Here is a 54,336-nt window from a genome sequence, read left to right as displayed (position 1 = left end):
TCCACGGCTGACTGGCCTGGTTCAGGATGGAGATCGCGGCGGGCGTTCCTCCATCCGTAGCGGTCATGGCGCCGTTGGCGCCGACCTGAGCGGTCTGGCCGAGGCCGATGTCGGTCGTCGAATTGGGCCGGATCATTCCGTGGGCGATGATCTGACTGGTCGAGGCATAGGCCTGATACTGTTCCTGCCAGGTGATGGAGGTGGTCATCAGCAGTCGGCTGGTCTGGTACCACAGCAGAGGCGCGGCGCCGTTGACCGTGGTCTGGACGGCCTTGAAGGCCGACAGCGCGTAGCCGCTCGCCATGAGCGCCTCCAGCGTGGCCGGCGTCATCTGGATATCGACTTCGTACTGAGAGAGGGCGGCCTTCATGAAACGTCTCCCCGGACGGGCCGCGACCGCGAGTGCGATCGTTCATGCAACCGTCAAGGGAAGCTCTACCATGAAACGCCCGGCGGCGTCGCCTCAGACCGCCGTGCCGCCGACCGTGAGTCCGGCGATCTTCAGCGAGGGTTGGCCGATGCCGACGGGGACGCCTTGGCCGGCCTTGCCGCAAACGCCGACGCCGGGATCGAACTCGAAGTCGTCGCCGATCATCTGCACCTGGGTCAGCGCCGTGGCCCCGTCGCCGATCAAGGTGGCGCCGCGGACGGGGGCGGTGATCCGACCGTCCTCGATCAGATAGGCCTCGGTGCACTGGAACACGAACTTGCCGTTGGTGATGTCCACCTGGCCGCCGCCGAAGTTCGCGGCGTAGAGGCCGCGCTTCGTCGAGGCGATCATGTCGGCCTTGGAGTCCTTGCCGCCTTCCATGAAGGTGTTGGTCATGCGCGGCATGGGCATGTGGGCGAAGGACTGGCGGCGGCCGTTGCCGGTGGCGCGGGCGTTCAGCTGACGCGCCGACAGCCGGTCGTGCATCAGCCCGACCATAATCCCGTCCTCGATCAGCACGGTGCGCGAGGTCGGCGTGCCTTCGTCGTCGATGGTCAGGGAGCCGCGGCGACCCGCGATGGAGCCGTCATCGACCACGGTCACGCCCGGGGCGGCGACGCGCTGGCCCATCTTGCCGGTGAAGACCGATGATCCCTTGCGGTGGAAGTCGCCTTCGAAGCCGTGGCCGATCGCCTCATGCAGCAGCACGCCCGGCCAGCCTGCGCCCAGGACCACGTCCATCTCGCCCGCCGGGCAATCGACGGCTTCCAGATTGACCAGGGCCTGACGCAGGGCCTCATCGACCTGGCCCTGCCAGCGGGCCGGGGCGATCCAGGTCTCGAAGCCGGCGCGCCCGCCGGCCCCCGAGGAGGCGCTCTCGCGCTTGCCGTCCTTCTCGACGGTGACGGAGACGTTCAGGCGGACCAGCGGACGCATGTCGCGCATCAGTCGGCCGTCGCCGCGCAGGATCTCGATCTGGCGATGCTCGCCGACCAGCGAGGCCGAGACCTGCACCACGCGCGGATCGCGGGCGCGGGCCCAGGCGTCGATCTCGGCCAGCAGGGCGATCTTGTCGGAGAATGCGGGGGAGGCGAGGGGATCGACCTCGTCATAGAGTTTGCGGTTGGTCGCCTGCGGGGCCTCGGCGGCGATCCCGGCGTGGCCGGCCCGGGCGAGGGCGGCGCTGTCGGCGGCGCGGCGCAGGGCGGGGCCGCTGATCTCGTTGGCGTGGGCGTAGCCGGCGGTTTCACCGGCGACGACACGCAGGCCGAAGCCCTCGGTCGCGTCATAGGCGGCGGACTTCAGGCGGCCGTCGTCGAAAACGAGCGATTCCGATTCGGAGCGTTCGAGGAACAGTTCGCCGTCATCGGCTCCGGTCAGGGCGTCCTGGAGGATCGAGAGGGCTTCGTCGGCGCCGACCTCGGCGCTGTCGAGGATGGCGGGCGGGGAAACGAGGACGGTCATGGCGGCAGAGATAGGGACTTAGATGCGCCGCGTCACGGTCTTCGCCGCGCACGGGGCGCGGCGAATGAAGCGGGGATGGCGCGACGAGGGAGCAGCGGCCATCCCCGCTCCGGCCGCCGAAGCGGCCGCCCTCCACCACGACGAGGAGGGATAGGGGCGGCTAGGGTCAGTCGAGGTCGACGTCTCCCCAGCCGGTGATCGACTGGTTCAGCTGGGCCGGGTTGCGCGTCAGGGTGACGTCGCCGTGGCCGGAGATGTCGATATCGGCGCGGCCGGTCGGGCCGACCGTCACATCGCCGCGGCCCGTGAGGTCCACCTTGGCGTCGACGACCTCGAGCCGGCGCAGGTCCGTATCGCCGTCGCCGTTGACGGTGACGGTGACCTTCGGCGCGCGGCCGTCCGCCTCAACCTCGCCGTTGCCGTTGACGGTCACGTCGAGGGTCGGCTGATCGTAGCCGCGGATCTTGAGCCGGCCGTGTTCACCCATTTCGAAGGTGTGGACCGCGGGGGCCGTGACCTCGACCCGCAGGGCCTCGGTCTCGCTCCAGACGCGGATGCCCGTGCCGGTCCAGCGGATGTAGCCGCGCTCGCTGCGGTCGTCGTCGAGCATGATCAGACGGCCGTCGGAGAAGCGAACCTTGTCGACGGCGTCCTTCGGCCCGGTGATGCGGATGCCCGGCTGGTCGCCTTGAATGTAGGTGACTTGCCCGGGGATATCGACGGACAGGCGCTCGCCGCCGGTCCATTCGATCGTGCGGACGGTTTCCGGCGAGACCTCGCCCCGTTCCAGGTGGAAGCCGGAGTCGCCGGCCTCGTCGTCGGTGACGACCCAGGTCCAGTCGTTGCGTCGGACGTCGTTGCCGACCAGCGCCATGGAGCCGCCGATGCCGACCAGCGCCAGGACGAAGCCCACGCCGGTGATGACCAGTAGATTGCGGATCATGTCAGGTCCCTCCCTCAGGCCTGGTTCTGGTTGTCGAGCGCGGGCTTCAGCACGCGGTAGTGCAGTCGGGCGTACCAGACGGTCGCGTCGATCAGCCATTTGGTGAGCAGGGCCATCAGGCCCACCATGAAGATGCCCAGGCCCATCAGGCCCACGCCCATCAGAAGGGCGGCCAGCACGCCTCCGGGCCCGCCGAAGAAGGATCCGGCCACAGCGACGAAGCCGCCGGCGATGAAGACCGCGACGCCGCTCAGCAGCATCGCGATCACCGCGCCGAACACCGGGAAGACGATCGGCAGCAGAATCAGGATGTCGATGGCGCCCAGGCCGATCAGCCCGAAGATGGCGCCCGCCGCCGCGGCGGGGTTCTGTTCCTGGTCCCAGCGACGGGCGCCGGCTTCGGCGCGCAGCTCGCGGGCCAGACGGTCGGGATCGCCGAGGGCGGCCGCGACTTCGGCTTCGGAGCGGCCGTCAGCGATCCCGTCGTCGAAATGCTGCTCATAGTCGGACGCGATGTCGCCGGCGGCCCGGGTGGGAAGGCCCACCAGCCCGCGGCGCAACCGGCCCATGAATTCGTCCCTCGTCATTATTCAGCTCCCTCTTGGGCGGACGGCGCAGCCGGTTCGGCCGGAACGTCCACAATGGTTTCGACGGCGCGGGCGAAGGCGCGCCACTCGGCGGTCTGGGCCGCGAGGGCCCGGCGACCGGCGTCGGTGAGTCGGTAGTATTTGCGCGAGGGCCCGGAGGACGATTCGACCAGATAGGTCTCGACTTGGCCGTCCGACTGCATCCGCCGCATCAGCGGGTAGATGGTGCCCTCGCCCATATCGATGGCGTCCGACAGGGTGGACGCGATCTCGTAGGCGTAGCTTTCGCGCCGGTTCAGGAGGGCCAGGACGCACAGCGTCAGCACCCCCTTCTTCAACTGGATCTCTATGGTTTCAGGCACATCAACGTCTCCTGTGATGTCGATGGGATACTGCAAGGTATCTTGCGCTGCAAGGTAGCTGGCGAAACATGAATGCGATTTAATCCGGCGCCCGAACGTCGCGGAACGGTCGGGACGCTTGGCAAGTGAGGGAGGGGGCGATATGGACCGCCCGATGTACCGCCGCGGGCCGCTGTGTCCCGGCGCTTGTTTGCGATTCACTCGCAAATGATTGCGAAGAAACGGTTTTATGAGGATGTCTCGCATGGGGATGGGCACGCGCGCCCGGGCGATCGTCGGTGGTGGACTCACCGCCCTGAGCCTGGCCGTTTTCGCCGCCACGCCGGCTTTGGCTTCGGGACCCGAGCGCATGGGTCAGCCGACGCCGGGCGGTATCGGGCTTCAACCGGCGGCGTCGCCGCTGAAGGTCGAGGCGCACCACTTCCACGACCTGATCCTGATGCCGATCATCACGCTGATCACCCTGCTGGTGCTCGGCCTGATCATCTGGATCGTCATCCGCTACAACAAGAAGTCCAATCCGGTTCCCGCCAAGTGGAGCCACAACACCATGATCGAGGTCATCTGGACGATCGTCCCGGTGCTGATCCTAGTGGGCATCTCGCTGTTCTCGTTCCGCCTGCTGTTCGCCTATCACGACATGCCGACGCCGGACCTGACCGTGAAGGCCACGGGCAACCAGTGGAACTGGGCTTATGAATATCCGGACCAGGGCATCGCCGAGTACGTCTCGAACATGCTGCCCGAGGACAAGCTGGCCGAGCGCGGCCTGTCGCATGACGTCTACCGCCTGGCCGCCGACGAGCCGATCGTGGTGCCGGTGGGCAAGACGGTCCGCGTCCTGGTCACCGCCGCCGACGTGATCCACGCCTTCGCCCTGCCGGCCTTCGGCCTGAAGGTCGACGCCGTCCCGGGCCGGGTCAACGAGACCTGGTTCCGCGCTGATCGCACGGGCACCTTCTATGGCCAGTGCTCGGAGCTGTGCGGCGTCGATCACGCCTTCATGCCGATCGAGATCCGCGTGGTGACACAGGCTGAGTTTGAAGCCTGGGTGACCAGCAAGGGCGGCTCCATGACGCCGAAGACCGCGGCTGAAGCTCCGGGCGGCACCGCCGCCCAGGCCGCCGCCGGCACCACCGGCGCGCCCACCGTCGCCGACGGCGCTGTCGCCGTTCCCGCCCCTGCCGCGCCCGCCGCGGCCACGCCGGCCCCGGCTGCGGCTCCCGCCGCCGCTCCGGCCGCCCAGTAACGATACGCGAGAGCCCCAAAGACATGGCCACCGCAGCCGAAAACCTCGCCCACGACCACGACGGGCATCACGACCACAAGCCGGGTTTCTTCACCCGCTGGTTCCTGTCCACCAACCACAAGGACATCGGCACCCTGTACCTGCTGTTCGCCATCATGGCGGGCATCGTGGGCGGCGCCCTGTCCGGCCTGATCCGCTGGGAACTGGCCGAGCCGGGCATCCAGATCTTCAAGGAAGGTTCGTCGATCCAGCTGATGGGTCTGATCGAGCAGTCCAAGCACGGCTATAACGCCGTCGTCACGGCCCACGCCCTGATCATGATCTTCTTCATGGTCATGCCCGCCATGATCGGCGGCTTCGGCAACTGGTTCGTTCCGATCATGATCGGCGCGCCGGACATGGCCTTCCCGCGCATGAACAACATCTCGTTCTGGCTGCTGGTCGCCGCCTGGGTGCTGCTGATCTGTTCGATGTTCGTCGATGGCGGCCCGGGCCGCGGCTTCGGCGGCGGCTGGACGATCTATCCGCCGCTCTCCACCACCGGCCACACCGGCCCGGCGATGGATCTGGCGATCTTCTCGCTGCACGTCGCGGGCGCCTCGTCGATCCTCGGCGCGATCAACTTCATCACCACCATCTTCAACATGCGCGCGCCGGGCATGACCCTGCACCGCATGCCGCTGTTCGCCTGGTCGGTGCTGATCACCGCCTTCCTGCTGCTGCTGTCGCTGCCCGTCCTGGCCGGCGCCATCACCATGCTGCTGGCCGACCGCAACTTCGGCACCAGCTTCTTCAACCCGGCCGGCGGCGGCGACCCCGTCATGTTCCAGCACCTGTTCTGGTTCTTCGGCCACCCCGAGGTGTACATCCTGATCCTGCCGGGCTTCGGCATCATCAGCCACATCGTCTCGACCTTCTCGAAGAAGCCCATCTTCGGCTACCTCGCCATGGCCTACGCCATGGTCGCCATCGGCTTCGTCGGATTCATCGTGTGGGCGCACCACATGTACACGGTCGGCATGAGCGTGAACCTGCGCGCCTACTTCATCGCCGCCACCATGATCATCGCCGTGCCCACGGGCGTGAAGATCTTCAGCTGGATCGCGACTATGTGGGGCGGATCGATCAGCTTCAAGACGCCCATGCTGTGGGCGATCGGCTTCATCTTCCTGTTCACCGTCGGCGGCGTGACCGGCGTGGTCCTGTCGAACGCCGGCATCGACTACAGCCTGCATGACACCTACTACGTCGTGGCTCACTTCCATTACGTGCTGTCTCTGGGCGCCGTCTTCGCCATCTTCGCGGGCTTCTACTACTGGTTCGAGAAGATGTTCGGGGTGAAGTACAACGAGTTCCTGGGCTGCCTGCACTTCTGGATCATGTTCGTGGGCGTGAACCTCGTGTTCTTCCCGCAGCACTTCCTGGGCCTCCAGGGCATGCCGCGCCGCTACATCGACTATCCGGACGCGTTCACCCTGTGGAACCACGTCTCGTCGATCGGTTACGCGATCACCGTCGTCGGCGTCGTCGTCTTCCTGGTCATGCTGGCCGAAGCCGCCATCCGTCGCCGCAAGGGTGAAGCCAACCCGTGGGGCGAAGGCGCCACGACGCTGGAGTGGACCCTGTCCTCGCCGCCTCCGCACCACCAGTTCAACGAACTGCCGGTGGTCAAGAGCGACGAGCACTAGGACGACCGGCCCCGGCCGGAACGACAATCGGGGGCCGCTCCTTCATAAGGGGCGGCCCTCAACCGTTAGAAGCGCAATGACCGACACCGCCCCGTCCACGATCTCCACGGCCCAGCCGGAAGACTTCTTCCAGCTGCTGAAGCCGCGCGTCATGTCGCTGGTGATCTTCACCGCCGTGACCGGCCTGGTCGTGGCCCACGGCGCCATCGACTGGATTTCGGCCGCCATCGCCGTGCTGTGCATCGCCGTCGGCGCGGGGGCGGCCGGCGCCCTGAACATGGCGCTGGAGGGCGAAACCGACGCCCTGATGCGGCGCACGCGCGGCCGGCCGGTCGCGGCGGGCCGCGTCCGGAAGAACGATGCAATGGCCTTCGGGGTCGTCCTGTCGGTCTTCTCGGTCATGCTGCTGGGCATGACGACCAACTGGCTGGCGGGCGGCCTGCTGCTGCTGACCATCCTCTACTACGCCGTCTTCTACACCCTGCTGCTGAAGCGCCGGACGCCCCAGAACATCGTCATTGGCGGGGCTGCGGGCGCGCTGCCGCCGGTGATCGGCTGGGCGGCGGCCACCGGCCAGGCCCCGTGGCAGGCCTGGCTGCTGTTCCTGATCATCTTCCTGTGGACCCCGCCGCACAGCTGGGCCCTGGCCCTGTATTCGGCCGGCGACTACGCCAAGGCCGGCATTCCGATGATGCCGGTGGCCCGGGGCGCCAAGAGCACCCGGCTGCAGATCCTGATCTACACCCTGCTGTTCCTGCCCGCGGCGATCGCGCCGGGCCTGACGGGGCTGGGCGGATTGATCTATCTGGTGGTCTCGCTGGTCGGCGGGCTCGGCTTCCTGCTGCTGGCCGTCCGCCTGTGGCGCTCGCGCGCCGGCGATCAGCCCGACAAGGCCGAGGCCGTGGGGCGAGAGGCCGCATTGTATGACGTCCGCGCCGAGGCCAAACCGGCGCGCAACCTGTTCGCCTTCTCGATCCTGTACCTGATGGCCCTGTTCGCCGCCTTGCTGGTCGAGAGCCTTACCCCGGGACTGTAAGCCCATGCGCCGCCTGACCCCTGAAGAACTCGCCGCCCGCAAGAAGCGCAACCTGGCCATCGCCGGGGTGCTGGTGGGCTTCATGATCCTGGTGTTCGGCGTCACGGTGCTGAACCTCAAGCGCAACCTGGACGCCCGCGAGGCGGCCGTCGCCGCCGGCCAGCCGGTGGGCTACGCCCAATGAAGCTGTCGCGAAACGCCGTCGCCATCGTCTGCGTGCTGGGCGTGATGGGGATGACGGGCGCGTCGTTCGCCGCCGTGCCGCTGTACCGCATGTTCTGCCAGGTCACCGGCTTCGACGGCACCGTCAAGAAGGCCGAGCGGGCTCCTGATGTCCAGCTGGACCAGACGGTGCTGGTCCGCTTCGACACCAACGTCCGCGACCTGCCCATGACCTTCCGGGCCGAGCAGGTGACCCAGCGCGTCCGCATCGGCGAAACGGGCATGGCCTTCTTCGACGTGACCAACACCTCGGACAAGCCGATCAGCGCCAAGGCGGCCTACAACGTCGTGCCGGAGCGCGCCGGACCCTATTTCCAGAAGCTGCAGTGCTTCTGCTTCGACGAGCAGATCATCCAGCCCGGCGCGACCATGAAATTCCCGGTCCAGTATTTCGTGGCGCCCGAAATGGCGACCGACCGCGAGAGCCGCGGCGTGACCGAAATCACCCTCAGCTACACCTTCTATCCGACCGAGCGGTTCCAGCAGGCCGTAAACGGCGTCTCGCCCTCTGGCGCGGCCGGATAGCGGGCGCTATAGCCTGCCCCCAATACGACTCTCGACCGTTCAAGAGATACAGATGGCCGACGCCCACGCGACTCCGCATCACGACTATCACCTGGTGAACCCCAGCCCCTGGCCGCTGGTGTCCTCGATCGCCGTCACGATCATGATGATCGGCGCGGTCGTCTGGATGAAGGGGCTGGCGTCGGCTGACGCCGGTCCGGTCGCCGGGGCCCTGCTGGCCAAGGGCGACAAAGTCCTGTTCGTCGCCGGTCTGGCCGGCGTGCTGGTGTCGATGTTCGGCTGGTGGGCCGACGTGATCAAGGAAAGCCGCCAGGGCGATCACACCCCGGTCGTCTCGATCGGTCTTCGCTACGGCATGCTGCTGTTCATCGCTTCGGAAGTGATGTTCTTCGCCGCCTTCTTCTGGATGTTCTTCGAAATGAGCATCTTCAATGAGGCTCGCGCCCACATTCCGGAAGTCGGCGCCTGGGCAGACACCGCCAAGGCCTGGTCGACCTGGCCGCCGAAGGGCATCGAGACCCTGGACGCCTGGCAGCTGCCGCTGCTGAACACCGTCATCCTGCTGCTGTCCGGCACGACCGTGACCTGGGCTCACCACGCCATCGCGCAGGGTGATCGCAAGGCCACCAAGATCGGCCTGATCATCACGATCGCGCTCGGCGTGCTGTTCACCGCCGTCCAGGTCTACGAGTACAGCCACATCATCCACGAGAACCTGTTCTTCAACGAAGAAGCCATCAACTCGGGCCTGTACGGTTCGATCTTCTTCATGGCGACGGGCTTCCACGGCTTCCACGTCCTGATCGGGACCATCTTCCTGATCGTGTGCCTGCTGCGCCTGCTGGCCGGCCAGTTCACCCCCGAGAAGCATTTCGGCTTCGAGGCGGCCGCCTGGTACTGGCACTTCGTGGACGTGGTCTGGCTGTTCCTGTTCGCCTTCGTCTACGTCACCTTCGGGTGATCGACGGGCCCTCAGGTCTGAACAATCAACCGGCGCGGATCGACCCGATCCGCGCCGGTCTGCTTTGCCGCTGCCCCAACTGCGATCAGGCGCCGCTGTATGCGGGCTTTCTCAAGGTGGTGGACCGGTGCGAGGCCTGCGGCTTCGACTACAGCCGCCTGAACACCGGCGACGGCGCGGCCATCTTCATCATGCAGATCGCGGGCGGCATCGTGGTCTTCGGCGCCCTGTTCGCCATGATCGCCTGGAACCCGCCGATCTGGCTCCTGCTGCTGATCGCCCTGCCGCTGGTGGCCGGGCTGTCGATCGGGCTGATGCGCCCGGGCAAGGGCGTGATGATCGCCCTCCAGATGCGCAACAAGGCCGGGCAGGCGAACCATGGCTGAGGCCCGCGTTCGCTTCCCCTGGGGGCTGACCATCGCCTCCGGACTGTCGCTGGTCCTGCTGTGCGCGCTGGGGACATGGCAGGTGCAGCGCCTGCAGTGGAAAGAGGCCCTGATCGCGGAGGCCGAGGCCGCCGCGACCGCCGCGCCGCAGCCCCTGTCCGCCGTCCTGGCCGCCGCCGATCCGGAATTCCGCAAGGCGATCATCGTCTGTGGCGGGCTGGCCACGGCCCCGTTCGTCGAACTCCAGACCATTCAGGAGGGACAGGTCGGCGTGCGGCTGGTTTCGGCCTGCCGTCCCGAGGGCGCCGGTTCGACTTTCCTGGTCGATCGGGGCTTCATCGCCGACACCATCTCCGCCCGCCCGCCGGTCGCCGCCTCGGGGGCGCCGCTGGAGGTCACGGTCGAGGTGCGCCATACGCCGCCGCCAGGCCCCATGGCCCCGGCCGTCAGCGGGACGCATTTCTACGCCCGGGACACCGTCGCCATGGCCCGGGCGCTGGGCGTGACGGAGGCCGTCGATCCGCGCACCCTCTACGCCCTGTCCTCGACCAATCCGGAATGGCAGGCGCTGCAGCCCTCGGCCCCGCCGGCGGCCTTCTCCAACAACCACCTCGGCTACGCCCTGACATGGTTCGGACTGGCGCTGGCGCTCGCGGGAACCTACGTGGCCCTGCTTCGGCGCAAGCTGCGCCCCTCGACGCCGTCCAGCGACACTGAAAAGAGCTCTTCCTGACCGCCACCCTCCACACCCTGTCCAACGGCGTCCGCGTCGTCTGCGATCCCATGCCGGGTCTGCGCACCCTCGCCCTGACCGTCGCCGTGCGCGGCGGGGCCAAGTGGGAAAGCGAGGCCACCTCGGGCTGGTCCCACTGCCTCGAACATCTGGTGTTCAAGGGCGCGGGCGACATGGGCGCGCGGGAGATCGTCGAGCGGATCGAGGCCGAAGGCGGCTCGATCAACGCCGCCACGGGCTATGAGCGCACCAGCTTCGAGGTGCGGGCGCTGGAGGGCGGCCTGCCGCTGGCCATGCAGGTTCTCTCCGACCTCGTCTTCCGCCCCATGCTCGATCCCGCCGAGATCGTGCGCGAAAAGGACGTGGTGGCGCAGGAGATCGCCGAAGCCTTCGACACGCCCGACGACCACGTCTTCGAAATGGCCCAGACGCGCGCCTTCGCCGGCCAGCCGCTGGGACGTCCGATCTTGGGCTCCGTGGCCAGTCTGAAGCCGATCAACCGCGCTTCCATCGGCGTCTGGCGCGCCCGCCTGTATTCCCCCGACCGCATGGTGGTGGCGGCGTCCGGCGCGGTAGATGAGGCCGAGCTGCTGGCCCTGGCCGAGCGCTGGTTCGGCGATCAGGTCGCCACCCCGGCGGAAGAGCCCGAGACGCCCCGCTTCACCGGCGGCGCGGCGGCCCTGACCCGGCGGATCGAACAGGCCAACATCGTCTTCCAACTGCCCGCCCCGTCGGCGGTCGATCCGGCCTATGCGGCCACCCGGCTGATGAGCGAGATCCTGGGCGGCGGCATGGCCTCGCGCCTGTTCCAGAGCGCCCGCGAGGAGCGGGGACTGGCCTACGCCATCGACGCCTATCATGAGCCCTATGAGAACGCGGGCGTCCTGGGCATATACTCCGGAGCCTCGGCCGACCGGGCCGTGGAACTGGCCCAGGTCTGCGCCGCCGAGCTGAAGGCGCTGGCCGAGACCGGTCCCACGGCCGCCGAGCTGTCGCGCGCCAAGGCGGTGCTGAACGCCGGGCTGTGGATGTCGGACGAGAGCCCGGCGGCTCGTGCGGGCCGGGCCGCGGCTCAGGTGCTGCTGTTCGGCGCGCCGATCGCGTCCCAGACCATGGCCGACCGCACCCTGGCCCAGACCGCCGAGGACGTCCGCGCCGCCGCCGCCGGGTGCCTGGCGCCCGGCCTGGCCGCCACGGCGGTGCTGGGTCCCAAGGCCGCCGCCCCGGCGGGCGTGGCGTTCAGGGACGCTCTTTTCAGCTAGTCAGCGAAATAGCCGGAGGCGTCGACGAAGCGCTGAACCGCGGCTTGATCCCCGAAGTCCAGCTCGATCATCGCCTTGATCGCGGCGGGCTTGTCGGCGGCGCGCGCATGGTAGCGCGAAACGATGGCGTAGCCGACGTAATAGCCCAGGTCGCGAACGCCGAAGGCGTTGTCGGTGCTGTTGTAGAGCCAGCCGCTGTAGTCGTTGGCCATCATGTCCCGGCGGAAGGCCGCCTTGATCGCGGCGTCGTTCTGCGGGCCGTAGGTCACATAGGCCAGGTCGGGCATGCGGCCGGTGACCTGCTCGGCGACGAAGTCGGCCACGCCCTCGTACACGGCCTGGGCCAGCAGGGTCTGGCGCTCGCCGCGCTCCTGGGTGTGGACCACCTCGTGCACCGCCAGCAGGTCGAGGTTGGCGAGCGGGTTGCTGGCGAAATATCCGGCGAAGAACCTCTGCAGTCCGGCCGACATCTGCGAGGTGTCGACGCTCTGATCTCCGGTGGCCATCTCGACGCCGAGCAGCACCTTGTCGTCCAGGGTCGTGCCCGCCGAGCGCAGGGCCCCGACCTCGAAATAGATGCCGGCCGGCCGCAGGTCCGGATAGAGATCGCGGAAGCGATCCAGGTGCCCCTCGAGCCGGACGAGGGCGCCGGCGGCCAGCGCCGTGCGCGGCCGAACGGTGTCCCAGTAGCGGGGGTAGGCGTTGATGGCGGCGACATAGCTGGCGGCGCTGTAGCCCTTGGCTTCCATGAAGGCGCGCAGGCCAGGCGTGCCCTGGTCGATATAGAGGCGCTGGAACTCGGCCTCCTGCTGCACAGGATCGGCCATGCCGCGCACTGCGTCATAGGCGGTCCAGAACCGCGCCACGTCGTCATCGACGACGACGATCGCGCCCGGCGAGGCAGGGGCCTGGGCGAGGGCGCCCGTCGACGGCCCCAAGGCCATCAGCAGGGTGGCGAAAAGCAGCGCTCTGGTCATTTGATCTCCCGCGACGTCCCGCGCTAGGGGCCGATGACTGGCCGCGCCGTCAAATGAAACTCCGGTAATTTCGCCCAAATCCAGCGCCGAAACCGTCGCCAAGGCGGCCGCGAGCGGGTTATTCTTAGGTCATGGCGCTTCTGGACTGGATCAGCGACGCGGGCGGACCCGTGGTGGAGGGCGAGGGGGTCATCCTGCGCTCGCCGCGCTCGACCGACCATGAGGCCTGGGCCATGCTGCGGCAGGAGTCCTATCCCTATCTCCAGCCGTGGGAGCCGACCTGGCCGGAGGACGACCTGACCCGCGCGGCCTTCAAGCGGCGGCTGGCGATCTACCAGCGCGAGCTGGAGGCCGGGAACGCCTGGCCCTTCTTCATCTTCACCGATCACGGGCGAACGCTGGTGGGGGCCGTCACCCTGTCGAACGTCCGGCGCGGCGTCGCCGAGACCGGCACCATCGGCTACTGGATCGGCCGCCGGTTCGCCGGGCAGGGCCACGCCACGGCGGCGGTGCGCGCCCTCGTCAGCTTCGCCTTCAACGAATTGAACCTGCATCGGGTCGAGGCGGCGTGCGTGCCGCACAACATGGCCTCGCGCCGGGTGCTGGAGAAGTCGGGCTTCGAGCATGAGGGCCGGGCGCGGGCTTATCTCAAAATTAACGGCGGTTGGGCAGATCATCTCCTGTTCGGCCGCGTGAATGACGGGGCCGGGCGCGCCGGCTGACGCCGTGCACCGGAGAACCGCGGCGCGTGAACACTCGCTCCAGAAGTCTGGCCTGGGACGCGACGACCGCCATTGAGGCGTTGGCCGCCGCCGATGCCGCGCTGTGGATCTGGACGCCCGCCGAGGATCAGATGCGGTTCACGGGCGCGACGCGGGCCCTCGGGCTGGGTCCGCTGGCCCCCGAATGCTCGGGCGCCGCCTTCACCGCCGTGGCCATTCCGCAGGACCGGGCGCTGGCTGAAAAGATTCTCAAGCCGCAGGAGGAGGGGACCGAGGTCGCCGTTCGCCTGCGCATGCGCGATTCCGAGACCTGTATCTGGCGAGGGGTCTGGCTTGAAGACGGCCTGCGCGCCGCCGGCGTCGTGGCCCTGGAAACCAAGTTCGCCGCCTCGCACCGCGATCACCTGACCGGCCTTCTGGACCGCCGCACCTTCCTGTCGCGCGCCGGCGAGACCCTGACCCAGATGGGCGAGTTCGAGCTGGTGGTGGCCGACGTCGACCGCCTGCGCCGTCTCAACGAGGCCCTGGGCCATGAACGCGCGGACCTGGTGCTGGCCGCGCTGGGCTCGCGCCTGAACGCCGCCTTCCCGCACGATTCCAACGCCGCCCGCATCGGGGAGGACGAGTTCGCCATCCTGGTCCCGCGCGGCGCGGGCGCGGCGACCGAACGCCTGCGCGAGGCGCTGGAACAGCCGCTGCGCGTCGCCGGTTTCGACATCTATCCGACGGTCTCCATCGGCGGCGTGACCGTCGAGGGCGGCCCCGACGCCGCCGATCCCGCCGAACTGCTGCGCCGGGTCGAACTGGCGGTGGAACAGGCCAAGACCGCCGGGCGCGGCGGCATCGCCGCCTATGGCCGCGCGCTGGAGAGCGACAGCCTGTCCCGCCTGGCGCTGGAAGCGGACCTGCGCAACGCCTTCGTGCGCGGCGAGATCGAGCCCTTCTACCAGCCGATCGTGAACCTCAACACGGGCGCGGTCGCGGGCTTCGAGGCTCTGGCCCGCTGGCGTCACCCCAAGCGCGGCATGGTCCCGCCGGATGAATTCCTGGGCCTGGCCGACGAGATGGGCCTGATGAACGACCTGGGCCTGCTGATGATGACCGCCTCGGCGCGGCAGCTGGCCGAATGGCTGGCCCGACACCCGTCGGCGGGCAAGCTGTTCTGCAGCGTCAACCTGTCGGTCGGCGAGATCGAGCGGGCCAATCTTGTCGAAGACGTCTCGCGGATCATCAGCGAGGCGGGCCTGCCCAAGGGCGCGCTGAAGCTGGAGGTCACCGAAGGCGACATCATGCGCGACACCACCCGCGCCGCCGAGACGCTGACCAAGCTGCGCAACGCCGGGGCCTCGCTGGCGCTGGACGACTTCGGCACCGGCTTCTCGTCGCTCAGCTATCTGGCCAAGCTGCCGTTCGACACGCTGAAGATCGACCGCTACTTCGTTCTGACCATGGACAAGGACGAGGGCTCGGCCAAGATCGTCAAATCGGTCGTCAACTTGGGCCGCGACCTGTCGCTGGAAGTCGTCGCCGAGGGCGTCGAGAACGCCGGCCTCGCCAAGCTGCTGCTTGAGGCCCAGTGTCACTACGGGCAAGGCTTCGGCTACGCTCAGGCCCTGCCCGCGCAGGAGGCCGAGGTCTATCTGAACGAGTCCCTCGCTGATGGGACGGCGCCGATCAAGGCTCGGTCGGCTTGATGATCGGAGACGAGACCCCGGGATGGCTGCGCATCCTGGGTATTGTCGCGGCTCTCGGCCTTGTCGGGTGGGGCGCTTGGGAAAAGTGGACCAACTCGGGCGCGGGGCCTGTCGAGCGCGCGCTTCGGCAAAATGACCCTTCCTTCGGCGAGGCTGTGATCCACCTCGCCGAAGGGCCGAATTTCATCGATTCCGATGGATCTCAGCGGCGCCGGACCAGGTTGTGGTGCGGTCGGGTCGACGGCCGGGTCGATGGGAGGGTCGCAGTCCTCATGCGGCACTCGCGAAAATGGACAGGCGTCAGCGTCGAAGAGGTCGCGTCCGGCGAGACCGCGCTGACGGATCGCGCGCGCTGGCTGCTGTCGAAATGCGAGGGCGTGAGGCTCTAGGCCCGCCCCGCCTGCCCTGACAGTTGCGCCGGATCGACGCCAAGCGTCGCCACGGCCCGCGCCCATTTGGCGTCGTAGTCGGTGTCGAAGATCAGGCCCGGATCGGCGTCGGCGGTCAGCCAGACATTCTCGACCAGCTCATCCTCCAGCTGCCCGTCGCCCCAGCCCGCATAGCCGAGCAGCAGGATCGACTGACGCGGCCCCTTGAGCGGATCGACCATGGCCGCCAGCGCCTCGCGCGTGCCGGTCATGGCCAGACCCTCGCCGAAGGGCATCGAGGCGTCCTCCATCATCCAGTCGTCGGTGTGCAGGACGAAGCCGCGTTCCCGCTCCACCGGACCGCCTACCAGCACCTTGCGCGCGGCGGCGCCGTCCGGGGCGGGGGTGTCCAGCTTGGACAGGACGGCCTTCAGGTCCACGCCCGGCGCGGGGCGATCCAGTCTCAGGCCCATGGCGTGGTCCGGGCCGTGGGCGCAGACCAGGATCACCGCATGCTCGAAGCGGGGGTCGCTGATGCCCGGCATGGCCACCAGCAGGCGTCCGACGAGGGATTGGAAGTCGTCCATGCCCTTATGATCGGCACGCGAGGGCGGCGGCGCAAGCGCGGCGTGGACGCAGGCGGTTGGCGCGGCCCTCGGCAACGCCTATCTGGTCCGGGAGTTTGATCCTCATCTTCCTTCCAGGAGCCTGCCATGACCGTCCAGATCGGCGACCGTATTCCCTCGGCCAACCTGACCCGGGCCACCGACGACGGCCCCAAGCCGGTCAGCACCGACGACATCTTCGCGGGCAAGACCGTGGCCCTGTTCGCCGTTCCGGGGGCCTTCACCCCGACCTGTTCGGCCCGCCACCTGCCCGGCTTCAAGGATCACCGTGAAGACCTGGCCGCCAAGGGCGTCGACACCGTCGCCTGCGTGTCGGTCAACGACGCCTTCGTCATGGGCGCCTGGGCCGACAGCCAGGGCATCGGCAAGGAAGACATCCTGATGCTGGCCGACGGCAACGGCGACTTCACCCGCCAGCTCGGCCTGGCGCTGGACGCCAAGGGCTTCGGCATGGGCGAGCGTTCGCAACGCTACTCGATGCTGGTCAAGGACGGCGTCGTCGAACAGCTGAACATCGAGCAGGGCGGCGAGTTCAAGGTGTCCTCGGCCGAGCACCTGCTGGCGCAGCTCTGAAACCCAATGATCCGCTCATCCCGGCGAAAGCCGGGATCCAGTTCTGTCCAGCCTGAGGCCGGAGCTTCAGGCTCGGAGAGTGAGCCTTCCGGGCAGGACCGGTCTTCCAAAGCGCTGGATCCCGGCTTTCGCCGGGACGAGCGGAATGGAAATGTGAGCACCGACGTCTTCACCCCGGAAAAGCGCAGCGCCGTGATGCGCCGCGTGAAGGGGAAGGACACCACGCCCGAACTGGCCGTGCGCCGCATCCTGCGCACGGCCGGGATCGGCTATCGGCTGGGCGGCGCCGGCCTGCCGGGCCGGCCGGACGTGGTCATGAAGGGGCGGCGGACCGTCATCTTCGTCCACGGCTGTTTCTGGCATGGCCATGACTGCCCGCGCGGGTCCAGACAGCCCAAGGCCAACGCCGCCTACTGGATCGCCAAGATCGACCGCAACCGCGCCCGCGACGCCGTCAACGCGGAGGCGCTGCAGACGCTGGGCTGGCGGGTCGTCACAGTCTGGGAATGCGCGATGAAGGCGTCCGACTGTCCCGACCGCCTGCTGGCGGCCGTGCGCGATCAGGCGGCGGCCGTCTCGATATCGTCCGCGTCGCCCTGATCCGTCATCACATGGGTGATGGCGCCCAGCAGCATCGGCGGCGTGATCGGCTTGGGCACGAAATAGGTCATGCCTGCGGCGGTGCAGGCGGCGATGTCCTCGGGCGAGGTGTCGGCGGTCACCGCGATGATCGGCACGCCCGCATTCGGGCCGTTTCCGGCGCGGATGCGCTTCGTCGTCTCGCGCCCGTCCAGCTCCGGCATCCGCACGTCCATGAAGATCAGGTCGAAGGCGGTCTGTTCGCAGATCTTCAGCGCCGCCATGCCGTCGGCGGCGGTGGCGATGTCGCAGCCCAGCGGCTGCAGGATCAGCTGGATGGCGCGGCGGTTGATGTCGTGGTCGTCGACCACCAGCACCCGCATCGGACGGCCTTCGTCCTCGTCGTCATAGGCCTCGTCCGCGATCGGTTCGGGTGCGGCCTCGGCGGCGACGGGAGCCGGAGCGGGGCGAGCCGTCTCCAGGGGGCGGGGCGCGACGGCGGGGGCGGCGGGGCCCTGCCGGTTCGACAGGACGCGGGCGACGGCGTCGCGGCTTTCCTGATCCAGGCCGGGCGTGACCGCCTCGGTCATCTCTCCCGGCGCCAGGCGCAGGGCCAGAGTGAAGCGGGCGCCCTCGCCAGGGCGGCTGCGGGCGGTCAGACGGCCGTCCATCAGGTCCGCCAGCTGCCGGCTGATCGACAGGCCCAGGCCGGTGCCGCCGTGACGCGCGCTGACCCCGTCCATGGTCTGGTCGAAGGGGGTGAACAGGCGGGCCACCTGCGCGGCGGTCATGCCCGGGCCGGTGTCGACCACCTCGATCAGGACGGCATAGCCGCCGGGCTCCTCGGTCCAGCCGTTCAGGCGCAGAGTGATCGCGCCCTTGTCGGTGAACTTGATGGCGTTGGAGATCAGGTTGTTCAGCACCTGCCGCAGGCGCATCGGGTCGCCGCGCACCGAGGCGGGCATGGTGGCCGCGCCCTCGACGCGGAACTTCAGGCCCTTGGCCCGCATCGGTCCGCGCCACAGGCGGACGGTCTGGTTGAGCAGTTCGCGCAGGTCGAAATCGACCGCGTCCACGGTCATATGGCCGGCCTCGAGCTTGGCGTGATCCAGCAGATCGTCCAGCAAGGCCTTCATCATGAAACCGGCGTCGCTGATCAGGCGGGCCTGAGCGCGCGCGGAGCCGTCGTTGGCCCCCCGTTCCAGCTCTGCCGCGCCGGTCAGGATGGCGCTGATGGGGGTGCGCAGGTCGTGGCCGACCGTCGCCAGGAAGGCGCTGCGGCCGTCCATGATGCGCTCGGCGTCGATACGCTTCTGCTCGGCCTCGATCCGGGCGGCGCTCTCGGCGGTGCGCGCCTCGTTCATCCGCTGCCAGGTCGACAGGCAGTAGGTGATGAAGACGCCCACGGCGATGGCCGCGGCGGTCACGAAGCCGGTCGAGCCGCCGAACAGGGCCATGAACACGGGGATGGAGGTCAGGTACAGGAACTGCGGCGTGACCGTCAGGATCAGCACGCGCATGGAACGCGGCGCATTGATCATCGAATAGATGGCGCCCGCCGACAGCAGCATGGCCGCGCAGACCCCGCCCATCGGACCGCCGATCAGCCACAGCGGGACGGACAGGCTGCCGAAATAGCCCGCGTTGACGAACAGCAGAAGATCGCCGGCCAGGGCGCGGAAACCGGTCAGCTTCTGGGCGCGGCCGCCGATGATCGGGGCGAAGGCCCACAGGTCCAGGCCCTGAACCAGGAAGTAGCCCAGCACCCATCCGACGCTGATGTTCCAGCCGATCAGGGGACTGAAGACCAGGGCGCTGGCGGCGGCCATGCCGAGACGCTGCAACAGCGCCTTGCGACGCTGGCGGATGGCGATGACCCATGGATCGGTCATCGGCGTCGTGTTGCTGGCGCCGGTGTTCGCCATGCGTCTCCCCGAGGATGGGCGTACTCGCCCTTCCTTCCACCATGACGCGTCTGCCCTAACGGTCCGTCAACGGCCCGTTCCAACGGCCTCCGAGACGGTGGAGAAGCCGTCCGCGCGCAGGCGGGCGGCGAGGTCGCGCTTGATCCGCGACACCAGGCCGGGCCCCTCGTAGATCAGGGCGGAATAGACCTGGATCGCCGAGGCGCCGGCGCGGATCCGGGCCCAGGCCTCGGCCCCGGAATCGATGCCGCCGACCGCGATCAGGGGCAGCTTACCGGCGGAGGCGTCGGCGGCGGCGCGAAGCGCGTCCAGCGCCCGCGCCCGCAGCGGGGCGCCCGACAGGCCGCCGGCCTCGCCCTTGTCGGGCGAGCGCAGGCTGTCGGGGCGGTCCAGCGTGGTGTTGGAGACGATCAGGGCGTCCAGGCCGTGGTCCAGGCTGGCCTCGACGATCATGCCGATCTCGTCGGCGGTCAGGTCGGGCGCGATCTTCAGGAAGACGGGGGTCGGGTCCTCGCCGCGGGCCGCCGCCAGCCGCCCCAGCAGGTCGTCCAGCGCTGCTCGGCCCTGCAGGGCGCGCAGGCCCGGCGTATTGGGCGAGGAGACGTTGACGGTGACGTAGTCGGCCAGACCCTTCAGCCGAACCAGACCGGCGACATAGTCGGCCGCCTTGTCCTCGGTATCCTTGTTGGCGCCGAGGTTGGCCCCGATCACCGCCGTCTTCGGGCGGCGCGCCAGTCGGTCCGCGAAGGCCTCCAGCCCGGCGTTGTTGAAGCCCATCCGGTTGATGATCGCCCGGTCTTCACTAAGCCGGAACAGGCGCGGCTTCGGATTGCCGGGCTGGGCCAGCGGGGTGACCGAGCCGCATTCCACGAAGCCGAAGCCCAGGCGCGCCAGCCCGTGCAGGGCCTCGCCGTTCTTGTCGAGACCCGCCGCCAGCCCGACCGGATTGGGCAGGTCCAGCCCGGCCAGACGGGTGTGCAGCACGGGATCGTCGGCGCCGGGCGCGGGCAGGGGCGTGACCTGCAGCGCCTTGATCGCCAGCTGGTGGGCCATCTCGGGATCCAGGCGGCGCAACAGGGCCGCGCCGAGGTCGGTCAGGGCCATCCGACGGCTCCGTCTTCGAATCGCATGATCCCGTCCGCATCCACCGACAGGCCACGCTCGTCGCGGGCGGCGGAAACGGGCAGCGGGGCGTACAGGTGTGGAAACAGATCGCCGCCGCGCGAGGCTTCCCACTTCAGCGCCTCGCCCAGAACCGCCAGGTCCACCTCGATCAACAGCAGGTCGCCACGCCCGGCGTAGTGGCGGCGCGCCGTCTCGGCCAGCTGGGCCGCGCTGGACATGTGGATGTAGCCGTCCTTCAGATCGACCGCCGACCCGGCATAGGCGCCGTCCAGACGGGCGAGCTCCCACTCGGCGTGGTCGACCAGCTTGTAGGCGATCTCGCTCATTCGGCGATGTCCCGCGGCTGCAGGAAGCCTTCGAAGGTGCAGCGCCCGGCCACATCCACCGTGAACAGGGCCGCGGCCCCCGGCGGGAAGCCGCCGCTCATCCGGTCCAGCACGGACGGCGAGGCGGCGCTCTCGATCAGATATTCGACAGCCAGCAGGTGAACGCCCGGATTGTGCGCCACCACCAGCAGGCAACCGGCCTCGTCCTCGACCGCCTCGATATGACGGCGCAGCGTATCGGCCGAGCCGTTGTAGAGCGGTTCGTCGTCGCGCACCTCGACATCGCCCATGGCGTCGTGGACCAGGGCCCAGGTCTGACGGGTGCGGGAGGCGGGGGAGACCAGCGCCAGATCCGGGCGCACGCCCCTGGCCGCCAGGGCGCGGCCCATCAGGGCGGCGTCGCTCCGGCCACGCGCCGACAGGTCGCGGTCGCGATCACGGCCGGAGCCGCTCGCCCGTTCCGCCTCGGCGTGGCGCATCAGGATCAGTCGCTGCATGGGCCGCCTTTACGGGTGTTCGGCCTATTCGGCCAGATCACGCCGGGCGCGCGAGGCCGGTTGCGGCTGCAGTGCGGAGTTCCGCACCGGGACGGTGGCCACCGCCCCGCCGGGACGGGCCCTGGCGTAGGCCTGGCGGGTGGCCTCCAGCAGGATGACGCCGGCGGCTCCGGGCAGCACATGCTTGCCGATCTGTTCCAGCCCGTCGGCCAGCGGCAGCAGCGGACCCCACGGCGGCACATACAGGGTCTGGGACCAGGCCGTCGGCTCCAGCCCGGCCTCGCGCACCAGCCGTTCCAGCTGGCGACGGGTGAAGGGCCGTCCGTGGCCGAAGGGGGTGTTCTCGGACCGCGCCCAGAGGCCGCCGCGCGCCGCCGCCACCAGGATGACCCGGCCCGCCGGCGCCAGCGCCCGCACCGCCTCCAGCATGAGCGCCTGGGCGTCCTCGGCCTCTTCCAGCGCATGGACCATCAGGATGCGGTCGAATGATCCGGCGGCGAAGGGCAGGCGGCGGTCTTCGACCAGCACGGTGCGGTTCTTGCCCGCCTGCGGCCACAGCTCGACGCCCTGACCGCCCGGCATGGCGGCGACCACCCGGCGTGCGCCGATGAAGGCCTCCAGCCACGGTGTCGCATAGCCCAGGCCCAGCACGTCGCAGTTGCTGGCCTCGCCCCACGCGTCCTCGAGCCGGCGGGCCAGCAGTCGGCGGGCCAGCGCGCCCGCGGGCTCGCCGTAGAAAATCCTCAGGTCCTCGATGCTGCGCCGCATGGGGCCAGCATAGACCCGCCGGGGAGCGGCTGCCAGAATGCCGTCATGACCCTCGAAATCCGCCTCTTCCCCTGCCTGAACGACAACTACGGCTTCCTGGTCCGCGACACGGCGACCGGAATCGTCGCGACGGTCGATACGCCCGACGCGGCGGCCATACTGGCGGAGCTGGAGCGGTCGGGTTGGGGGCGGCTGGACCTGATCCTGAACACCCACTGGCACCCCGACCACACCCAGGGCAACGCCGCCCTGCAGGCCGAGACCGGCTGCGAGATCGTCGGCCCGGAGGAGGTGCGCAAGGCCGCGCCGCTGGATCGCGTGGTGCGCGGCGGCGATACGGTGATGCTGGGCGAGACGGTGCTGGAGGTGTCTGACGCGCCGGGGCACACGCTCGGCCACATCGTCTATCGCGCGCCGTCGGACGGTCAGGCCTTCGTCGGCGACGTCCTGTTCACTCTCGGCTGCGGCCGCCTGTTCGAGGGCACGCCGGACCAGATGTGGGACAGCCTGCGGACGCTGGCCGTCTGGCCGGACGAGACGACAGTCTGGTGCGCGCATGAGTACACCGCCGCCAACGCGCGCTTCGCCCTCAGCCTCGACGACCGGCCCGAGATGCGGGCGCGCGCCGCCGAGATCATGGCGATGCGCGAACGGGGCCAGCCCACCGTGCCCACGACCATCGGTTCGGAGAAGGCCTTCAATCCGTTCCTGCGGGCGGCGGACGCCGCGGACTTCGCGGCCCGGCGCGCGGCCAAGGACGGCTTTACCGGTTAGGCGTCGGGTCCTGCGGCAGGAAGGCGCGGATCACCCGCGCGGACGATGGACGCCCCGCGACGCCCTGCGTCGGGGCGACCACGATGCGCAGTTCGCCCCGCACATAGGTGACCGCCGTGCTGCCGCCCTGAACGATGACGATGCGGCGCAACTGGTTCAGCGACGACCGGCCCGTCGGCGAGCGGGCGATGCGCAGCACCGCGTCGGTCGACAGGATCAGGGCTTCGACGGTCAGGCCTTCGGCGTCCGCATCGGTGTCGACATTGATCTCGATCAGCCGACCCATGGTCTGGCTCATCATGGCGCTGCGGCGCGTCATCAGCTGGAACAGCTGCGCCGGCCCCAGCGACGGCTGGGTCAGCGCTTCACCCGGTCCCGTCAGCGAGACGGGCGACCCGCCCGGCGCGCGGCTGGTGAAGACCGTCATGCCGCCGCCGGGCGTCAAGCGCAGGATCTGCTGGCCGGCGTCGTTGCGGTAGATGACGTCCCCGCGCGGCGCGGCGGTGGGGCGCAGCACCCAGGTCTCGTCGCGGCGATCGAAGCGTAGCAGGGGGCGCTGCCCCGACCGGTCCAGGGTGAAGGCCTCGCCCGATTCCGATATGTATCGTCCGACGGGCGGTGGCGCGTGATTGGCGCCACCCCGGCTGCGCAGCGCCTGGCTCTGCTCGGCCTGGGCGTTGCCGCGTTCCTGGGCGAAGACCTGGGGCGCGGTGAATGCAGCGGACAGCAACGCCGCCGCCGCGATGGCAAGCGCCATCACGGTCGGAAGCGGCCCGCGCGCCATTCTGACCCTTGCCGTCAACTCCATGGCTGACTTGGTGCAGTCGTCACGCGGCGGATTTTGGGCAGGGATCGGATCAGCCGACCAGATACTGACCGCCGTTCAGCGACAGGGTGCAGCCTGTGACATATCCGGCACGTTCACCGGCAAGCCAGGACACCATGTCGGCGATTTCCTCGCCTTTTCCGAGCCTTCCGACCGGGATCTGGGCGATGATTCCGGCCAGGACCTTCTCGTCCATCGCGCCCACCATCTCGGTGTCGATGTAGCCTGGGGCGATGCAGTTCACGGTCACGCCCTTGCGCGCGTTCTCCAGCGCCAGCGCCTTGGTGAAGCCGATCATCCCGGCCTTGGCGGCGGAATAGTTGGTCTGGCCGATCTGGCCTTTCTGGCCGTTGATCGAGGAGATGTTGACGATTCGGCCGTGGCCCCGGTCGCGCATGCCGTTGATCACGTGGCGCGTCATGTTGAAGACGCTGTCCATGTTCACGCGGATGACGTCCGACCACTGGTCGGCGCTCATCTTGTGGAAGAAGCCGTCGCGGGTGATGCCGGCGTTGTTGATCAGCACGTCGACGGGCCCCAGCTCGGCCTCGACCTCGGCGACGGCGCGGGCGCAGTCGTCATAGGAGCCGACATTGCCTTTCACCACCATCACGCCCAGCTCGCGGGCCGTGGCCTCGGCGGCTTCGGTATTGCCCGAATAGCCGGCGGCGACGGCCATGCCGTCCTCCTTCAGCCGCTGCACGATGGCTTTGCCGATACCGCGGGTTCCGCCCGTGACCAGTGCGACGCGTGCCATATGCGCTTCCTTTTCCCTTGAGCGGCGGTCTCTGACGCGGACCGCCTGCCGCATGGATACGCTTTAGCCCGCGCGCCGTTGCGCGGAAAGACGCCGTTACGCAGCTTTATCGTCGGCGCGTCACCCGAGCTTGGCGATCAGGGCCTGCGCCGCCGCCGGATTGCGCACTTTCGCCCCGGCGATGAAGTAGGCGAACACGTCGCCGCGCTTGGCCCAGTCCTTCGCCCGGGCCGCGATCCCGTCCAGTTCGGCCGAGGTCATGCCGGTCGGCTCGTCCTGCCTGCTCGACATCAGGCGCGCATAGGTGAAGTCGGCGGTCGGCAGGTCGATCCTGGGCCATTCCGGCGCTTCGTCGTCCTCGGCGTAGACGATGGCCGCGCCGTATTTGGCCGCTAGATCGTAGAACTGCTGGGTGTCGAAGGTCGGGCTGCGGACTTCCAGCGCGTGACGCAGCCGGATGCCGTCCTTCTCCTTGGGCAGCAGCTTCAGGAAGCCCTCGAAGTCGACCGGGTCGAACTTCTTGGTGGCCATGAACTGCCAGTTGATCGGCCCCAGCTTGTCGCCCAGCGCGGTCAGACCCTGGTCCAGGAACCGCTCGAAGCTCTCATTGCCTTCCGACAGCACCTTGCGATTGGTGCAGAACCGGCTGGCCTTCACCGCGAAGACGAAGTCGTCCGGCGTCTCGTCGCGCCATTTCATCCAGGTCTCGGGCTTGAAGCCGGAGTAGTAGGTGCCGTTGATCTCGATCGAGCTCAGCTTGCTGGAGGCGTACTCCAGCTCCTTCTTCTGGCTGAGTTTGTCGGGATAGAAGACGCCGCGCCACGGCTCGAAGGTCCAGCCGCCGATGCCGACCCGAATGGTGCCTGTCATGGTGTCCTCTCCCTGTCGTCCAAGGACCTAGGATCAGACCGCCGATCCCACAAGCGCCCGATAGGCCGCCGTCGCCTGCGCGCGGGCCGTATCGTCGTCCAGCAGGCGGCGCGAATGCCCGTAGGCCAGCACGATGCCCTTGAACTGGAACACCAGGATCTCGAGCGCGACGCTGTCGGCGTCGGGCTTCAAGGTCCGGAACTCGCGCTTCAGCGTCTTCGCCCACAGGATCTGGCTGTCCTTCAGGGTGTCGCGCAGCGGGCCGGGCTGATCGTCCAGTTCGATGGCCGCCGCCTTCAGCGGGCAGCCGCCCGGCCGGTCCTCGCCGTCAATCCAGTCCAGTTCGCCCTGGAAGATGCGGTCCAGCCGTTCGCGGCCCTGCGCCAGCGGCTCGGCCGGGGCCCAGACGGCGGCGGTGAAGCGGGCGATCATGGCGTCGACCACCTCGGCCTGCAGCGCCTCCTTGGACTGGAAATGCTTGAGCACGGCGCTCTTGGACACCCCCGCCGCGCCGGCGACGTCGGCCAGGCTGACCGCCGCCAGCCCACGCACGGTGACCTGGGCCATCGCCTCGTCGATCAGCCGGGCATGGGTGGACTCGCCCTTGGGCGGCATCAGCGGAAATCCTGTTGACTCAAAGTGACCGATCGGTCACTTATGGGTGTACGACCGGTCACTTTTATCCGATCCCGGTCGTTCTGACCACCCCCTCCGAGGAGGAAGCGCCATGCTTCTCATGTCCCTGATGACGGCGGCCCTTCTGGCCGTTCAACCTGCGCCGGCTCCCACCGGCGCTTCGGCCACCCTGGTCCAGCCGCGCGAGATCCGGCTGAACCTCGACGGCCGCAACTGGGCCTGCGGTCCGAACGGCGCCTGCGTCGGCCGGGGCGGCGGCGCGGCCCAGCCGCTGATGCGCGAGTGCCGCCGGTTCGTGGCCCGCACCGGTGCCGTCTCCGGCTTCAGCCGCGGCGGCCTGGCCCTGACCCAGGCCGAGATCGCCCAGTGCAACACGGCCGTGGCCGCTTAAGAAAGCCGCCGGTCGTCAATCGATCACCGCCTCGATCCCGGCCAGCAGGCTGGCGGCGGTGATCGGCTTGGCGACATGGCTGTCGGCGCCGGCGGCCATCGCGTCCTGGCGGTGTTCGATCATGGCGTTGGCGCTCAGCATCACGATCGGGGTGCGCCCCCGGCCGGGTGAGGCCGCCTCCAGCGCGCGGATGGCGCGGGTCGCCGTCAGTCCGTCCATCACCGGCATCTGCATGTCCATCAGGACCACGTCGAAGTCGTCGTCCTCGAACGCCGCGACGGCCTGGGCGCCGTCCCCGGCGATGACCACCTCGGCCCCGTGGCTGGCCAGGATCAGCTGGACAACGCGCTGGTTCGTCGGGTGGTCTTCCGCCAGCAGGACCCGCAGCGCGCGCTCGGTCAGCGGATGGGCGCCCCCTCCGCCGCGGACGTCGCGCGCGTCATAGTCGTCGAGGCTCTGCTCCCGCTCCAGCGGCAGGGCGAAGCGGAAGCGGCTGCCCTCGCCGGGCGCGGACTGGGCCTCGATCTCGCCGTCCATCATCTCGACCAGCGAGCGGCAGATGGACAGGCCCAGGCCGGTTCCGCCGAAGCGGCGCGTGATGGTGCTGTCGGCCTGGTTGAAGCGCTCGAACAGGTGCGAGGCGTGGTGAGCGTCGAAGCCGACGCCGGTGTCCTCCACCGAGATCGCCAGCCGGCCCTCCGCCATCTGGACGCGCACGGTGATCGCGCCCTCGGCGGTGAACTTGACCGCGTTGGACAGCAGGTTGCCGAGGATCTGGCGGATGCGGGTGCTGTCGCCGCGGAACATCCCGCGCGCCTCGGGATCGCGTTCGATGTGGAAGGCCAGGCCCTTGTCCTCGGCCCGGGTCTGCATGACCGCGATGGGCTCCAGGGCCTCGTCCAGATCGAAGGGCCGCGACTCCAGGTCCAACTGGCCCGCCTCGATCTTGGAGACGTCGAGGATGTCGGACACCAGCCGCTCCAGCGTCACCCCCGAACTGCGGATCAGCTCGACCATCTCGGTCTGGCCGGCGTCCAGCGCGGTGCGCGACAGGGCGTCGACGATGCCGATGACCCCGTTCAGGGGCGTGCGGATCTCATGGCTCATATTGGCCAAGAAGTCGGACTTGGCCCGGTTCGCGGCCTCGGCCGCCGCCTTGGCGTCCAGCAGGGCCTGCTCGGCCGCGACCCGATCCGTGACGTCGCGGGCCACGCCGTAGATGCGGTCGCCGGACCGCTGGGCGCGCCATTCCAGCGTGCGGTAGTGGCCGTCCTTGTGCTGGTAGCGGTTGATGTGACCCACCACGGGGGCGCCGGGACGCCGGTTCTCGACCTCGCGGGCGCTGTCCCGGGTTCCGGGCAGGTCGTCGGGGTGGACCAGGTCCAGCAGATAGGTCCCCTGCAGCTCCGCCGGCGCATAGCCCATGGCCGCCCGCCAGGAGGGGCTGACCCGAACCAGGCGCCCGTCGAGCTCGCGGATGACCAGCAGGTCGAGGGAGACGTCGAAGAAGTTGGCCAGTTCCGCCTGCCCCCCGGCGCCGGGCGCCGTGTCGTCGTTGGAGCTTCTGGCGGGGGCAGGGCAGGTCATCGTCGAGGGACGTCCGCAGGGGTAACCGGAACATCAAGCTTAACGCCGTGATGTTAAGGTCGGATTGCATTGGTCCGCGTCAAATCGCCATGCGCGGGCCGCCGGGCGGGGGCGTCAGCCGCGCAGTTCCAGGTCGTTGCCGTCGGGGTCGCTGATGTAGATCGATACCGCCTCGCCGGTGGAGCCGTACCGCGGGCCTTCGTCGCCCAGCTTGACGCCATGCGACTTCAGATGGGCCCGTACGGCCTTGATCTGGAAGTCGGCGATGCGCAGGCACAGGTGATCCATGTTGCGGCCTTCCGGACCCGGCGCCGCCCCGCCCTTGGCGCCCAGCACGCCGGCGACCGGGACCAGATCGATGAGGGCGTCGCCGGCCCGCAGCTGGATCAGGCCGATGTCGTCGCGGCGGCGTTCGACGGTGCAGCCGATCACCTCGCAATAGAAGGCGACCATCGCCTCCAGGTCGCGGGTGCGGATCACCACGTGATCAATGCCGAGGGGGCGCATCAGTAGGCGAAGTCGCGGTACAGGCGGGTCAGGTCGCCCTGCCATTCGCCGTTGTACAGCTCCAGCAGCCGTTCGGCGGGGGTCACGCCGCTGGCGGCGATGTCTTCCAGTTCGGACAGGTAGCCGCGCTCATCGACCATGCCGCCCGAGAAGCGGGCCCGGTTCTTCAGGCCCTGACGGGCGATCTCGACCATGTCCCTGGCGACGGCCTGCACGGTGCGGCCGCCGACCTCGGCCTTGAGGCCCAGCCGGGTCACGTCGCGGCGCAGGCGTTCGTGGTCGGCGATGTCCCAGTCCTTGACCAGGTCCCAGGCGGCGGCCAGCGACGGGGCGTCGTACAGCACGCCGGCCCACAGGGCCTGCAGGGCGCAGATGCGGCTCCACGGCCCGCCGTCGGCGCCGCGCATTTCGAGATAGGCCTTCAGCCGCACCTCGGGGAAGAGCGTCGTCAGGTGGTCGTTCCAGTCCTTGAGCGTGGCCAGCTCGCCCGGCAGGTCGTCCAGCCGGCCATCCATGAATTTGCGGAACGAGCGGCCCGACAGGTCGATGTACTGGCCGTTGCGCTTGGCGAAATACATCGGCACGTCCAGCGCATAGTCGGCGTAGCGCTCGAAGCCGAAGCCGTCCTGGAAGACGAAGTCGAGCATGCCGGTGCGGTCCGGATCGGTGTCGGTCCAGACGTTGGCGCGGGCGGTCAGGAAGCCGTTGGGCTTGCCTTCCGTGAACGGAGAGTTGGCGAACAGGGCGGTCGCGATCGGCTGCAGCGCCAGGGCGGTGCGGAATTTGGCGACCATGTCGGCTTCGCTCTCGAAGTCGAGGTTCGACTGGATGGTGCAGGTCCGCAGCATCATGTCGAGACCGAGGTTCCCCTTCTTGGGCATGTAGGCGCGCATGATGCCGTAGCGGCCCTTGGGCATGATCGGCACGTCCGCGCGCGTCCACATCGGGTCGAAGCCGGTCCCGAGGAAGCCGAGGTTCAGCTGGTCGGCGACCTGCTTGACCTCCATCAGGTGCTGGCCGGTCTCGTTGCAGATGTCGTGCACGTCCTTCAGGGGCGCGCCCGAGAGTTCGAACTGGCCGCCGGGCTCCAGGCTGATGGAGGCGGTCATGCCCTCGCTGTTCTTGCGCTCCAGGGCGATGACGTTCTCGCCTTCATAGACCTTGTCCCAGCCGAAGCGGGTCAGGCCGTCCAGCATCGCCTTGATGCCGTTCGGGCCTTCATAGGTCGGGCGGCGCAGGGTCGAACGGTCGAAGCCGAACTTCTCGTGCTCGGCGCCGATGCGCCACTGGTCGCGAGGCTTGGCGCCCTTCGACATGGCCCCGATCAGGTCTTCGCGGGAAAGCGGCGCGGTGTCGGCCATGGATGTCTCAAGCCCCTCGTGTCGCGGCTAGATGGGCGGGAAGCGGCGCTTGCTCAAGGGGCAGGCGGAATTGGAACGGTCCCGACAGCGGTTTCGTCGGACTCGTGGCGGAAAAAAACGGGTGCGAAGAGTGCGAACAGTGCAATTCCATCGTGCCGTATTCTGCCTCGCCGATACGTCAATTCCGGTCGGATCAGCGGTCCCAGTCGCCGAGGGCCGCCTGCCACAGGGTCAGGGCGGTGGTCGCGGCGGTGTCGGCCCGCAGCACGCGCGGTCCCAGCGAGACGGCGGTGGTGAAGGGCAGGGCCCGCAGCCGGTCGCGTTCCTCAGGCGTGAAGCCGCCCTCCGGCCCGATCAGCACGGCCCAGGACGATCCGCCCGCGGCCTGCAGGGCCTTCATCGCCGGCTCCCCGCCGGTCTCGTCGCAGAACATCAGCCGGCGGGAGACGTCCCAGCCGTCCAGGATCGCATCCAGTTTCGACGGCTCGTCCACCAGCGGCACGTCCAGCCGTCCGGTCTGTTCGGCGCTCTCCTCGGCGATGGCGTCCAGCCGGTCGAGGCGCAGGTGCTGGGGCTGGGTCCGGGCGGTGGTCACCAGCCGGATCCGCGCGGCGCCCAGCTCGGTCGCCTTCTCCACCGCGAACTCCAGCGCCGCCTTCTTCACCGTGGCGATCAGCAGGTGGATGTCGGGCGGATTGATCTGGTCGCGCACCTGTTCCTCGGCGCGCAGCACGGCGCCCTTCTTCAACACCTCGGCGATGGTGCAGCGCCACTCGCCGTCCAGGCCGTTGAAGACCCGCAGCTCATCCCCGGCCTTCAGCCGCATCACCTGGGTCAGGTAGCGCGACTGGTCGAGCGTCGGCGCGAGCGCGGCCCCGGGGGACAGCGGCTGGGGGATGTGGAGGCGGGTCATGGCGCCTTGATACCCGACACCAGGCTCACCGCGGAATGATCTCGCAGGTGAAGGCGTCGGTCTTCTGAAAATGACGGAAGGGCCGCCCATCGCGCGAGATGTGGGTGTCGGCCCGGGTGTCGTACTTCAGGACCAGTCCCGTCTCCGCGTCATGCAGAATGACAGCCTCGGTCCCATGGTCGACCGCGATGGCGGCGCCTGACACCTCGCCGGACCCGCTCGCCGTGATGCGGCCTGCGAACCGCCAGGCGCGTCGGCCCTCGAATTCGACCTGGCCCTCGTACCGCATGTCGACCGATCCGTTCACGGCGAAGGGCAGGCCCATGCCCGCGCCGGCCCGGGTGAGAAGATTCCGCCGCAGGTCCTCCGGATAGTAGCTGTCGCCGACCGCGAAAGACCGACCGAGGAGCAGCCGCTCGGGAACGTCCTCGGCCGTGGCGGTCGCGAGGGCGTACATCTGGTTTCTCGGCAGGGCGTCCACGGACGGTCCCGACATGTCCGCCGTGGTCACGGCTCCATCGGGCGCCGTTTCGAAGCGCAGCGTCGACTCGTTGGATGGCGTGATCACCGAGTGCTCGAAGGCCCACCCGTCCGGCGCGCGTGACGCCCGGAAGCGACGCGTTTGCCGCTCGATCGTCGGCTGGGCGTCGGCCACGGCCTGGCCTTGGTCCATCAGCACGAGCCGGGTCGCCTCGCCCTGGCAGGTCCGCTGCAGGGTCGTGGACAGCTTCGGCGTGATCCGCGCGTCCTCAGCGACGGCGCCCTGTGACAGCAACAGGCCGACGACGAGAGCCGCGCATGCCGTGTGACGACGTTTCATGGCCCCTCGCAACTCGCCCAGGCCGAATATCCGACGGCCGCCGGGAGAGGGCAAGCAACCGTGGATCAGCAGGTTATTCGCCCAGCTTCCCCCTGAGAAGTTCGATGGCGATCGTGAAGGCCGCGATCCTGCGCGTGAGCAGGGTGTGCTGGGCCGTGCCGGGGGTGAGACGGGCCAACGCCTTTTCGCATTTGGACAGGGTCGACTCGATCGCCCGCAGCGCCTCTCTGAGATCGTGTTCGCTATGGGCGGTCATTGGACCGATGCCATAATCGGAACCTCCGCGCGCGTCGACCAGGCGGCTGAATGGGGATCAATCCCGAACCTGACGTAGCCAGGAAACCTCCAGGAACGCTTCCCGCTCCGCATCTTCGGCGGACGCATAGAGCCCCGAGGTCTGGAGCGGACCTTCGAACTCGTAGTCCCCGAAGATGGGCTCGCTCACCTGTTCGCGGACCGACTCGACGAAATAGAACAGGCCGTCGGAGCGCCGGATGACCTCGACCCAGGCGACGCCATCGGTGCGATCTCTGCGCCAGACGACATCCCACTTCGGATGATCGCCCCCATCGTCACTCGACGAACGGGGCCCGAAGATCAGGTCCGCCAGAAAGCTCCACATGTGGCGAACGCTATCATGTCGTGAGCTGGGTCGCGCTACAGCGTCCGCGCGATCAGCAGCTTCATGATCTCGTTGGTGCCGCCGTAGATGCGCTGGACGCGGGCGTCCTTGTACAGCTGGGCGATCGGGTACTCGTTCATGTAGCCGTAGCCGCCGTGGAGCTGGAGCATCTCGTCGATGACCTCGCCCTGGATGTCGGTGACCCAGTATTTGGCCATCGAGGCGGTGGCGGCGTCGAGCTTGCCGTCCAGGTGCAGGCCCATGCAGTGGTCGACGAAGACCTTGGCGACGGTCAGCTTGGTCTTGACCTCGGCCAGCTTGAACTGGGTGTTCTGGAAGTCGATGACCCGCTTGCCGAAGGCCTTGCGCTCCTTGACGTAGGCCAGCGTCTCCTTGAGCCCGCGCTCGGCGGCGGCGACGCCCTGGATGGCGATATTCAGCCGTTCCTGCGGCAGCTGCTGCATCAGGTGGATGAAGCCCTGGCCCTCGGTTCCGCCGATGATGTTCTCGGCGGGGACCTTCACGTCGTTGAAGAACAGCTCGGAGGTGTCGTTGGCCTCCATGCCGATCTTGTGCAGGTTCCGGCCGCGCTCGAAGCCTTCCGCGCCGTCGGTCTCGACGACGATCAGGCTGGTGCCCTTGGCGCCCTCGGCCGGGTCGGTCTTGGCGACGACGATGATGAAGTTGGCCAGCTGGCCGTTGGTGATGAAGGTCTTGGAGCCGTTCAGGACATAGTGGTCGCCCGACTTGATGGCCGTGGTCTTCACGCCCTGCAGGTCCGAGCCCGCACCCGGCTCGGTCATGGCGATGGCGCCGACCAGTTCGCCGGTCTGCAGGCGGGGCAGCCAGCGCGCCTTCTGCTCGGCCGTGCCGTAGTGCCAGACGTAGGGCATGACGATCGCATTGTGCAGCGAGATGCCGAAGTGGTCCGCGCCCTTCCAGCCCAGCTGGCGCATCAGCACGACTTCGTGGCGGTAGTCGCCGCCGAAGCCGCCGTCCTCTTCCGGCATCGACAGGCCCAGCAGGCCTGCGTCCCCGGCGTCGTTCCACAGCTGCCGCGGCACCGAGGAGTCGGCGATCCACTGCTGGACCTTCTCCAGCGGCGCATGCTCGTCGATCCATTTGCCGACGGAGTCGGAGAAGAGGGTGATCTCCTCTTCCTGCATGAAGGCGGGGTCGGGGCTGTTGAGGACGTTCATGGGGGCATCACTCACGTTCTCCCTCCCCTCATGGGGAGGGTGGCCGCGCAGCGGCCGGGTGGGGGCGGCTCGGCGAGGTGGGGCGCGGTCGTGCCGAGCCCTCCCCACCCGGTCGTCGCTGGCGCGCCGACCACCCTCCCCATGAAGGGGAGGGAGAGTTGTCAGTCCGTCGCTGCCGCGCTCACGCTACGGCAGTCAAATCCGTGCTCAGAACGAGTCCGCCGGCATGGCCATCAGCACGTCGGCGCCGGTCTTCATCTTGACCAGGTGCCCGGCGGCGTCGGGCAGGATGCGCTCGACGAAGTAGCGGCCGGTCTGAAGCTTGGCGGCGTAGAACGGGTCGGTCGAGCCGGCGTCGATCTGCTTCTGGGCGGCGATGGCCATCTGGGCCCAGACATAGGCCAGGGCGGTGATGCCGAAGATGTTCAGATAGTCGGTCGAGCCGGCGCCGGCGTTGTCCGGGTTGGCCATGCCGTTCTGCATCAGCCACATGGTGCCGTCCTGCAGCTTCTTCTTGGCGTCGGCCAGGCCGTCGATGAAGGGTTTCACCGACTCGTCGCCGTTGTGCTCCGAGACGAAGGCGTCGATGTCGCCGAACCAGCTCATGATGGCGCGACCGCCGGCGGACGGCAGCTTGCGGCCGACCAGGTCCAGCGCCTGGATGCCGTTGGTGCCCTCGTAGATCATGGTGATCCGCGCATCGCGCAGATACTGGGAGGCGGGGAAGTGTTCGGTGTAGCCCGAGCCGCCGTGGACCTGCATGGCCAGCGAGGCGGCGTGGAAGCCCTTGTCGGTCAGATAGGCCTTCAGCACCGGGGTCAGCAGACCCATATAGTCCTTGGCCTTGGTGGCGACGGCCTCGTCTTCCGACTTCTCCAGATCGGACTGCAGCGCGGTCCACAGGATGAAGGCCTGGCCGCCTTCGACGAACGCGCGAGCCTCCAGCAGCATGCGGCGCACGTCGGGGTGGACGATGATCGGGTCGGCCGGGCCGTCCGGGTTCTTCGGTCCGGTCAGCGAACGGCCCTGCAGGCGGTCCTTGGCGAACTCGACGGCGGCCTGGTAGGCGGCCGTACCGATGGCCAGGCCCTGCAGGCCGGTGCCCAGACGGGCCTCATTCATGACCACGAACATGTTGTTCATGCCCCGGCCTTCTTCGCCGATCAGCCAGCCCTTGGCGCCGTCGTACTGCATGACCGCGGTCGCGTTGCCGTGGATGCCCATCTTGTGCTCGAGACCGGCGCATTCCAGCGTGTTGCGCTCACCGATCGAGCCATCCTCGTTGACGAGGAATTTGGGCACCAGGAACAGCGACAGGCCCTTGATGCCCGGAACCGCGCCTTCGACGCGGGCCAGGACGGTGTGGATGATGTTGTCGGCGAAGTCGTGCTCGCCCGCCGAGATCCAGATCTTCTGGCCGGTGATCGAATAGCTGCCGTCGCCGTTCGGCACGGCCTTGGTGCGGACCATGCCCAGGTCGGTGCCGCACTGCGGCTCGGTCAGGTTCATGGTGCCGGTCCATTCGCCGGTGGCCATCTTGGGCAGGTATTTCTGCTTCAGCTCTTCCGAGGCGTTGGCGTGGATGCCCGCCCAGGCGCCGGCCGTCAGGCCGGGGTACATCGAGAAGGCCGCCGAGGCGCCGGCGGTGAACTGGCCGACGGCGGAGCCGATGACCGAGGGCATGCCCTGGCCGCCGTAGGCCGGATCCATCATCAGCGAAGGCCAGCCGGCCTCGACCATCTGGTGATAGGCTTCCTTCCAGCCCTTGGGCGTGGTGACGACGCCGCCTTCGGCCCAGTGACAGCCTTCCTTGTCGCCCGGATTGTTGATCGGGGCGATGACCTCGTCCGAGAAGCGCGCGGCCTCCTCGAGGATCTGCTGCGCCAGCTCGGACGAGACGTCCTGGAAGCCGGGCTGGTTGGTGTAGCGGTCGATCTCCAGCACCTCGTTCAGGATGAACGTCAGGTCACGGACGGGGGCTTTGTAGGCCATGCGTCAGGCTCTCGCTTTGAAGGGCTGGTGGTGGTGGTCGATGTTCAGGCGAGCCTTCATCAGGGTCGCGTATTCCTCGGCGCCGGGCAGGAGGTCGGGGCGGAACTCGCCCAGCTTCTCCTCCATCCACCGGCAGGCCTCTTCGGCCGTCTCGATGGCGCCCTCGATGTCGTCCAGCTGCTGCTTCAGCGCGGCGATCTGGGCGCGGTGCTGGCGCAGGGCCACGGCCATCTGGTGGGCGTTGTGATCCTTGCGGTCGTACAGATCCAGCATCGACTGGATCTCCTGCAGGCTGAAGCCGATGCGGCGGCCGCGCAGGATCAGTTTCAGGCGGGCGCGGTCGCGGGCGTCGTAGACGCGCGTCTGGCCCTTGCGGGCCGGATTGAGCAGGCCCTTGTCCTCGTAGAACCGCAGGGCGCGCGCCGTCGCGCTGAACTCGCGGCACAGCTGGCGGATCGAATAGGTGCGGTGGTCGTCGGCGGTCGCCATATCCGAAGTTCTAGACCGAACTTGACGTGCACGTAAAGGGAAGGTTTGGCCGAGGCGGCAGGCGCCGGATCATGGCCGCCAAAGCGAAGGGCCGCGACGTCTCCGCCGCGGCCCTGCTGCCTATCCGCCTGTCGCCTTGAGAGCCTAGCGAACCTCGCGGGCCCGCATCCACAGCACGGGCGCCGTCATGGCGATCAGGATCAGGTTGCTGACCGCCGGGCCGACGTCCATGCCGGTCGCGTGGAAGACCAGCATGACGGTTTCCAGCAGCAGCAGGCCCGAGGCGGCGACGACCAGCAGCGGGCGGCCGTGCTTCCACGACGCCAGCGGGGCCAGCAGCAGGACAGCCAGCACGATCTCGGCGACGCCGAGGCCGCGTGTGAAGTTCTCCGACACCAGGGCCGGCCACTTCATGAGGTCGGTCAGGTTGGCCAGCGGCTCGCTCAGCTTGGCGTAGCCGGCGGCGATGAAGAACATCGCGACCCAGCCCTGCAAGGTCCACAGGGTCAGGTTGCGGTAGCTCGCGTTCAGCCGCGAGCGGGCGGGATTCAGGGTCTGAGAAGTCATTGTCGATGACGCCCGTCGGGCGCTCTTGTTATTTGCAACAGTCGCGAGATCGGATCGGCGAAGCCATTCCGCAAGGGGGCGAAGCGATAGCGTAACCATCCGTGACCGCCTTCTGCGGAATCCCCGCGGCCAAAGCGTGGCCGTATTTATAAATCGGTGTAATGCGACCGGCCTTTCCGCCCGGTTAAGCCCGTCCCGGGGTGAATCGTACTGACAGGTCATGACGGGGCTCCGGGGCGGACGGGCCGGCGGGGCGCGCCGGCCAGGACATCTCTACCGCCACCCTGCTGCCAGTTGCTGTCAGCAGCCTTACATGAGCGATGTCAGTTCTCCGCCGTGACGGGGGCGGGCGAGGCGTCGACGGCGGCGCTGATCTGCGCGTCGGCGGCGTAGAGGAAGGCCGAGGCGACGACCGTCAGGCACAGGCCGGCGGCGAAATGTTCCAGGCATGAGGCGGCGCGCCCCAGGATGATGCTGGTGACCATGGTCTTGTTCCTTGATGTGAAAGAGGGGGATGGGCTCCGAGGGATCGGGCCCGGGATCAGAGGTGGAAGAGTTCTTCGACCGGCCGGTTCAGCGCTCGCGCCGCCCTGAAGGCCAGGGTGACGGAGGGGTCGTAGAAGCCGTTCTCCATGGCCCGAAGCGTCCGGAGCGAGATGTCCAACCGGTTGGCCAGTTCGGCCTGCGTCAGGTTCTGTTCGAGGCGCAGGGCCTTCAGCGGATGGGGCGCGCTCACTGGGCCTTGTCCCATTGCTCGCGACCGAACCGGCTCAGGGCGAGAAGGATCGCGGTGATCAGCAGGACGGTGCCGACGGACGGCGCCTGTCCCCAGGCGATCGGCCAGAAGGGGACGGGCTCGGGCATGTCCGAAACGATCACGACGATGGCCAGAAGGAAGATCGCGATCTCGCCCCGCGAAGGGCTCCAGGCCGCTTTGGTCGGCGCGGGCGGGTTGGTCATGTCAAGGCTCCCTGTCGTTGTGACAAGGGTGTTTTACATTGCGCCAACATGGAGTCAAGCGTCTTTTACATCATGACAAGCGGGCTTTCCGAATGCCTGCTGGAACGGCCTCAGGCCGCGGCCTCTTCGTCTTCCGTCGGCTGCGGGCCCTCGCTGCGGGCCAGGAGTTCGCCGGGCTGGCAGTCCAGTTCGCGGCACAGGGCGTCCAGGGTGCTGAAGCGGACGGCGCGGGCCTTGCCGGTCTTCAGGATCGACAGGTTGGCCAGGGTGACCCCGACCCGGTCGCTGAGCTCGGTCAGGGACATGCGGCGCTCGAGCAGCAGGCGATCCAGTTGGACATCGATGGACATCTGCGCCTCCCCCTCAGACCGTCATCTGCTGGTCGTCGCGCATGGCGGCGCCCTGGCGGAACACCTCGGCGAGCATGAAGACGATCAGGATGCCCAGCCAGGCGCCGAGATCGAGCTGATAGTCGAGGTCGGCGATAATCCCCTTGGGGACCGTGAAGGCGAGGATGGCGGCGCTGATCTGCACTCCGATCAGGCCGAGGCCGACTCCTTGCAGCCGCCCGACATTGGCGCGTTCGAAGGCGTCGCCGTGGTTCACCGCCAGGAACATCCGGCGCAGGCGGTTCAGGATCCACCAGGTGCTGAGCGTCGCCACGAAGGCGGCGAGGAAGGTGGCGCGCTCGTTGAGAAGGAGCACCCCCATGCCGGGGTCCTCATCCGCCAGGCCGTCGATGAAGCCGGCGGCGAAGTCCGGCATGACGAGCGAGGCCAGCAGCAGCAGGGCCGTGAAGACGACCGCGAAGGTCACGAACACGTTCATGAACCCCAGAACCCAACGCAGGGCGCTGGCGACGGAGCGACGACCGATGAGCTTCATTTGACTACCTCCCCGCCGCGACGGGCGGCCATGTCGATAGTCGATATGACTGTATCGATTATCGATCAAGGAAATTGTCGATAAACGATATGAAACTTTCGTAAGGTTCAGGCGCGGGCGCTCCGCGTCGCCTCGATCCGGATCAGCTTGTCGTGCAGAGGCGACCAGTCGTCGTGGGCGTCGATGGCGGCCCAGATGGCCTCGACCTCGTCGATCAGCATCTCCTCCGGTTCCGCCGCCGCGAAGACGGGATGCTCCAGCCGCTCGGGCCGGTCCGGCTCATGCTCGAACAGGGCGAAGCGGAAGTCGGCGAAGGCCTTGGTCTGGTACAGGGCCGCGCGTGGACCGGCCAGCGCCCGGGCCGAGGAGGCGAAGCCGCCGAACCAGTCGTGGAACAGGGGCTCCCAGCGGATCGCCTCGCCGCCCTCGCGCTGCAGGGCCAGGGTGGAGTCCAGCAGCCGCTGATCCGCCGCCTCGCCGAGGCTCTTCACGCCCAGCCGTTCCAGGAAGGCGGCGCGCAGGTGGCGGATGTAGGCCGGGCCGAACCCGTTCAGGGCCTCGGTCAGGGCTTCGGCGTCGGCCGCCAGCTTGAGCGCCCCGCCCAGCTGGGTCAGGGCCCAGAACACCGCCTCGGGCTGGCGGGCGAAGGCGTAGAGACCGGTCTGGTCGAAATAGGCGGCGGTGAAGCCGGGCTCGTAGAAGGGCAGGAAGCGCCAGGGGCCGTAATCGAAGCTCTCGCCCGTGACGTTCAGATTGTCGGTGTTCAGCACCCCGTGCACGAAGCCGGCGGCGATCCAGCGCGCGGTCAGCCGGGCCGACGCCTCGACCACGGCGGCGAGGAAGCCCGGTACATCGCCTTGCGCGACGTGCGGGTGGTAGAGCGAACGGGCGTGCTCGACGAGGGCCTCGATCATGTCGGGTCGCCCGAAATAGGCCGCGCGCTGGAAGGTGCCGAAACGGATGTGGCTGTGCGACAGCCGCACCAGCACCGCCGAGCGGGTGGGGGAGGGTTCGTCGCCGCGATCCAGATCCTCGCCGGTCTCGATCAGGCTGAAGGCCCGGCTGGTCGGGACGCCCTGGGCTTCCAGCATCTCGGCCGCCAGCACCTCGCGCACGCCGCCCTTCAGCGTCAGCCGGCCGTCCGCCGTCCGCGACCAAGGCGTCGTGCCGGAGCCTTTTGTTCCCAGGTCGAGAAGTCGACCTGGGAGGGCGCTGTCGCTGGCTGCTTGAGCGCGTGAGGTCTCCCTCAACTGCCCCGCCAGGAATCCGCGCCCGTCGCCGAGGTCGGGGTTGTAGGTGCGGAACTGGTGCCCGTGATAGCGCATCGCGATCGGTTGGGGCTGGCCGGGCAGGGGCTCGAACCGGCCGAAGTGGGCGATCCAGTCCGCGTCCGTGAGCGTCTCCAACCCCACGGTCGCCGCCGCCCGGTCGTTGCGGAAGCGCAGCAGGGTCTTTGGAAACTCCGCCGCCCGCACGGCGTCGCCGTATTCGTCTCCCAGATCGAAGAAGCGGGGCTCGGGGCGGTAATCGGGAGAGACGGGCATCCGCGCCAGATGCGGTCTGCGCGCCCGCGAAGCAACCGCCCGGCCGTGCGTCTTCGCCTTGAACCGACGGCCGGTCGCCGTATGGTGGCCGCAGAGATCAGGCCCGCGCCCCCTCCGGGGCGCCGGGTCAGGCCGGCGCGCCTCCTGCGAATCCGGTCCGGCGTCCGTCGATAACCTGGCGCCACTGACCTTGTTCGAACGGAGGCCCCATGGCGCGCAAACTCACCCTCGAATTCCTCAAGACCGAGGCCGGCTCCGGCGCGGTTCTGGGCCTTGCGGCCATCGCCGCCCTGATCGTCGCCAACTCGCCGTGGTCGGCCGACTACTTCAGCTGGCTGAAGAGCGAGCATGTCGTCCAGCTCGGGCCGGTGATGCTGGAGCTGACGATCTCGGAGTGGATCAAGGAAGGCCTGATGGCGGTCTTCTTCCTCGTCGTGGGGCTGGAGATCAAATACGAGATCCTGCGCGGCGAGCTCAGCGATCCCCGCAAGCTGGCGACGCCGGTGCTGGCGGCGGTGGGCGGCATGGTCATCCCCGCCGTGGTCTATCTGGCCTTCTCGACGACGCTGGGCGGGCCGCATGGCGGCTGGCCCATTCCGCTGGCCACCGACATCGCCTTCGCCCTGGCCGTCTTCGCCATGGTGGCGCGCAACCTGCCGTCCTCCCTGCGGGTCTTCCTGCTGACCCTGGCCATCGCCGACGACCTGGGCGCCATCGCCCTGATCGCCATCCTGTTCTCCAAGGGCGTGGCGATCGGCCCCCTGCTGTGGATCGCGGGGCTGCTTCTGGTCGGGGCGGTGGTGGCGCAGTGGAAGAAGATCCCGGCTCCCTTCTGGGTGCTGGGCTTCGGCCTGATCTGGTACCTGACCGTGCAGTCGGGCCTGTCGACCTCCCTGACCGCCGTGGCCTTCGCCGCCATCGTGCCGGTCAAGGATCGCCGCTCTGACGGCCAGAGCCCGCTGCAGGAGGCCATGCACGACCTGCATTTCTATGTGGCCTATCTGATCCTGCCGCTGTTCGCCTTCGCCAAGGCGGGGGTCAGCTTCGCCGGCCTGTCGCTGGAGCAGGCCTTCGCTCCGCTGGTGCTGGGGATCGCCCTGGGGCTGTTCATCGGCAAGCAGGCCGGGGTCTTCGGGGCCGCTGTGCTGGCGTCCGCCGTCGGTATTGGGCGGCGTCCGACCGGCGCGACCTGGCTGGAGCTTTACGGCGTCAGTCTGCTGTGCGGCGTCGGTTTCACCATGAGCCTGTTCATCGGCATCCTGGCCTTCCCCGGCGCGATCGACTCGCCAGAGCAGGTTGAGGTCAAGCTGGGGGTGCTCGGCGGGTCTATATTATCAGCGATCACCGGAGCGGTGGTTCTTGGGATTGCAGCCTCGCGGCGCAAGAAATTGGCCGAAACAGGCGCGGATACTCACAATAGTTGAGCGAATATTGACGTAACGTCATCGCTTTCTGTCGCTTTTGCGTCACAGTTAGCCTTCACGCACTGGCGAAATTCGATCTGGGCGACCAGCGCTCCTTGTCGCTGAGTCCTGCCTGAGTTACCCCGGATACTGGAGTTTCGCGCTCCACGATAAGGGCGCGGACCAAGGGATCAGGAAACGCCACGACCACCGTCACAACACGGGGTCGGGCCTATGTCGGGGAGCCATTGCATGCGCCTTACCAACCTTCTTCGCACCACCGTCTCGGCCGCTGTCGTGGGCGCCTGCGCCTTCGGCATCGCCGGGACCGCGTCGGCCCAGAGCGCGGGCCAGGACGGCCCGACGACCATCGACGACATCATCGTCACCGCCCAGAAGCGTGAGCAGAACCTTCAGGACGTGCCGATCGTGGTCACCAGCCTGCCGGCGGAAACGCTGCAGAACGCCGGCGTCCGCGACATCAAGGACCTGCAGATCCTGACGCCGGGCATGACCGTCACCTCGACGTCGTCGGAAGCCTCGACCACCGCCCGTATCCGCGGCGTCGGCACCGTCGGCGACAACCCCGGCCTGGAAAGCTCGGTCGGCGTCGTCATCGACGGCGTCTATCGCTCGCGCAACTCGGTCGGCTTCGGCGACCTGGGCGAACTGGCCCGCATCGAGGTCCTGAAGGGTCCGCAAGGCACCCTGTTCGGCAAGAACACCTCGGCCGGCGTCATCAACATCATCACCGAAGCCCCGTCCTTCACCCCGGGCTTCAACGCCGAACTGACCGTCGGCAACTACGGCGCGATGGGCGGTTCGGGCTCGGTCACCGGCCCGATCACCGACACCCTGGCCTTCCGCCTGTACGCCGCCCGCCGCGTGCGCGACGGCTTCTATGACGTGGACATCGGCGACGGCCCCCGTCCGGAGACCGACGACCAGAACCAGGACTTCGGCGCCGTCCGCGGCCAGCTGCTGTGGCTGCCGAACGACAACACCTCGTTCCGCCTGATCGCCGACTACACCTCGCGCGACGAATACTGCTGCACCGGCGTGCAGATCCGTTCGGGTCCGACCCAGGCCTTCATCGACCTGCTGTCGAACGGCTCGGGCGCCCGTCCGCCCGCGCCCGGCTTCGCTCCGCTGCCCTTCTCGCGCCTGGCCTACGCCAACCGTTCGAGCGGCCAGGAAATCGAAGACAAGGGCGTCTCGCTCGAAGCCAACTTCGACATGCCGTCGCTGTTCGGCGGCGCGACCCTGACCTCGGTCACCTCGTGGCGTGAATGGGCGACCACCCTGGGCCAGGACATCGATTACACCGGCGCGGACATCGCCTACCGCAACCAGGACGGCGACAACGGCTACAGCGTCAAGAACCTGACGCAGGAGTTCCGCCTGGCCGGCCAGACCGACCGCCTCGACTGGCTGGTCGGCTTCTTCGCCACCAAGGAAGAGATCACCCGCAACGACAGCTGGTACTTCGGCTCCGACTACACGCCGTTCATCTCGTACCTGCTCAGCGCGAACCTGAACGCCGCCACCGCCGGCGCCGTCCCGATCAGCCCCAACATCGTCCCCTGCTTCACCCGTGCCGGTCAGGTCGCCACCAACCCGGCCCCGCCCTTCGGCCTGCGCGAGTGTCTGGGGAGCGGCGGCGCGGTCGGAGGCGGCGGCCCCGGCTTCACCGTCGGCCAGGGCTATCGCGACACCTACGACCAGGAATCGACCTCGTTCGCGCTCTTCACGAACAACACCTGGCACGTCACCGACCAGTTCGATCTGACGCTGGGCCTGCGCTACACGATGGATGACAAGTCCCTCGACGCGCGCCAGCTGAACGTCGGCGGCAATGGCGCCGCCTGTACGGCGGCCCAGCTGAACGCGGCGGCCATCGCCGGCGCGGCCGGTGCGGCCAACGTGGGCGGCATCCTGGGCGCTCTCTGCCTGCCGTTCGCCAATAGCGCGTTCAACAACCGCACGATCGCCGAGGACGCGGACGACAGCGAACTGACCGGCACGATCAAGGCGTCCTACCGCCTGAACGACTCGGTCATGTTCTACGGCTCGTACGCTCGCGGCTATAAGAGCTTCGGCTTCAACCTGGACCGCGTGCACCGCACCGGCACCATCACTCCGGTGTCGACGCTGTACTTCCCGTCCGAGTACGTCGACAGCTACGAAGCCGGCGTGAAGATGACGCTGCTGGACCGCACCCTGCTGCTGAACGTCACCTACTTCGACCAGAAGTTCGAGAACTTCCAGCTGAACACCTTCAACGGCGTGGGCTTCACGGTCGAGCCGATCCCGGAGCTGACCTCGCGCGGCATCGACGCCGACATGGTCTGGTTCTCGCCCATCGAGGGCCTGAGCTTCCAGGGCGGCGTGACCTACACCGACGCGGAGTACGGCGTGTTCACCGCCGCCGACCTGGTGGATCCGAACAACTTCCCGGCCGCCTCGCTGCTGCCGGGCTCGCGTCCCTCGTTCGCCCCGGAGTACTCGGCCTCGCTGTCGATCAACTTCGAGCGCAACCTGGGCAGCGGCCTGCGCGGCGGCTTCAGCCTCGCCGGCAAGTACATGTCGGAATACAACACCGGTTCGGACCTCTCGCCCTTCAAGATGCAGGACGCCTTCACCACGGTGAACGGCCGCATCTCGATCGGTTCCGAGGACGAGCGCTGGACGATGGAGCTCTGGGGCCAGAACATCACCGACGAAGAGTACCTGCAGGTCGGCTACAACGGTCCGCTGCAAGGCACCGCCTTCCAGTCGACGGTCCAGGCCGCCGGCAGCCACCCGGGCACCTACTACAACCAGGCTCTGGACACCCAGACCTACAACGCCTTCCTGGGCCAGCCGCGCACCTACGGCATGACCCTGCGCTTCAAGTACTGATCGCTTCGCCAAAAGGCGGATCGTGGAACCGGCCGGGGGCGACCCCGGCCGGTTTTGTTTTGGGTGAAGGAGATCGCCATGGTCCGCCGTCCGCTGTTCGCCGCCGCCGCCCTGGCGCTGCTCGCCGCCCATCCGGCCGCCGCCCAGGATCAGTCCGGCCCTTGGACGCCGCTGATGACCTTCGGGCCGGGGGTGGTGGGACGGGAGGCGCGGCCGGCGGTCTCCGGCCCCGACGGTCTCGAGGTCCGGATCATCATCGCCTGGCGGGACCCGGGTGACGCCGCCATCGGCGACTACATGCTGGGGCGTTTCCTGGTGAACTGCGACGCGCGGCAGGCCTCGGCCATGGAAGCCGTGACGATGTCGCTGACCGAGGGCGAGCTGAGCCGGGAATCCCGCGAGCGCCCGAACTGGGGCGATGCGGCCCCGGGGTCACCCTCGGCGGCGCTGATCGGGGTATTGTGCGACGGGAGGATGGTTCAGGACGGCCCGCTTCATGCGGACGCCGCGGCCTTCGTCGCCGCCGCCCGCCGGACGCCGCCCGCACCCTGATCGGGGCGGGCGGCTCCAGGCCTCAGTCCGTGGTCCAGGACGCGGGCTCTTCGCGCACCGGAGCCGGCGCGTGGCCTTCGTTGCGGCGCGCGGCGAACCCGCCGCCGAGGTGGCGCGAGATCCATTTGGCGATGTCGTCGATGATCGTGAAGATCGGCGGGATGAACAGCAGCGACAGGAAGGTGGACGAGATCAGTCCCCCGACCACGGCGATGGCCATGGGCTGGCGGAACTCGACGTCCGCGCCCCAGCCGATGGCTACCGGCAGCATGCCGGCGCCCATGGCGAAGGTGGTCATCAGGATGGGCCGCGCCCGCTTGTGGGCGGCGTCCATGATGGCCTCGAAGCGGGTCATCCCGGCCTTCTCGGACATGACGATGTAGTCGACCAGCAGGATCGAGTTCTTCGCCGCGATCCCCATCAGCATCAGCACGCCGATGAGGGACGAGATCGAGAAGCTGGACTGTCCGATCATCAGCGCCGCCAGCGCCCCGCCCACCGCCAGCGGCAGGGAGGCCATGATGGTGATCGGGAAGGCGAAGCTGCGGAACAGCAGCACCAGCACGGCGTACATCAGGAACAGGCCGGTGGCGAAGGCGATGGCGAAACCGGTGACCATCTCCTGGATGAATTCGGCGTCGCCGGCCGGAACCTCGCGGACGCCTTCCGGCAGGGTCTTCACCGAAGGCAGCTCAGCGACACGCTTGGCGGCGTCGCCCGACCGGATGCCGTCCAGTTCGGCGGTGATCGAGGCGATCCGCGCCCGGTCCTGCCGGCGGATTTCCGACGGGCCGGCGCCGAAGGCGATATCGGCCACCGAACTCAGCGGGACCGCCCCTCCGTTGCTGGTCGGCACGCGCAGGGTCTCCAGCACCGCGAGGTCCTCACGCGCGCCTTCGGTCAGTTGCAGCCGGATCGGCACCTGCCGGTCGCCCAGATTGTATTTGGGCAGGTTCTGCTCGACGTCGCCGATCGTGGCGACGCGAATGGTCTGCGAGATGTCGCCGGTCGACACCCCCATCAGGGCCGCCTCGTCGGCGCGGGGCGTCACCAGGATTTCGGGGCGGGCGATCGACGCCGTGTTCACGACGTTGGCCAGGCCGTCGACGGAGCGCATCTCGGCTTCGATCTTGCGCGCCGCGGCTTCCAGCTTGTCGCCGTCGTTGCTCAGGATGGCGAAGGTATAGCTGGTCCCGTCGCTGGGCCCGCCGCCTTCCTGGGCCGCGCCGGCGCCGATGCGGACCCCCGGCACGTCGTTCCAGCCGTCGACCATCACCCGCTGGAATTCCTGCTGGGTGATCTTGCGATCGCCCTTGGGGACCATGTCCGCATAGATGTTGGCCTGGACGACGCTCTGACCGCCGACCTGGGCGTAGACGGAGGTCACCTCCGGCCGGGCTTCCAGATCACGCGTCAGGCGTTGAACCACGTCATCCGTCTGGCGCAGGGTCGCGCCCGGCGGCAGTTCGACCGAGAAGGCCGCGCGGGACTGATCGCCCGCCGACATGAACTCGAACGGGACGGCGCCGCTGGCGATGATGCCCACCGAGGCCAGCAGGAAGCCGGTGCCGAGGCCGAAGACCTTCCAGCGGTTGGTCACGCTCCACTTCAGCGCCTTCAGATAGCCGCCCATCCATGGCGGATCCCTGTCCTCGTGCTTGTGGTGCTTCAGCAGATAGGCCGCCATCAGAGGCGTCAGCGTCCGGGCGACCACCAGCGAGAAGGCCACGGAGACGCAGGCCGCCAGGGCGAAGGCCTTGAAGAACTGGCCCACGATGCCGGGCATGAAGCCCACGGGCGCGAACACGGCGATGATGGTGGCCGTGGTCGCCACGACGGCCAGGCCGATCTCGTCCGCCGCCTCCATTGAGGCGTGATAGGGCGTCTTCCCGTCCCGCATGTGCCGGACGATGTTCTCGATCTCCACGATCGCGTCATCGACCAGGATGCCGACCGTCAGCGACAGGGCCAGCAGGGTTACCCCGTTCAGCGACTGGTCCAGCGGCCCGATCACCGCGAACGTCGGGATCAGCGACAGGGGCATGGCCACCGCCGTGATGATCGTCGCCCGCCAGTCGCGCAGGAAGATGAACACCACCACGACCGCCAGCACGGCGCCCAGGATCAGGGCTTCGACCGAGGCCAGATAGCTCTCCTCGGTGAACTCGACGTTGGCGTTGACCTGTTCGATGCTCAGTTCGGGGTGAGCCGCGTCGATCTCCGCGACGACCTCGCGCGCCTTTTCGGCGACCGCGACCTCGCTGGCCGTGCGCGAGCGCAGGAAGTTGAAGGTCACCGCCTCCTGGCCGTTGTAGCGGGCCAGGGTCCGGGGCTCGTTCCAGTGGTCCTCGACCGTGCCCAGGTCGCCCAGCCGGACCGTGCGGCCGCCGCCGATCGGGATCAGGGTCTCGCGCAGCTGTTCGACCGATCCGGCCGAGCCCAGGGTGCGGATCGACCGCTCCGAACCGGCGATGGTCACACGCCCGCCGGGCAGGTCGCTGTTCACCGAGGTCAGCGCCTGGCTGACCGTCGCCGCGGTCACGCCGAAGGAGGCGAGGCGGTCGGGGTCCAGGGCGACCCGGATTTCCCGGTCCACGCCGCCCGAGCGATTGACCTGGCCCACGCCGCGCACGGCCAGCAGGTCCCGGCTGATGTCGTTGTCGACGAACCAGCTCAGTTGTTCCGGCGTCATGGTCGGCGACCGGACCACCCAGGTGATCAGGCTGTCGCCGGTGATGTCGATGCGCTGGACGCTGGGTTCCTGCATGTCCTGCGGCAGGTCGGCGCGCAGGCCGCTCATGGCGTTGCGGACGTCGTTGGTCGCGCGCTCGGTGTCCGTGCCCAGTTCGAACTCGATCTGGGTGTTGGAGACCCCGTCGGTGATCTGGGAGGTGATGTGCCGCACGCCGGACAGGCCGGACAGGGAGTCCTCGACCAGGCGCGTCACCTGGACTTCCATTTCGCTGGGCGCGGCGCCCGGGCGGACGGCCGTGACGTTGACCAGCGGGAAGTCGATGTCCGGATTGTTGTTAATCCGCATGCCCATGAAGCTGATGATCCCGGCCAGGGTCAGCAGCGTGAACATCAGGATGATCGGAATGGGGTTCCGGATCGACCAGGAGGAAATCTGGTTCATCTGGGGGCCCTACTGCCGGGCCGCGGGAGCGCGGGGCGCCGCCGCCGGCGTCGGGGCGGAAACCGTCACGCGGTCGCCTTCGGCCAGGAAGCCGGCGCCGTCGACCACCACCTGGGCCCCGGCGTTCAGACCCGTCACCGCCGTGCGGTCCCCGTTGCGCGAGACCACCGTCACGACCTGGAAACGGACCGTCCCGTCCGTGCGCAGCACGAAGGCGCCCGGCTTGTTCTGGCGGTACAGCACGGAGGCCGTCGGCACGGTCACGGCGGGCTGGTCGCCCACGTCGATGCGGGCGCGGGCGAACATGCCGGGCCGGAAGCCGCTGCCCGACAGGGCGATGCGGGCTACGCCCAGGCGGGTCTCCGGGTTGACCTCGGGGGTCACGATACGCACGCGGCCCGAAGCGTCGCCCACCTGATCGGACGACACCGTCGCCGTCTGGCCGGCGCGCACCAGCGCCAGGTCGGTCTCGGGCACCTGGGCGTCCAGCTCAAGCCGGCCGTCGCGGACGATGCGGAACAGTTCGGTTCCGGCCGAGATGATCTGGCCGCGCGTGACGCTGCGGCTGATCACCAGGCCCGACACCGGCGCCTTGATCGTGGCCTGCGACAGGCGGGTCTGGGTTTCCGACAGGGCGGCGCGGGCCGAGGCCAGATTGGCCTGCGAGGCGCGCTGATTCGCCAGGGCCGTGTCCAGCCCCGCCTGGCTGAGGAAGCCGCGGGTCTTCAGTTCCTGGGCCCGGCCCAGCGCCGCGTCGTCGCGCGCCGCATTGGCCTCGGCCGTCTGCACTCCCGCCTGCTGCTGGCGCAGCTGGGCGCGCAGCAGGGCGTCGTTCATCTGCACCAGAGGCTGACCCTGCCGGACGTAGGTCCCCTCGTCGACATAGACCGCCGTCGCCGTCAGTCCGCCGGTCTCGGCGCCCACCGGGACCTCTTCCCAGGCGGAGACGGAACCGGAGGCCGTGATCGTGCGCGTCAGGTTCTGCAGCGTCGCGGCCTGCACCGTGACGGCCTGACCGCTGGCGTGACCGGCATCGGCCTTCTTCTCGGCCTCCTTGGCCTTCTCGTCGCCGCCGCCGCAGGCGGCCACGGCCACGCTCACAGCCATCAAGGCGGCAGCAGTGACGGTCCAGGTGTTGCGGAGTCTCATCGGCATCTGATCCCCTGTGGGCCGGCGCGGTGGGGAGCCGCGGGCCCGGACGGAAGGAACGCCCCTGTGGGCGTCCGGTTGTCATCAGTCGTTGAATACAGATTTCGCCGGCATTCGGAAACGACAAAGCGGCGCCTTACGCGGAAGTAATCAGTAACGAAATCAGTGGCGGAGCCGGAGGGATATCCCGTTGCGTTGGCGCTTTCCCGTGCGTCGTGCTAGGCGCGCCGGACCATGACGACCCCTCCCATCGACCGCATCCGCAACTTCTCCGTCGTCGCGCACATCGACCACGGCAAGTCCACGCTCTCCGACCGGCTCATCCAGTTCACGGGCGGCCTGACCGCGCGCGAAATGTCCGCCCAGGTTCTGGACAACATGGACATCGAGAAGGAGCGGGGGATCACCATCAAGGCGCAGACGGTGCGCCTGAATTACAAGGCCAAGGACGGTCTCGAATACGTCCTGAACCTGATGGACACGCCCGGCCACGTCGACTTCGCCTATGAGGTCTCGCGCTCGCTGGCCGCCTGCGAGGGCTCGCTGCTGGTCGTCGACGCCTCGCAGGGGGTCGAGGCCCAGACCCTGGCCAACGTCTATCAGGCGATCGACAACAACCACGAGATCGTGCCGGTCCTGAACAAGGTGGACCTGCCCGCCGCCGAGCCGGAGCGCGTGCGCGCCCAGATCGAGGACGTCATCGGCATCGACGCCTCCGAGGCCGTGTTGGCCAGCGCCAAGTCGGGCCTCGGCATTGAAGACGTCCTCGAGGCCATCGTCACCAAGCTGCCGCCGCCCAAGGGCGATCCGGACGCGCCGCTGAAGGCCATGCTGGTCGACGCCTGGTACGACCCCTACCTGGGCGTCGTGCTGCTGGTCCGCGTCTTCGATGGGGTGCTGAAGACCGGCCAGCGCGTGAAATTCATGCAGAACGGCTCGACCCACCTGGTCGACCGCGTCGGCGTCTTCCTGCCCAAGAACACCCCGGTCGACCAGCTGTCGGCCGGCGAGGTCGGCTTCATCACCGCCCAGATCAAGGAAGTGGCTCACGCCGCCGTCGGCGACACCATCACCGATGAGAAGAAGCCGACCGCCGAACCGCTGAAGGGGTTCAAGGAGGTCCAGTCCGTGGTCTTCTGCGGCCTGTTCCCGGTCGACGCCGCCGATTTCGAGGACCTGCGCGCGGCCATCGCCCGTCTGCGCCTGAACGACGCCAGCTTCACCTATGAGATGGAGAGCTCGGCGGCGCTGGGCTTCGGCTTCCGCTGCGGCTTTCTGGGCCTGCTGCACCTGGAGATCATCCAGGAGCGCTTGAGCCGCGAGTTCAATCTCGACCTGATCGCGACGGCGCCGTCGGTCGTCTACAAGATCGCCCAGCGCGACGGCACCACCATCGACCTGCACAACCCGGCCGACCTGCCGGACGTGATGCAGATCATGGAAATCAGCGAGCCGTGGATCAAGGCGACCATCCTGACCCCGGACGATTACCTGGGCAGCGTGATCAAGCTGTGCCAGGACCGCCGCGGCACCCAGCTGGAGCTGTCCTACGTCGGCTCCCGCGCCCTGGTGGTCTATGAGCTGCCGCTGAACGAGGTGGTGTTCGACTTCTACGACCGGCTGAAGTCGATCTCGAAGGGCTACGCCTCCTTCGACTACGAGATCACCGGCTACAAGACCGGCGATCTGGTCAAGATGAGCATCCTGGTCAACTCGGAGCCGGTCGACGCCCTGTCGATGCTGGTCCACCGCGGCCGCGCCGAGACGCGCGGGCGCGGCATGGTCGAGAAGATGAAGGAGCTGATCCCGCCCCACATGTTCGTCATCCCGATCCAGGCGGCCATCGGCGGCAAGATCATCGCCCGCGAAACCGTCCGCGCCCTGCGCAAGGATGTGACGTCGAAGTGCTACGGCGGCGACGCGACCCGGAAGAAGAAGCTCCTCGAGAAGCAGAAGGCCGGCAAGAAGCGGATGAGGCAGTTCGGGAAGGTGGAGATCCCGCAGGAAGCGTTCATCGCGGCGCTGAAGATGGATGAGGATTGAGGGCTAAGCGGGCGGCCCTGAAAGCCTCAAGGTGACGCAGGACGTACTTTGGATTTGGCCAAAAGTTTCGATCTTTGGGAAGGCGGATACGAGCCATCTGCCTCTCGAAGAGACTCAGCAACTCTGCGGGAATGCGGTCGCGGGCCACTACGAGCCGATAGTCCTCTGTCAGTGAAATGAGGTGCCGATCGAACAGCCAATGGACTGTGCCTGAAAGCGCAATTCCATTCTGCACCACGTCTGGACCGCCTTGCTCGACTGACCAAATGTGAGCGGCTTGCACTTCAGAACGGCCACTTTCGTCAAGAATGCGTAGGCCGGTGACGGCGCAGGTGTGGCCATATGCCTGGCAGACTAGGCGACGAAAGTTCGCATCTCGGATTTTGCGGTTGGTCAGCGAGCGTTCGATACGCCGAACGAAATCCTCTCCGGGCAGTTCTGAGTAGCCAGAGAGCGGGTGGGTCTGATTTTCCGTCACGCCAGGCCCGTATCGAGCGACATTGTCGATAGAAAAAGTCTCTCCGAGTCCTCGCGAGATTATAGCGGCGAAGTCTTCTTCGGAAATGAGACGCATCGACCTGCCTTGCAGGACCTGGCCAACTCGAGCGGGATTTTCCACCGCACGGAGCTGGGTCTCCCAGTAACTCCCATCAGGCCCTCCCGCGAACGGAACTGGCGGGTCGAACGGGAAGTAGTCAGCGGTGTGAGCGTATGCGTGATCCGGCTGCTGGGCATCCGGTTCAACTGATGTCACGCGAGCGGCGCCGATATAGGCGCGCCGCCCTCCATTCCGTTGGGGCTCACGGTAGACAATCCAGTCCCCGACCACGGCGTGCGCGACGTCGAGATAGTTTCGTCGCGCCGGAAAATGATACCGATCAGCGCTATCATCATAGCCGGAGCCCGGCTTCGTATCAAAAACGCCCTTCACGACTTGGTACGCTCCGCCCCGATCTACAGCGCCGTGGATTTGCCTATCCACGGTAGGTGTAGCTCGGTTCGTACCAACTTCCACTAGTGTTGAGCGTCGATGGTGCGATCCATTCTTGCGGTGGGCGCGGGAGGTGCGGGCGACCTTAGAACCCGAACGTCACCGCCGCCACCACCCCCGCATCCCGCGGCCCGTCGCCGATCGGCGCATAGTACCCCAGCGACACATCCAGATACCGCCCCGGCGCGCGCACGTCGTCGCCGCCCATCCAGTTGCGCCACGCGACGCGCGGGCCGGCTGAGACCGCCCACTCTTCCGCGCGCAGGCTGTCGTAGTCGGCCCGCACGCCGACGCCGGCGGTGAGGGTGTCGCGGCGGCTTTCGGAGGCGACCCAGGTCCAGCCGATGTTGGCGTCGGCGACGGCGTAGGTCTGCTCGTCCTCCAGCAGGCGCGCGGCGTCCACATAGACGTGGGCCGAGGGCCAGGCGTCGCGGTCGTAGCGCAGGTCGCCGCCCACGTCCGCCGACCAGGCGGCGCGCAGCATGGTGTCGTCGCGCGCCGCGTCGCCGATGGCGATCAGGCGGCTGGCTTCCAGCGAGAGATTGGTCTCAGTGAAGGGCTTCCAGCGCACGCCGACCCAGCCCTGGGTGCTGTCGCCGCCGGTCGGGCCGGTGTCGGCGTCCACGGTCTGGTAGGCGCGGGCGAAGACCTGCACCGGGCGGCCGTTGTTGTCGCCGCCGACCCGGGCCCAGACCTCGCCGCCGACCTGGGTGACCTGGTCGCCGCCGGCGTTGACCAGCGTCGTCGCACTGGCCGCGGGGCCGGTCGCAACCGTCACCGTCCCGCCGACGCGATGTTCCAGCGTCTGCAGTTCGCGACCGATTTCATGCCGGCGCTGCGGCGTCAGCTCTGCGGCGGGCAGGGTGCGCGCGCCCTGCTCCAGCCACGTGATCGCTTCGGCGTCCTGGCCGGCGCGGCGGGCCGCATAGGCGGCGTCCAGCGCCTGGGCGCCCTTCAGCGGTTCGGCGCGGTCGGCGGCGGCGAAGCCCTGAACGGCCAGCCGGTCGTCGCGCGCGCCGACGGCGGCGTAGGCGAAGTCCAGCGGTGCGTCGCCCGGCAGCGTGCCGCCGGCGGCGGCTTCGCGCAGGACCGTGCGAGCCTCGCCGGTGCGGCCGAGCTGGACCAGGGCCTGCGCCCGCACGCGGGTCAGATAGGCGCGGCTCTCCGCCGTCGGGGCCAGCGGCGCGGCGAGGGCGTAGGCCTCCACCGCCTGTTCCAGATCGCCGGTCTGGCGCGCGGCCTCGGCGCGGCGAGTCTGGACCCGGTGATCCCAGCTTCCGGCCACGGGCTGCAGGGCGGCGAGCGCGCCCGCATGGTCTCCCGATCCGGTCAGGGCGTCGGCCAGCAGCAGCCGCCAATCCAGATTGTCCGGCGCGGCGGCGACGGCGCGGGCCGCGGGGGCCACGGCGTCGGCGGGGCGTCCGGCGCCCATGGCCTGGTAGGCGGCGGTCGCGTCGGCGTAGCCGTCCGCCTGGGCGGCCACGGTCTGGGCGCGGGCGTCGGCCGGCGTCAGGACCACGGCGCCGGTGGCGGCGAGGGCGACGGAGGCGAGGAGCAGGGAGCGGTTCACGGCGGGGCCTCGGGGGGTCAGACGGGTTCGTGACGGGGGTCGGGCAGGGATTCGGGCGGCGCGCTTCTCAGCGCCTCAGCCAGATGTTCGTTCAGCCAGCGCGCGCTGCGCTGGTCCTTCAGGGCGGTTTCGATATCGGCGGCCGAGACCATGTTCAGCCGGGTCAGGGTCTCGCCCAGCGAGCGGCCGTCGGCGCGCGACGCCGCCAGCGCGGTCTGCAGGTCGGCGTGGGTGATGCGGCCCTGACGGATCAGGATGTCGCCCAGCCGCGCATAGCCGGCCCGCACCGAACGCCACAGCATGGCCTCACGCGAGGCGTCTAGGCGGCCGGCCGCCCGCATCCGCGTCAGCTGCTCGCGCACGCCGGGAAAGGGATCCTCGCCCCAGGCGAAGCGGATCGCGAAGGCGATGTCGCTGAGCGGCGCGAACAGGAAGCGTACGCCGCGCACGCCCTGCTGGCCGAAACGCTTTTCCAGCGCCGTGCGCTGGTCGGAGGGCAGGGGCTCGGCCAGGGCCACGTCCAGATTGGTCCCGGTGCGGCGCAGCGGCACGGCGCCGTACCGCGCGGCCTCCTCCGGCGTCAGCAGGTTCAGCACCGCGGGGTCGATCTGGAAGGGATCGAAGATCGAGGCGTAGGTCTCGCCGCGCTCGGCGAAGGCCTCGGCCAGATGGTCGTCCTCGACCGTGCCGAGATCGAGCAGCAGCAGGCCGAGCGGGCGGTAGTCGGCCTTCTGGGCCTCGAGTGCGGCGGTCAGGTCCGCCTCGCTCACGTGGTTCCAGAAGCGCAGGGTGTCGCCCAGCCGACCCGAGCCCTGCTGCAGTTCCGACAGCGACGGATAGGCGTGCTGAGTCTTGTCCCAGGC

At 68.5% G+C, this 54,336-nt stretch carries 58 protein-coding genes (2 of these 58 cut by a window edge); 20 read left to right on the top strand and 38 right to left on the bottom strand.

Annotated elements, in window-relative coordinates; translation table 11 throughout:
* The 5 genes from AC3WRV_RS16000 to AC3WRV_RS15980 all read right to left on the bottom strand — a co-directional run.
* Positions 1-370, bottom strand: the 5' portion of a protein-coding gene (locus AC3WRV_RS16000) for a hypothetical protein (RefSeq protein ID WP_492314025.1). 305 nt of this gene lie to the left of the window's left edge; only the first 370 of its 675 coding nucleotides appear in the window; its start codon is at positions 368-370; the stop codon falls past the left edge of the window.
* 93 nt (positions 371-463) lie between these two features.
* Positions 464-1,894, bottom strand: a complete 1,431-nt coding sequence (gene tldD / locus AC3WRV_RS15995; RefSeq protein ID WP_492314024.1) for a metalloprotease TldD — start codon at positions 1,892-1,894, stop codon at positions 464-466.
* A gap of 166 nt (positions 1,895-2,060) precedes the next feature.
* Positions 2,061-2,837, bottom strand: a complete 777-nt coding sequence (locus AC3WRV_RS15990; RefSeq protein ID WP_492314023.1) for a GIN domain-containing protein — start codon at positions 2,835-2,837, stop codon at positions 2,061-2,063.
* 14 nt (positions 2,838-2,851) lie between these two features.
* Positions 2,852-3,424, bottom strand: a complete 573-nt coding sequence (locus AC3WRV_RS15985) for a DUF1700 domain-containing protein (RefSeq protein ID WP_291839733.1) — start codon at positions 3,422-3,424, stop codon at positions 2,852-2,854.
* Entirely contained in the window at positions 3,424-3,786 is a 363-nt protein-coding gene (locus AC3WRV_RS15980) for a PadR family transcriptional regulator (protein ID WP_291839731.1), read from the bottom strand. The genes AC3WRV_RS15985 and AC3WRV_RS15980 overlap by 1 nt, the downstream gene beginning before the upstream one ends.
* A 244-nt stretch (positions 3,787-4,030) precedes the next feature.
* Here AC3WRV_RS15980 and coxB point away from each other — a divergent pair, with 244 nt between their 5' ends.
* From coxB to AC3WRV_RS15935, 9 genes are all read left to right on the top strand, one after another.
* On the top strand, positions 4,031-5,035 hold the full coding sequence (gene coxB / locus AC3WRV_RS15975) for a cytochrome c oxidase subunit II (RefSeq protein ID WP_492314022.1): 1,005 nt from the start codon (positions 4,031-4,033) through the stop codon (positions 5,033-5,035).
* Between the two features lie 23 nt (positions 5,036-5,058).
* Positions 5,059-6,723 (top strand): cytochrome c oxidase subunit I, encoded by a 1,665-nt coding sequence (gene ctaD, locus AC3WRV_RS15970; RefSeq protein WP_492314021.1) that lies wholly within the window; start codon positions 5,059-5,061, stop codon positions 6,721-6,723.
* Between the two features lie 76 nt (positions 6,724-6,799).
* Positions 6,800-7,759, top strand: coding sequence for a heme o synthase (gene cyoE, locus AC3WRV_RS15965; protein ID WP_492314020.1), 960 nt, complete (start codon positions 6,800-6,802; stop codon positions 7,757-7,759).
* 4 nt (positions 7,760-7,763) lie between these two features.
* Complete coding sequence (locus AC3WRV_RS15960; protein WP_492314019.1) at positions 7,764-7,943, top strand: cytochrome c oxidase system small membrane protein; 180 nt, start codon at positions 7,764-7,766, stop codon at positions 7,941-7,943.
* Positions 7,940-8,506 carry a cytochrome c oxidase assembly protein gene (locus AC3WRV_RS15955; protein ID WP_291833270.1) on the top strand — a complete coding sequence of 189 codons (567 nt, stop codon included), beginning with the start codon at positions 7,940-7,942 and terminating at the stop codon, positions 8,504-8,506. The genes AC3WRV_RS15960 and AC3WRV_RS15955 overlap by 4 nt, the downstream gene beginning before the upstream one ends.
* Positions 8,507-8,558: 52 nt before the next feature.
* Positions 8,559-9,467 (top strand): cytochrome c oxidase subunit 3, encoded by a 909-nt coding sequence (locus tag AC3WRV_RS15950; protein WP_291833274.1) that lies wholly within the window; start codon positions 8,559-8,561, stop codon positions 9,465-9,467.
* Entirely contained in the window at positions 9,464-9,853 is a 390-nt protein-coding gene (locus AC3WRV_RS15945; protein WP_492314018.1) for a DUF983 domain-containing protein, read from the top strand. The genes AC3WRV_RS15950 and AC3WRV_RS15945 overlap by 4 nt, the downstream gene beginning before the upstream one ends.
* Positions 9,846-10,586 (top strand): SURF1 family protein, encoded by a 741-nt coding sequence (locus AC3WRV_RS15940; RefSeq protein WP_492314017.1) that lies wholly within the window; start codon positions 9,846-9,848, stop codon positions 10,584-10,586. The genes AC3WRV_RS15945 and AC3WRV_RS15940 overlap by 8 nt, the downstream gene beginning before the upstream one ends.
* Positions 10,587-10,636: 50 nt before the next feature.
* On the top strand, positions 10,637-11,848 hold the full coding sequence (locus AC3WRV_RS15935; RefSeq protein WP_492314016.1) for a M16 family metallopeptidase: 1,212 nt from the start codon (positions 10,637-10,639) through the stop codon (positions 11,846-11,848).
* Here the strand turns inward: AC3WRV_RS15935 and AC3WRV_RS15930 are convergent.
* Positions 11,845-12,825, bottom strand: coding sequence for a DUF2268 domain-containing putative Zn-dependent protease (locus AC3WRV_RS15930; RefSeq protein WP_492314015.1), 981 nt, complete (start codon positions 12,823-12,825; stop codon positions 11,845-11,847). The genes AC3WRV_RS15935 and AC3WRV_RS15930 overlap by 4 nt on opposite strands.
* A 131-nt stretch (positions 12,826-12,956) precedes the next feature.
* On the opposite strand from AC3WRV_RS15930, the gene AC3WRV_RS15925 reads away from it, so the two are divergent.
* From AC3WRV_RS15925 to AC3WRV_RS15915, 3 genes are read left to right on the top strand one after another with little or no spacing between them, the layout of a single operon-like run.
* Positions 12,957-13,547, top strand: a complete 591-nt coding sequence (locus tag AC3WRV_RS15925; RefSeq protein ID WP_492314014.1) for a GNAT family N-acetyltransferase — start codon at positions 12,957-12,959, stop codon at positions 13,545-13,547.
* A 26-nt stretch (positions 13,548-13,573) separates the two neighbouring features.
* Positions 13,574-15,241 carry a putative bifunctional diguanylate cyclase/phosphodiesterase gene (locus AC3WRV_RS15920; protein ID WP_492314013.1) on the top strand — a complete coding sequence of 556 codons (1,668 nt, stop codon included), beginning with the start codon at positions 13,574-13,576 and terminating at the stop codon, positions 15,239-15,241.
* The gene (locus tag AC3WRV_RS15915; RefSeq protein WP_492314012.1) at positions 15,238-15,630 is read left to right on the top strand and encodes a hypothetical protein; all 393 of its coding nucleotides are present in this window, start codon (positions 15,238-15,240) and stop codon (positions 15,628-15,630) included. The genes AC3WRV_RS15920 and AC3WRV_RS15915 overlap by 4 nt, the downstream gene beginning before the upstream one ends.
* Here AC3WRV_RS15915 and AC3WRV_RS15910 read toward each other — a convergent pair.
* Positions 15,627-16,196, bottom strand: coding sequence for a YqgE/AlgH family protein (locus AC3WRV_RS15910; RefSeq protein WP_492314011.1), 570 nt, complete (start codon positions 16,194-16,196; stop codon positions 15,627-15,629). The two genes, AC3WRV_RS15915 and AC3WRV_RS15910, sit on opposite strands and share 4 nt — an antisense overlap.
* A gap of 126 nt (positions 16,197-16,322) precedes the next feature.
* On the opposite strand from AC3WRV_RS15910, the gene AC3WRV_RS15905 reads away from it, so the two are divergent.
* Complete coding sequence (locus AC3WRV_RS15905) at positions 16,323-16,808, top strand: peroxiredoxin (RefSeq protein WP_291833302.1); 486 nt, start codon at positions 16,323-16,325, stop codon at positions 16,806-16,808.
* Between the two features lie 153 nt (positions 16,809-16,961).
* Positions 16,962-17,408 (top strand): very short patch repair endonuclease, encoded by a 447-nt coding sequence (locus AC3WRV_RS15900; RefSeq protein WP_492314010.1) that lies wholly within the window; start codon positions 16,962-16,964, stop codon positions 17,406-17,408.
* Here the strand turns inward: AC3WRV_RS15900 and AC3WRV_RS15895 are convergent.
* The 5 genes from AC3WRV_RS15895 to AC3WRV_RS15875 form a co-directional block, all read right to left on the bottom strand.
* A complete protein-coding gene (locus tag AC3WRV_RS15895) occupies positions 17,369-19,312 on the bottom strand; it encodes an ATP-binding protein (RefSeq protein ID WP_492314009.1) in 1,944 nt (647 codons plus the stop codon). The genes AC3WRV_RS15900 and AC3WRV_RS15895 overlap by 40 nt on opposite strands.
* 66 nt (positions 19,313-19,378) lie before the next feature.
* Entirely contained in the window at positions 19,379-20,416 is a 1,038-nt protein-coding gene (locus AC3WRV_RS15890) for a quinone-dependent dihydroorotate dehydrogenase (RefSeq protein WP_492314008.1), read from the bottom strand.
* Positions 20,407-20,763 carry a DUF952 domain-containing protein gene (locus tag AC3WRV_RS15885; RefSeq protein WP_492314007.1) on the bottom strand — a complete coding sequence of 119 codons (357 nt, stop codon included), beginning with the start codon at positions 20,761-20,763 and terminating at the stop codon, positions 20,407-20,409. The genes AC3WRV_RS15890 and AC3WRV_RS15885 overlap by 10 nt, the downstream gene beginning before the upstream one ends.
* Complete coding sequence (locus tag AC3WRV_RS15880) at positions 20,760-21,260, bottom strand: SixA phosphatase family protein (RefSeq protein WP_492314006.1); 501 nt, start codon at positions 21,258-21,260, stop codon at positions 20,760-20,762. The genes AC3WRV_RS15885 and AC3WRV_RS15880 overlap by 4 nt, the downstream gene beginning before the upstream one ends.
* Positions 21,261-21,284: 24 nt before the next feature.
* A complete protein-coding gene (locus tag AC3WRV_RS15875) occupies positions 21,285-22,028 on the bottom strand; it encodes a class I SAM-dependent methyltransferase (RefSeq protein WP_492314005.1) in 744 nt (247 codons plus the stop codon).
* 45 nt (positions 22,029-22,073) lie between these two features.
* On the opposite strand from AC3WRV_RS15875, the gene gloB reads away from it, so the two are divergent.
* Positions 22,074-22,802 (top strand): hydroxyacylglutathione hydrolase, encoded by a 729-nt coding sequence (gloB, locus tag AC3WRV_RS15870; RefSeq protein WP_492314004.1) that lies wholly within the window; start codon positions 22,074-22,076, stop codon positions 22,800-22,802.
* Here the strand turns inward: gloB and AC3WRV_RS15865 are convergent.
* The 4 genes from AC3WRV_RS15865 to AC3WRV_RS15850 all read right to left on the bottom strand — a co-directional run bounded on the left by AC3WRV_RS15865 (position 22,792) and on the right by AC3WRV_RS15850 (position 25,870).
* Positions 22,792-23,559, bottom strand: coding sequence for a DUF4908 domain-containing protein (locus tag AC3WRV_RS15865; protein WP_492314003.1), 768 nt, complete (start codon positions 23,557-23,559; stop codon positions 22,792-22,794). The two genes, gloB and AC3WRV_RS15865, sit on opposite strands and share 11 nt — an antisense overlap.
* Positions 23,560-23,659: 100 nt before the next feature.
* Positions 23,660-24,385, bottom strand: coding sequence for an acetoacetyl-CoA reductase (phbB, locus tag AC3WRV_RS15860; RefSeq protein WP_291833328.1), 726 nt, complete (start codon positions 24,383-24,385; stop codon positions 23,660-23,662).
* Between the two features lie 120 nt (positions 24,386-24,505).
* Positions 24,506-25,255, bottom strand: coding sequence for a DUF72 domain-containing protein (locus AC3WRV_RS15855; RefSeq protein WP_492314002.1), 750 nt, complete (start codon positions 25,253-25,255; stop codon positions 24,506-24,508).
* 33 nt (positions 25,256-25,288) lie between these two features.
* Positions 25,289-25,870 carry a TetR/AcrR family transcriptional regulator gene (locus tag AC3WRV_RS15850; RefSeq protein ID WP_291833334.1) on the bottom strand — a complete coding sequence of 194 codons (582 nt, stop codon included), beginning with the start codon at positions 25,868-25,870 and terminating at the stop codon, positions 25,289-25,291.
* Between the two features lie 112 nt (positions 25,871-25,982).
* Here AC3WRV_RS15850 and AC3WRV_RS15845 point away from each other — a divergent pair, with 112 nt between their 5' ends.
* Complete coding sequence (locus AC3WRV_RS15845) at positions 25,983-26,282, top strand: CC_3452 family protein (protein WP_492314001.1); 300 nt, start codon at positions 25,983-25,985, stop codon at positions 26,280-26,282.
* 15 nt (positions 26,283-26,297) lie between these two features.
* On the opposite strand, the gene AC3WRV_RS15840 is transcribed toward AC3WRV_RS15845, so the two are convergent.
* The 17 genes from AC3WRV_RS15840 to AC3WRV_RS15760 form a co-directional block, all read right to left on the bottom strand.
* Complete coding sequence (locus tag AC3WRV_RS15840; protein ID WP_492314000.1) at positions 26,298-27,869, bottom strand: ATP-binding protein; 1,572 nt, start codon at positions 27,867-27,869, stop codon at positions 26,298-26,300.
* Between the two features lie 114 nt (positions 27,870-27,983).
* Positions 27,984-28,376 (bottom strand): VOC family protein, encoded by a 393-nt coding sequence (locus AC3WRV_RS15835; RefSeq protein ID WP_492313999.1) that lies wholly within the window; start codon positions 28,374-28,376, stop codon positions 27,984-27,986.
* The gene (locus tag AC3WRV_RS15830; RefSeq protein ID WP_492313998.1) at positions 28,376-29,737 is read right to left on the bottom strand and encodes a glutamate--cysteine ligase; all 1,362 of its coding nucleotides are present in this window, start codon (positions 29,735-29,737) and stop codon (positions 28,376-28,378) included. The genes AC3WRV_RS15835 and AC3WRV_RS15830 overlap by 1 nt, the downstream gene beginning before the upstream one ends.
* A gap of 193 nt (positions 29,738-29,930) precedes the next feature.
* A complete protein-coding gene (locus tag AC3WRV_RS15825) occupies positions 29,931-30,650 on the bottom strand; it encodes a 16S rRNA (uracil(1498)-N(3))-methyltransferase (protein ID WP_492313997.1) in 720 nt (239 codons plus the stop codon).
* 25 nt (positions 30,651-30,675) lie between these two features.
* On the bottom strand, positions 30,676-31,470 hold the full coding sequence (locus AC3WRV_RS15820; protein WP_492313996.1) for a hypothetical protein: 795 nt from the start codon (positions 31,468-31,470) through the stop codon (positions 30,676-30,678).
* 73 nt (positions 31,471-31,543) lie between these two features.
* The gene (locus tag AC3WRV_RS15815; protein WP_492313995.1) at positions 31,544-31,726 is read right to left on the bottom strand and encodes a hypothetical protein; all 183 of its coding nucleotides are present in this window, start codon (positions 31,724-31,726) and stop codon (positions 31,544-31,546) included.
* A 57-nt stretch (positions 31,727-31,783) separates the two neighbouring features.
* Entirely contained in the window at positions 31,784-32,092 is a 309-nt protein-coding gene (locus AC3WRV_RS15810) for a hypothetical protein (RefSeq protein ID WP_492313994.1), read from the bottom strand.
* 35 nt (positions 32,093-32,127) lie between these two features.
* Positions 32,128-33,291 carry an acyl-CoA dehydrogenase family protein gene (locus AC3WRV_RS15805; RefSeq protein WP_492314094.1) on the bottom strand — a complete coding sequence of 388 codons (1,164 nt, stop codon included), beginning with the start codon at positions 33,289-33,291 and terminating at the stop codon, positions 32,128-32,130.
* 207 nt (positions 33,292-33,498) lie between these two features.
* Complete coding sequence (locus tag AC3WRV_RS15800) at positions 33,499-35,283, bottom strand: acyl-CoA dehydrogenase C-terminal domain-containing protein (RefSeq protein WP_492313993.1); 1,785 nt, start codon at positions 35,281-35,283, stop codon at positions 33,499-33,501.
* Between the two features lie 3 nt (positions 35,284-35,286).
* Positions 35,287-35,772: a MerR family transcriptional regulator gene (locus tag AC3WRV_RS15795; protein ID WP_492313992.1), complete on the bottom strand. Its 486-nt coding sequence runs from the start codon at positions 35,770-35,772 to the stop codon at positions 35,287-35,289.
* Positions 35,773-35,916: 144 nt separating this feature from the next.
* Positions 35,917-36,339, bottom strand: a complete 423-nt coding sequence (locus AC3WRV_RS15790) for a DoxX family protein (protein WP_492313991.1) — start codon at positions 36,337-36,339, stop codon at positions 35,917-35,919.
* A gap of 323 nt (positions 36,340-36,662) precedes the next feature.
* Positions 36,663-36,824, bottom strand: coding sequence for a hypothetical protein (locus tag AC3WRV_RS15785; protein ID WP_492313990.1), 162 nt, complete (start codon positions 36,822-36,824; stop codon positions 36,663-36,665).
* A 56-nt stretch (positions 36,825-36,880) separates the two neighbouring features.
* A complete protein-coding gene (locus AC3WRV_RS15780; RefSeq protein ID WP_492313989.1) occupies positions 36,881-37,075 on the bottom strand; it encodes a helix-turn-helix transcriptional regulator in 195 nt (64 codons plus the stop codon).
* Complete coding sequence (locus AC3WRV_RS15775; protein WP_492313988.1) at positions 37,072-37,299, bottom strand: hypothetical protein; 228 nt, start codon at positions 37,297-37,299, stop codon at positions 37,072-37,074. The genes AC3WRV_RS15780 and AC3WRV_RS15775 overlap by 4 nt, the downstream gene beginning before the upstream one ends.
* A 110-nt stretch (positions 37,300-37,409) precedes the next feature.
* Positions 37,410-37,649, bottom strand: coding sequence for a helix-turn-helix domain-containing protein (locus AC3WRV_RS15770; RefSeq protein WP_492313987.1), 240 nt, complete (start codon positions 37,647-37,649; stop codon positions 37,410-37,412).
* Positions 37,650-37,662: 13 nt separating this feature from the next.
* Positions 37,663-38,184 (bottom strand): DUF2975 domain-containing protein, encoded by a 522-nt coding sequence (locus AC3WRV_RS15765; RefSeq protein ID WP_492313986.1) that lies wholly within the window; start codon positions 38,182-38,184, stop codon positions 37,663-37,665.
* 107 nt (positions 38,185-38,291) lie between these two features.
* Positions 38,292-39,728 (bottom strand): protein adenylyltransferase SelO, encoded by a 1,437-nt coding sequence (locus AC3WRV_RS15760; RefSeq protein ID WP_492313985.1) that lies wholly within the window; start codon positions 39,726-39,728, stop codon positions 38,292-38,294.
* Between the two features lie 209 nt (positions 39,729-39,937).
* On the opposite strand from AC3WRV_RS15760, the gene nhaA reads away from it, so the two are divergent.
* From nhaA to AC3WRV_RS15745, 3 genes are all read left to right on the top strand, one after another.
* Positions 39,938-41,152 (top strand): Na+/H+ antiporter NhaA, encoded by a 1,215-nt coding sequence (gene nhaA / locus AC3WRV_RS15755; protein WP_492313984.1) that lies wholly within the window; start codon positions 39,938-39,940, stop codon positions 41,150-41,152.
* 231 nt (positions 41,153-41,383) lie between these two features.
* Complete coding sequence (locus AC3WRV_RS15750) at positions 41,384-44,032, top strand: TonB-dependent receptor (protein ID WP_492313983.1); 2,649 nt, start codon at positions 41,384-41,386, stop codon at positions 44,030-44,032.
* 78 nt (positions 44,033-44,110) lie between these two features.
* Positions 44,111-44,584, top strand: a complete 474-nt coding sequence (locus tag AC3WRV_RS15745) for a hypothetical protein (RefSeq protein ID WP_492313982.1) — start codon at positions 44,111-44,113, stop codon at positions 44,582-44,584.
* 22 nt (positions 44,585-44,606) lie between these two features.
* On the opposite strand, the gene AC3WRV_RS15740 is transcribed toward AC3WRV_RS15745, so the two are convergent.
* Both AC3WRV_RS15740 and AC3WRV_RS15735 read right to left on the bottom strand, forming a co-directional pair.
* Positions 44,607-47,720: an efflux RND transporter permease subunit gene (locus tag AC3WRV_RS15740; protein WP_492313981.1), complete on the bottom strand. Its 3,114-nt coding sequence runs from the start codon at positions 47,718-47,720 to the stop codon at positions 44,607-44,609.
* 9 nt (positions 47,721-47,729) lie between these two features.
* Positions 47,730-48,875, bottom strand: a complete 1,146-nt coding sequence (locus AC3WRV_RS15735) for an efflux RND transporter periplasmic adaptor subunit (protein WP_492313980.1) — start codon at positions 48,873-48,875, stop codon at positions 47,730-47,732.
* Between the two features lie 228 nt (positions 48,876-49,103).
* On the opposite strand from AC3WRV_RS15735, the gene lepA reads away from it, so the two are divergent.
* Positions 49,104-50,912, top strand: coding sequence for a translation elongation factor 4 (gene lepA, locus AC3WRV_RS15730; RefSeq protein ID WP_492313979.1), 1,809 nt, complete (start codon positions 49,104-49,106; stop codon positions 50,910-50,912).
* On the opposite strand, the gene AC3WRV_RS15725 is transcribed toward lepA, so the two are convergent.
* The 3 genes from AC3WRV_RS15725 to AC3WRV_RS15715 all read right to left on the bottom strand — a co-directional run.
* On the bottom strand, positions 50,881-51,843 hold the full coding sequence (locus AC3WRV_RS15725; protein ID WP_492313978.1) for an HNH endonuclease: 963 nt from the start codon (positions 51,841-51,843) through the stop codon (positions 50,881-50,883). The genes lepA and AC3WRV_RS15725 overlap by 32 nt on opposite strands.
* Before the next feature lie 145 nt (positions 51,844-51,988).
* Positions 51,989-53,473 (bottom strand): NfrA family protein, encoded by a 1,485-nt coding sequence (locus tag AC3WRV_RS15720; protein ID WP_492313977.1) that lies wholly within the window; start codon positions 53,471-53,473, stop codon positions 51,989-51,991.
* 17 nt (positions 53,474-53,490) lie between these two features.
* Positions 53,491-54,336 carry the end of a glycosyl transferase family protein gene (locus tag AC3WRV_RS15715; RefSeq protein WP_492313976.1) on the bottom strand. The gene runs 1,467 nt beyond the window's last position, so 846 of the gene's 2,313 nt are visible here — the last part of the coding sequence; its start codon lies beyond the right edge, outside the window; it ends in the stop codon at positions 53,491-53,493.

The sequence above is a fragment of the Brevundimonas sp. EU05-FHT14B11 genome (assembly GCF_058790835.1).
The sequence above is the reverse complement of the archived record's forward strand: the minus strand, read 5'-3'. Positions and strand labels throughout refer to the sequence as shown.

Coding starts and splice junctions, on each gene's coding strand:
- tldD (WP_492314024.1), bottom strand. CDS start 1,894: ATGACCGTCCTCGTTTCCCCGCCCGCCATCCTCGACAGCGCCGAGGTC.
- AC3WRV_RS15990 (WP_492314023.1), bottom strand. CDS start 2,837: ATGATCCGCAATCTACTGGTCATCACCGGCGTGGGCTTCGTCCTGGCG.
- AC3WRV_RS15985 (WP_291839733.1), bottom strand. CDS start 3,424: ATGACGAGGGACGAATTCATGGGCCGGTTGCGCCGCGGGCTGGTGGGC.
- coxB (WP_492314022.1), top strand. CDS start 4,031: ATGGGGATGGGCACGCGCGCCCGGGCGATCGTCGGTGGTGGACTCACC.
- ctaD (WP_492314021.1), top strand. CDS start 5,059: ATGGCCACCGCAGCCGAAAACCTCGCCCACGACCACGACGGGCATCAC.
- cyoE (WP_492314020.1), top strand. CDS start 6,800: ATGACCGACACCGCCCCGTCCACGATCTCCACGGCCCAGCCGGAAGAC.
- AC3WRV_RS15960 (WP_492314019.1), top strand. CDS start 7,764: ATGCGCCGCCTGACCCCTGAAGAACTCGCCGCCCGCAAGAAGCGCAAC.
- AC3WRV_RS15955 (WP_291833270.1), top strand. CDS start 7,940: ATGAAGCTGTCGCGAAACGCCGTCGCCATCGTCTGCGTGCTGGGCGTG.
- AC3WRV_RS15950 (WP_291833274.1), top strand. CDS start 8,559: ATGGCCGACGCCCACGCGACTCCGCATCACGACTATCACCTGGTGAAC.
- AC3WRV_RS15940 (WP_492314017.1), top strand. CDS start 9,846: ATGGCTGAGGCCCGCGTTCGCTTCCCCTGGGGGCTGACCATCGCCTCC.
- AC3WRV_RS15935 (WP_492314016.1), top strand. CDS start 10,637: ATGCCGGGTCTGCGCACCCTCGCCCTGACCGTCGCCGTGCGCGGCGGG.
- AC3WRV_RS15930 (WP_492314015.1), bottom strand. CDS start 12,825: ATGACCAGAGCGCTGCTTTTCGCCACCCTGCTGATGGCCTTGGGGCCG.
- AC3WRV_RS15925 (WP_492314014.1), top strand. CDS start 12,957: ATGGCGCTTCTGGACTGGATCAGCGACGCGGGCGGACCCGTGGTGGAG.
- AC3WRV_RS15910 (WP_492314011.1), bottom strand. CDS start 16,196: ATGGACGACTTCCAATCCCTCGTCGGACGCCTGCTGGTGGCCATGCCG.
- AC3WRV_RS15905 (WP_291833302.1), top strand. CDS start 16,323: ATGACCGTCCAGATCGGCGACCGTATTCCCTCGGCCAACCTGACCCGG.
- AC3WRV_RS15895 (WP_492314009.1), bottom strand. CDS start 19,312: ATGGCGAACACCGGCGCCAGCAACACGACGCCGATGACCGATCCATGG.
- AC3WRV_RS15890 (WP_492314008.1), bottom strand. CDS start 20,416: ATGGCCCTGACCGACCTCGGCGCGGCCCTGTTGCGCCGCCTGGATCCC.
- AC3WRV_RS15885 (WP_492314007.1), bottom strand. CDS start 20,763: ATGAGCGAGATCGCCTACAAGCTGGTCGACCACGCCGAGTGGGAGCTC.
- AC3WRV_RS15880 (WP_492314006.1), bottom strand. CDS start 21,260: ATGCAGCGACTGATCCTGATGCGCCACGCCGAGGCGGAACGGGCGAGC.
- AC3WRV_RS15875 (WP_492314005.1), bottom strand. CDS start 22,028: ATGCGGCGCAGCATCGAGGACCTGAGGATTTTCTACGGCGAGCCCGCG.
- gloB (WP_492314004.1), top strand. CDS start 22,074: ATGACCCTCGAAATCCGCCTCTTCCCCTGCCTGAACGACAACTACGGC.
- AC3WRV_RS15865 (WP_492314003.1), bottom strand. CDS start 23,559: ATGGCGCTTGCCATCGCGGCGGCGGCGTTGCTGTCCGCTGCATTCACC.
- phbB (WP_291833328.1), bottom strand. CDS start 24,385: ATGGCACGCGTCGCACTGGTCACGGGCGGAACCCGCGGTATCGGCAAA.
- AC3WRV_RS15855 (WP_492314002.1), bottom strand. CDS start 25,255: ATGACAGGCACCATTCGGGTCGGCATCGGCGGCTGGACCTTCGAGCCG.
- AC3WRV_RS15850 (WP_291833334.1), bottom strand. CDS start 25,870: ATGCCGCCCAAGGGCGAGTCCACCCATGCCCGGCTGATCGACGAGGCG.
- AC3WRV_RS15845 (WP_492314001.1), top strand. CDS start 25,983: ATGCTTCTCATGTCCCTGATGACGGCGGCCCTTCTGGCCGTTCAACCT.
- AC3WRV_RS15840 (WP_492314000.1), bottom strand. CDS start 27,869: ATGACCTGCCCTGCCCCCGCCAGAAGCTCCAACGACGACACGGCGCCC.
- AC3WRV_RS15835 (WP_492313999.1), bottom strand. CDS start 28,376: ATGCGCCCCCTCGGCATTGATCACGTGGTGATCCGCACCCGCGACCTG.
- AC3WRV_RS15830 (WP_492313998.1), bottom strand. CDS start 29,737: ATGGCCGACACCGCGCCGCTTTCCCGCGAAGACCTGATCGGGGCCATG.
- AC3WRV_RS15825 (WP_492313997.1), bottom strand. CDS start 30,650: ATGACCCGCCTCCACATCCCCCAGCCGCTGTCCCCCGGGGCCGCGCTC.
- AC3WRV_RS15820 (WP_492313996.1), bottom strand. CDS start 31,470: ATGAAACGTCGTCACACGGCATGCGCGGCTCTCGTCGTCGGCCTGTTG.
- AC3WRV_RS15815 (WP_492313995.1), bottom strand. CDS start 31,726: ATGACCGCCCATAGCGAACACGATCTCAGAGAGGCGCTGCGGGCGATC.
- AC3WRV_RS15810 (WP_492313994.1), bottom strand. CDS start 32,092: ATGTGGAGCTTTCTGGCGGACCTGATCTTCGGGCCCCGTTCGTCGAGT.
- AC3WRV_RS15805 (WP_492314094.1), bottom strand. CDS start 33,291: ATGAACGTCCTCAACAGCCCCGACCCCGCCTTCATGCAGGAAGAGGAG.
- AC3WRV_RS15800 (WP_492313993.1), bottom strand. CDS start 35,283: ATGGCCTACAAAGCCCCCGTCCGTGACCTGACGTTCATCCTGAACGAG.
- AC3WRV_RS15795 (WP_492313992.1), bottom strand. CDS start 35,772: ATGGCGACCGCCGACGACCACCGCACCTATTCGATCCGCCAGCTGTGC.
- AC3WRV_RS15790 (WP_492313991.1), bottom strand. CDS start 36,339: ATGACTTCTCAGACCCTGAATCCCGCCCGCTCGCGGCTGAACGCGAGC.
- AC3WRV_RS15785 (WP_492313990.1), bottom strand. CDS start 36,824: ATGGTCACCAGCATCATCCTGGGGCGCGCCGCCTCATGCCTGGAACAT.
- AC3WRV_RS15775 (WP_492313988.1), bottom strand. CDS start 37,299: ATGACCAACCCGCCCGCGCCGACCAAAGCGGCCTGGAGCCCTTCGCGG.
- AC3WRV_RS15770 (WP_492313987.1), bottom strand. CDS start 37,649: ATGTCCATCGATGTCCAACTGGATCGCCTGCTGCTCGAGCGCCGCATG.
- AC3WRV_RS15765 (WP_492313986.1), bottom strand. CDS start 38,184: ATGAAGCTCATCGGTCGTCGCTCCGTCGCCAGCGCCCTGCGTTGGGTT.
- AC3WRV_RS15760 (WP_492313985.1), bottom strand. CDS start 39,728: ATGCCCGTCTCTCCCGATTACCGCCCCGAGCCCCGCTTCTTCGATCTG.
- nhaA (WP_492313984.1), top strand. CDS start 39,938: ATGGCGCGCAAACTCACCCTCGAATTCCTCAAGACCGAGGCCGGCTCC.
- AC3WRV_RS15750 (WP_492313983.1), top strand. CDS start 41,384: ATGCGCCTTACCAACCTTCTTCGCACCACCGTCTCGGCCGCTGTCGTG.
- AC3WRV_RS15745 (WP_492313982.1), top strand. CDS start 44,111: ATGGTCCGCCGTCCGCTGTTCGCCGCCGCCGCCCTGGCGCTGCTCGCC.
- AC3WRV_RS15740 (WP_492313981.1), bottom strand. CDS start 47,720: ATGAACCAGATTTCCTCCTGGTCGATCCGGAACCCCATTCCGATCATC.
- AC3WRV_RS15735 (WP_492313980.1), bottom strand. CDS start 48,875: ATGCCGATGAGACTCCGCAACACCTGGACCGTCACTGCTGCCGCCTTG.
- lepA (WP_492313979.1), top strand. CDS start 49,104: ATGACGACCCCTCCCATCGACCGCATCCGCAACTTCTCCGTCGTCGCG.